The 57,671-nt window shown below is 51.8% G+C and carries 44 protein-coding genes and 1 pseudogene (2 of these 45 cut by a window edge); 11 read left to right on the top strand and 34 right to left on the bottom strand.

Translation table 11 applies throughout. The features are described from left to right. Positions 1-19 carry the beginning of a deoxycytidylate deaminase gene (locus MKZ24_RS12605; protein WP_039300969.1) on the bottom strand. Its footprint begins 500 nt before the window's first position, so 19 of the gene's 519 nt are visible here — the first part of the coding sequence; it begins with the start codon at positions 17-19; the stop codon falls past the left edge of the window. A gap of 344 nt (positions 20-363) precedes the next feature. Between MKZ24_RS12605 and MKZ24_RS12600 the strand changes: the two genes are divergently transcribed. Together MKZ24_RS12600 and MKZ24_RS12595 are read left to right on the top strand one after the other, a co-directional pair. Next, a complete protein-coding gene (locus tag MKZ24_RS12600; RefSeq protein ID WP_042236251.1) occupies positions 364-687 on the top strand; it encodes a transposase in 324 nt (107 codons plus the stop codon). 35 nt (positions 688-722) lie between these two features. Beyond that, positions 723-1,622, top strand: a complete 900-nt coding sequence (locus MKZ24_RS12595) for an IS3 family transposase (RefSeq protein ID WP_052416376.1) — start codon at positions 723-725, stop codon at positions 1,620-1,622. Between the two features lie 362 nt (positions 1,623-1,984). Here MKZ24_RS12595 and MKZ24_RS12590 read toward each other — a convergent pair whose 3' ends face one another. Next, positions 1,985-2,815, bottom strand: a complete 831-nt coding sequence (locus tag MKZ24_RS12590; protein WP_340783405.1) for a ComEA family DNA-binding protein — start codon at positions 2,813-2,815, stop codon at positions 1,985-1,987. A 147-nt stretch (positions 2,816-2,962) separates the two neighbouring features. Between MKZ24_RS12590 and comER the strand changes: the two genes are divergently transcribed. Then, positions 2,963-3,814, top strand: a complete 852-nt coding sequence (comER, locus tag MKZ24_RS12585; protein WP_042238640.1) for a late competence protein ComER — start codon at positions 2,963-2,965, stop codon at positions 3,812-3,814. 209 nt (positions 3,815-4,023) lie between these two features. On the opposite strand, the gene leuS is transcribed toward comER, so the two are convergent. Both leuS and MKZ24_RS12575 read right to left on the bottom strand, forming a co-directional pair. Next, complete coding sequence (leuS, locus tag MKZ24_RS12580; RefSeq protein ID WP_042238641.1) at positions 4,024-6,471, bottom strand: leucine--tRNA ligase; 2,448 nt, start codon at positions 6,469-6,471, stop codon at positions 4,024-4,026. Between the two features lie 802 nt (positions 6,472-7,273). Further along, positions 7,274-8,341, bottom strand: a complete 1,068-nt coding sequence (locus MKZ24_RS12575; protein ID WP_042238644.1) for an AI-2E family transporter — start codon at positions 8,339-8,341, stop codon at positions 7,274-7,276. Between the two features lie 229 nt (positions 8,342-8,570). Here MKZ24_RS12575 and bglS (MKZ24_RS12570) point away from each other — a divergent pair, with 229 nt between their 5' ends. Together bglS (MKZ24_RS12570) and bglS (MKZ24_RS12565) are read left to right on the top strand one after the other, a co-directional pair. Then, complete coding sequence (gene bglS, locus MKZ24_RS12570; protein ID WP_156123496.1) at positions 8,571-9,260, top strand: beta-glucanase; 690 nt, start codon at positions 8,571-8,573, stop codon at positions 9,258-9,260. A gap of 191 nt (positions 9,261-9,451) precedes the next feature. Next, complete coding sequence (gene bglS / locus MKZ24_RS12565; RefSeq protein WP_445324188.1) at positions 9,452-10,180, top strand: beta-glucanase; 729 nt, start codon at positions 9,452-9,454, stop codon at positions 10,178-10,180. Between the two features lie 64 nt (positions 10,181-10,244). Here the strand turns inward: bglS (MKZ24_RS12565) and MKZ24_RS12560 are convergent, their stop codons facing one another. Beyond that, positions 10,245-11,825, bottom strand: a complete 1,581-nt coding sequence (locus MKZ24_RS12560; protein ID WP_042238646.1) for an extracellular solute-binding protein — start codon at positions 11,823-11,825, stop codon at positions 10,245-10,247. A 125-nt stretch (positions 11,826-11,950) separates the two neighbouring features. Here MKZ24_RS12560 and MKZ24_RS12555 point away from each other — a divergent pair, with 125 nt between their 5' ends. Continuing rightward, a complete protein-coding gene (locus MKZ24_RS12555) occupies positions 11,951-13,696 on the top strand; it encodes a sensor histidine kinase (protein WP_052416676.1) in 1,746 nt (581 codons plus the stop codon). After that, a complete protein-coding gene (locus MKZ24_RS12550; RefSeq protein WP_340783397.1) occupies positions 13,674-15,281 on the top strand; it encodes a response regulator in 1,608 nt (535 codons plus the stop codon). Before MKZ24_RS12555 ends, MKZ24_RS12550 begins: the two co-directional genes overlap by 23 nt. A gap of 5 nt (positions 15,282-15,286) precedes the next feature. Here MKZ24_RS12550 and MKZ24_RS12545 read toward each other — a convergent pair whose 3' ends face one another. From MKZ24_RS12545 to MKZ24_RS12505, 9 genes are all read right to left on the bottom strand, one after another. Then, a complete protein-coding gene (locus tag MKZ24_RS12545; RefSeq protein WP_340783395.1) occupies positions 15,287-18,256 on the bottom strand; it encodes a GH36-type glycosyl hydrolase domain-containing protein in 2,970 nt (989 codons plus the stop codon). Between the two features lie 32 nt (positions 18,257-18,288). Beyond that, complete coding sequence (locus tag MKZ24_RS12540) at positions 18,289-19,146, bottom strand: carbohydrate ABC transporter permease (RefSeq protein ID WP_042238649.1); 858 nt, start codon at positions 19,144-19,146, stop codon at positions 18,289-18,291. Further along, complete coding sequence (locus MKZ24_RS12535) at positions 19,143-20,123, bottom strand: carbohydrate ABC transporter permease (RefSeq protein ID WP_081956639.1); 981 nt, start codon at positions 20,121-20,123, stop codon at positions 19,143-19,145. Before MKZ24_RS12535 ends, MKZ24_RS12540 begins: the two co-directional genes overlap by 4 nt. Positions 20,124-20,197: 74 nt before the next feature. Next, positions 20,198-21,595 carry a sugar ABC transporter substrate-binding protein gene (locus MKZ24_RS12530; protein WP_052416677.1) on the bottom strand — a complete coding sequence of 466 codons (1,398 nt, stop codon included), beginning with the start codon at positions 21,593-21,595 and terminating at the stop codon, positions 20,198-20,200. 132 nt (positions 21,596-21,727) lie between these two features. Beyond that, positions 21,728-26,266, bottom strand: coding sequence for a carbohydrate binding domain-containing protein (locus MKZ24_RS12525; protein ID WP_340783389.1), 4,539 nt, complete (start codon positions 26,264-26,266; stop codon positions 21,728-21,730). A 385-nt stretch (positions 26,267-26,651) separates the two neighbouring features. After that, a complete protein-coding gene (locus tag MKZ24_RS12520) occupies positions 26,652-26,861 on the bottom strand; it encodes a hypothetical protein (RefSeq protein ID WP_039300906.1) in 210 nt (69 codons plus the stop codon). Positions 26,862-26,875: 14 nt separating this feature from the next. Further along, positions 26,876-27,397, bottom strand: coding sequence for a PRC-barrel domain-containing protein (locus MKZ24_RS12515; RefSeq protein ID WP_042238653.1), 522 nt, complete (start codon positions 27,395-27,397; stop codon positions 26,876-26,878). Between the two features lie 88 nt (positions 27,398-27,485). Further along, a complete protein-coding gene (locus MKZ24_RS12510) occupies positions 27,486-28,637 on the bottom strand; it encodes a cysteine desulfurase family protein (protein WP_042238654.1) in 1,152 nt (383 codons plus the stop codon). Between the two features lie 233 nt (positions 28,638-28,870). Further along, positions 28,871-29,359, bottom strand: coding sequence for a DUF523 domain-containing protein (locus MKZ24_RS12505; RefSeq protein ID WP_340783386.1), 489 nt, complete (start codon positions 29,357-29,359; stop codon positions 28,871-28,873). A gap of 132 nt (positions 29,360-29,491) precedes the next feature. Between MKZ24_RS12505 and MKZ24_RS12500 the strand changes: the two genes are divergently transcribed. Both MKZ24_RS12500 and MKZ24_RS12495 read left to right on the top strand, forming a co-directional pair. Further along, entirely contained in the window at positions 29,492-30,175 is a 684-nt protein-coding gene (locus MKZ24_RS12500) for an SOS response-associated peptidase (protein ID WP_340783384.1), read from the top strand. Between the two features lie 145 nt (positions 30,176-30,320). Next, complete coding sequence (locus MKZ24_RS12495; RefSeq protein ID WP_445324165.1) at positions 30,321-32,153, top strand: alpha-glycosidase; 1,833 nt, start codon at positions 30,321-30,323, stop codon at positions 32,151-32,153. 488 nt (positions 32,154-32,641) lie between these two features. Here MKZ24_RS12495 and MKZ24_RS12490 read toward each other — a convergent pair whose 3' ends face one another. The 18 genes and pseudogenes from MKZ24_RS12490 to MKZ24_RS12410 all read right to left on the bottom strand — a co-directional run bounded on the left by MKZ24_RS12490 (position 32,642) and on the right by MKZ24_RS12410 (position 53,276). After that, entirely contained in the window at positions 32,642-32,917 is a 276-nt protein-coding gene (locus tag MKZ24_RS12490) for a GNAT family N-acetyltransferase (protein WP_052416679.1), read from the bottom strand. A gap of 309 nt (positions 32,918-33,226) precedes the next feature. Beyond that, entirely contained in the window at positions 33,227-33,406 is a 180-nt protein-coding gene (locus MKZ24_RS12485; protein ID WP_042238662.1) for a hypothetical protein, read from the bottom strand. 121 nt (positions 33,407-33,527) lie between these two features. Beyond that, positions 33,528-33,623 (bottom strand): annotated as a pseudogene (locus MKZ24_RS33085) (hypothetical protein); the annotation flags it as partial. 200 nt (positions 33,624-33,823) lie between these two features. After that, a complete protein-coding gene (locus MKZ24_RS12480; protein ID WP_042238663.1) occupies positions 33,824-34,663 on the bottom strand; it encodes a carbohydrate ABC transporter permease in 840 nt (279 codons plus the stop codon). 81 nt (positions 34,664-34,744) lie between these two features. Beyond that, a complete protein-coding gene (locus MKZ24_RS12475; RefSeq protein WP_340783378.1) occupies positions 34,745-35,680 on the bottom strand; it encodes a carbohydrate ABC transporter permease in 936 nt (311 codons plus the stop codon). Positions 35,681-35,697: 17 nt separating this feature from the next. Next, positions 35,698-37,611 carry a glycoside hydrolase family 32 protein gene (locus MKZ24_RS12470; protein ID WP_340783376.1) on the bottom strand — a complete coding sequence of 638 codons (1,914 nt, stop codon included), beginning with the start codon at positions 37,609-37,611 and terminating at the stop codon, positions 35,698-35,700. 95 nt (positions 37,612-37,706) lie between these two features. After that, entirely contained in the window at positions 37,707-39,326 is a 1,620-nt protein-coding gene (locus tag MKZ24_RS12465; RefSeq protein ID WP_340783375.1) for a response regulator transcription factor, read from the bottom strand. A gap of 5 nt (positions 39,327-39,331) precedes the next feature. After that, on the bottom strand, positions 39,332-41,113 hold the full coding sequence (locus tag MKZ24_RS12460) for a sensor histidine kinase (protein WP_340783373.1): 1,782 nt from the start codon (positions 41,111-41,113) through the stop codon (positions 39,332-39,334). A 158-nt stretch (positions 41,114-41,271) separates the two neighbouring features. After that, positions 41,272-42,600 carry an ABC transporter substrate-binding protein gene (locus tag MKZ24_RS12455; RefSeq protein WP_340783371.1) on the bottom strand — a complete coding sequence of 443 codons (1,329 nt, stop codon included), beginning with the start codon at positions 42,598-42,600 and terminating at the stop codon, positions 41,272-41,274. 268 nt (positions 42,601-42,868) lie between these two features. Then, positions 42,869-44,437 (bottom strand): response regulator, encoded by a 1,569-nt coding sequence (locus tag MKZ24_RS12450; protein ID WP_340783369.1) that lies wholly within the window; start codon positions 44,435-44,437, stop codon positions 42,869-42,871. A gap of 30 nt (positions 44,438-44,467) precedes the next feature. Then, a complete protein-coding gene (locus MKZ24_RS12445; RefSeq protein WP_340783366.1) occupies positions 44,468-46,207 on the bottom strand; it encodes a cache domain-containing sensor histidine kinase in 1,740 nt (579 codons plus the stop codon). Positions 46,208-46,279: 72 nt separating this feature from the next. Further along, the gene (locus tag MKZ24_RS12440) at positions 46,280-47,116 is read right to left on the bottom strand and encodes a carbohydrate ABC transporter permease (protein WP_081956643.1); all 837 of its coding nucleotides are present in this window, start codon (positions 47,114-47,116) and stop codon (positions 46,280-46,282) included. Further along, on the bottom strand, positions 47,116-47,997 hold the full coding sequence (locus MKZ24_RS12435; protein ID WP_042238672.1) for a carbohydrate ABC transporter permease: 882 nt from the start codon (positions 47,995-47,997) through the stop codon (positions 47,116-47,118). Before MKZ24_RS12435 ends, MKZ24_RS12440 begins: the two co-directional genes overlap by 1 nt. Positions 47,998-48,082: 85 nt before the next feature. Next, a complete protein-coding gene (locus tag MKZ24_RS12430) occupies positions 48,083-49,432 on the bottom strand; it encodes an ABC transporter substrate-binding protein (protein WP_340783363.1) in 1,350 nt (449 codons plus the stop codon). A gap of 15 nt (positions 49,433-49,447) precedes the next feature. Then, positions 49,448-50,908: a glycoside hydrolase family 32 protein gene (locus tag MKZ24_RS12425; RefSeq protein WP_340783361.1), complete on the bottom strand. Its 1,461-nt coding sequence runs from the start codon at positions 50,906-50,908 to the stop codon at positions 49,448-49,450. Positions 50,909-51,353: 445 nt separating this feature from the next. Next, entirely contained in the window at positions 51,354-51,830 is a 477-nt protein-coding gene (locus tag MKZ24_RS12420) for a hypothetical protein (RefSeq protein WP_340783357.1), read from the bottom strand. Next, positions 51,827-53,086, bottom strand: coding sequence for a DNA polymerase IV (locus MKZ24_RS12415; protein ID WP_340783356.1), 1,260 nt, complete (start codon positions 53,084-53,086; stop codon positions 51,827-51,829). The genes MKZ24_RS12420 and MKZ24_RS12415 overlap by 4 nt, the downstream gene beginning before the upstream one ends. Further along, on the bottom strand, positions 53,079-53,276 hold the full coding sequence (locus tag MKZ24_RS12410; RefSeq protein WP_081956645.1) for a hypothetical protein: 198 nt from the start codon (positions 53,274-53,276) through the stop codon (positions 53,079-53,081). Before MKZ24_RS12410 ends, MKZ24_RS12415 begins: the two co-directional genes overlap by 8 nt. 336 nt (positions 53,277-53,612) lie before the next feature. Between MKZ24_RS12410 and MKZ24_RS12405 the strand changes: the two genes are divergently transcribed. Next, complete coding sequence (locus tag MKZ24_RS12405) at positions 53,613-54,614, top strand: VanZ family protein (RefSeq protein WP_340783352.1); 1,002 nt, start codon at positions 53,613-53,615, stop codon at positions 54,612-54,614. A gap of 492 nt (positions 54,615-55,106) precedes the next feature. Here MKZ24_RS12405 and cymR read toward each other — a convergent pair whose 3' ends face one another. Next, complete coding sequence (gene cymR, locus MKZ24_RS12400; RefSeq protein WP_042238682.1) at positions 55,107-55,526, bottom strand: cysteine metabolism transcriptional regulator CymR; 420 nt, start codon at positions 55,524-55,526, stop codon at positions 55,107-55,109. A 319-nt stretch (positions 55,527-55,845) separates the two neighbouring features. Between cymR and mnmA the strand changes: the two genes are divergently transcribed. Next, on the top strand, positions 55,846-56,967 hold the full coding sequence (gene mnmA, locus MKZ24_RS12395; protein WP_042238684.1) for a tRNA 2-thiouridine(34) synthase MnmA: 1,122 nt from the start codon (positions 55,846-55,848) through the stop codon (positions 56,965-56,967). Between the two features lie 147 nt (positions 56,968-57,114). Here mnmA and MKZ24_RS12390 read toward each other — a convergent pair whose 3' ends face one another. After that, on the bottom strand, positions 57,115-57,671 hold the 3' end of the coding sequence (locus tag MKZ24_RS12390) for a glycoside hydrolase family 48 protein (RefSeq protein ID WP_340790152.1). The gene runs 2,329 nt beyond the window's last position; only the last 557 of its 2,886 coding nucleotides appear in the window; its start codon lies off the right edge, out of view; its stop codon occupies positions 57,115-57,117.

The raw sequence follows: 57,671 nt of genomic DNA, 5'->3' as shown, positions 1-57,671 counted from the left end.
TGCGGTAAGCCACAGTCATCAGCAATCTCCACTTCCTCTTAGATAGTTGTTCATTATTGTAACATAATGCAGCATTCTTTCACTATACAGCTTGTCCTAACACTAGCCTGCCAACCGTTTTCATTACAGCATCATGCTGCCTAAACCGCAATTGCTGATAGAAACGTCGATTCTGGCGTTAAGCTCAATTTCCGGCAGGCTCAAGCTTGACCTGTTACTGTTACTATTCCTTTTCAGTTTCTGGACTTAACTGTATTCTGTACAACTAAAAAGACTGAAATTCGGATGAAACTCTTAAGCCCCCTAATCGAATTGGAGTCCTAAAGATGCATAAGGTACACTAATAGAGAAGGGGATGAGGACATGAAAAGTAACAAGTTGTACGATGAACAACGGATTAAAGTTGCCCAGGAAGCGATTAATGGGACGAAGCTCTCTTTCCTCGCCCGTAAATATTCAGTTTCTCCCAGCACGATTACGAACTGGGTGAAGTTCTACAAAGAACGATTTGGTGAGCAAGCGACACCTTCAGTTAACGAACGTATTGAAGATGCCAAACGTGTCCAAGAGTTAGAGACCAAAATGGACACTGCGATTAAACTGCTGGGCGAAAAGGATTTGGAGATCGAACTCCTGCGTGAACTGCTAAAAAAGACCAACCCCGCTTACAAGACAGACTTGAAATAGCCGATGAAAGCATTAAGCGGGGCTATGCGGTATCGGTGGTACTTCGGCTGGTGGGTGTGCTGGAATCGACCTACTATGCCCGCAAACAGCGTCAAAAGGAGAACACCAAATCTACGGTAAGCTTAGGGACAGCCGGAAGACCGATCCCAGCGTATTCGTTGACGAAAGACGGCCAGAAGGTCAGCGACGAGCAGATCGAAGAATGGCTTAGCGAACTCGTTGCAGGCGAGGAACACGGCTACGGTTACCGTAACTTAGCGCATGCCCTCTACATCCAGCATGACTTAATTCTGAACCACAAGAAGGCCTACCGGCTTTGTAAAAAGCTAGGGCTGCTCCAAAAGAAACCTGACAAGAAAGTGAGATATCCAAGACGGCTTGCCCAAAACCGCGTGGTTACCGGAGCCAACCAACTTTGGCAAATAGATATTAAGTACGGATACATTCATGGCTACGACCGCTTCTTTTTTATCTTTGACATGATTGATGTGTTTGACCGCTGTATTGTCGGCTACCACTTGGGTGCAAGTTGCAGTGCAAAGGAGATCTGCACGACCATTAAGCAGGCGTTGAAGGCCCGTATACAGCCTGGAGGGGCTAGGCCTATTCTTCGCTCAGACAATGGTCCTCAATTTCTCAGTCATGCTTTTGCAGAGATGTGTATGGACCCGGATGAACCTTTGATTCATGAACGGATTCCGCCTAAAACGCCGAATATGAATGCATATATTGAGTCCTTCCACAGCATTTTAGAACGAGATCTCTACAGCAAAATGTACTTTGAAACCTTTGAAGAAGCCTACGAGACTGTCACGGAGTACATTGAATTTTACAACGAACGCCGCTTTCACGGCAGTTTAAACCGATTGAGTCCTAACCAATACCATGCGGCATGGAGAGCAGGCCAAGTGGCAGAGGTAAACATCTCACTTTAAGAAACTGCAAGAACCAGAGATTTCAAGAGAATGACTCCATAATTAAGGGGCCGAACCGGAAAATCAGTTTAACTGTATTTCGTACACTTATATCACGATCTGCTGAGCTAAAATCGCCACACAACGTATTTTAGTTGTACGAAGTGCATCTAACTTTAAGGAATTAGTAGTTTTACAGTTTTTAGTTGTACCAAATACACTTATCTGACTGGCGGAGCATACGGTTGGGCATGGCGTGTAGACTCGGCTCCATCAGACAACTTTGTGTAACAACAACCCGGTAATTCCCTGCCAATTGTAGTGTATACAAGCTTCAGTATGAATGCTGCCGCCCGTTCGAATCATCCAGCGTGTCCCTGGACTCAAAATGCCACCAGCGGCTTCAGCTGCTCCAGCAGCTTCGGCCCGATTCCCTTGACCTTGCCCAGATCGGTCAGGCTGCGGAACGCTCCCTTGCTGCTGCGGTACTCGATAATCGCCTGCGCCTTCTTCTCCCCGATACCCGGCAGATCCATCAGGGCTGCGGTATCGGCAATGTTCACGTTGATCCTGCCATCAGCAGCCACTGCTGGAGCTACTGCTCCAGCACTCCCAACTGCTCCAGCAGTCCCTCCATTAGCGGCTCCACTCCCAGCTACTCCTGCGATCCCGCCACCAACCGCCGCTCCGGCCTTACCGTTCGCATTCCCGTCATCCCCACCTGCCACTGCCCCACCTGCCGCTGCCCCGGTTGTCTCCGCCGGAGCAGCAATCCCGGCGCCATTAACCACTCCGGCCTTATCGCTTACAGCACTGCCCTCACCTCCGGCCTTATCGCTTACAGCACTGCCCTCACCTCCGGCCTTATCGCTTACAGCACCGCCCTCACCTCCTGCCTTATCACTTACAACACCGCCCTTACCTCCGGCCTCACTTACAGCACCGCCTTCACCTCCGGGCGCTGCCAGCGCCTTACTACTCCCGGCACCGCTGCCACCAATAGCCGCTGCCCCTTCAGCGCCGCTCCCACCCTCTTCACCACTCTCCCCTGCTGTTCCCGCCCCGCCATCCGCCACCCCCAGCGCCTGTGCCATCCCGGCGTTCAGGGTCTCCCACCCGGCGATGCCGTCCTCCGCCCTGTGGTCTGCAGCCCAGACTAGAGCGCCGCCCAGCAGGGCAGCGGCAATAGCGCAGCCGATCATTCTTTTGCCCATGAAGCTGTCCTCCTTCAGTAAACTGGAATTTTATTCAAAAACAAGCTTAAAACCTGTCATTTGTCCAAGACTGCCGTGCATACATTGAACGAAGAGTATTCCTGTAAGCCCAGAACCCAGCAACATTAGAAAGGAGGCAACCACAGGATGAAAGTGGGATTTATCGGAACAGGCAGCATGGGCGGTCTGCTCATCGACGCCTTTCTTCGTTCGGGAGCCCTTGATCCGTGTGATGTGCTGGCCAGCAACCGCAGCCCGGGCAAGCTGAGGGAGCTGAAGAAGCTTCATCCCGGAATCACTGTATGCTCGGGCAACATCGAAGCCGCGTCCGAGAGCGATATCGTGTTTCTGTGTGTCAAACCTTTGCAGTTCAAAATGTTAAGCGATGAGATTGCCCCTTACCTGCGCAGCGAGCAGATTGTCGTATCCATTACTAGTCCAGTTCAGCTGTACCATCTTGAATCCGTACTGCCCTCCAAAATTGCCAAGATTATTCCCAGCATCACCCATTCCGTCAAAAGCGGGACTTCTCTGTGCATTTTCGGAAGCAGATTAAATAAAAAAGACAGGCTGGTCCTGCTCCGGCTATTCTCATGTATTGGTGTTCCTGCGGAAATCCCGGAGAACCATACGAGGATTGCCTCTGATTTCTCCAGCTGCGGCCCGGCGTTCATCAGCTATTTCCTGGAACGGTGGATCGAAGCGGCTGTAGAAGCAACCGGCATTGATGAGGCCCTGGTCAGCCGTCTGGCCGGTGAAATGCTGCTTGGTACAGGCAAGCTGCTAACGGAAGGCTCCTTCACCCCGCAGGGGCTGCAGGAACGGGTTGCCGTCCGGGGAGGCATTACAGCGGAAGCGCTGAACCACCTGCGCACGAGCCTGGAAGGGGTGTTCGAACGCCTGATCACCACTACGCATGACAAATACGATGAAGATGTGGAAAAGCTCGACGAGCTGTTCGGGCGCAGCAGCATCGTCCAGAGCCCTCTTGACCGCTAAGGCAGCTGCGGCTATAGCCTGCTGCCAACGTCCATTGACCATAGCTTATTGCAAGGGCCGTATGCCTTGCCATCGTCCTTCCCCTCTTGCCATTCCCGCCTTAAGCTACGCTCTGCCGCTCCATTCTCCGCTTCCGGAGCACTGCCGGAAACCAATAAAACCCGCAGCACGGAGTCATCCGTTGCTGCGGGCACTGTTGCGTTCTTCGCTTAACCCACTACTATATTTACCAGCTTGCCGGGAACGGCAATAATTTTACGTACAGTTTTGCCTTCGACGGCCGCCTTCACGTTCGGCAGAGCCAGTGCATGATCCTGCATTTCCTGCTGAGTCATATCCAGCGGAATCAGGGCGCGCTGAACGATTTTACCGTTAACCTGCACGACGATTTCCACTTCCGCGTCTACGGTCCAGGCTTCATCATAAGCAGGCCAGGCGACATAGCTGATGCTTCCTTCGTGACCCAGCAGCTGCCACAGCTCTTCGGCAATATGCGGTGCCAGCGGCGACAGCATCTGGACGAACTGTTCTGCTGCTTCCGTGGACAGGCTCTCCTGCTTGTAGGCATCGTTGATGAAAATCATCAGCTGGCTGATCGCCGTATTGAACCGCAGATGTTCAAAGTCTTCGGTTACCTTCTTCAGTGTCTTGTGCCAGGTCCGCTTGAATTCATCGGTTCCGCCATCTGCCGAGATCTTCGCGCTGATGCTGCCGTCTTCGTTCACGAACAGGCGCCATACGCGGGAGAGGAAGCGGTGGATGCCTTCCACGCCTTTTTCGTTCCAAGGCTTGGTAGCTTCCAGCGGCCCCATGAACATTTCGTAGACACGCAGTGTATCTGCGCCGTACGCTTCTACGATCTCATCCGGGTTGATGACGTTGCCGCGGGATTTACTCATCTTCTCATTGTTGTTCCCCAGGATCATCCCCTGGTTCACCAGCTTGTGGAACGGTTCCTTCGTATCGACTACGCCGATATCATAGAGAACCTTGTGCCAGAAGCGGGCATACAGCAGGTGGAGCACCGCATGCTCGGCTCCGCCGATGTACAGGTCAACCGGCAGCCATTCCTTCTGCTTCTCCGGTGAACACAGCTCCTGATCATTGTGCGGATCAATATAACGCAGGTAGTACCAGCAGCTGCCGGCCCATTGCGGCATGGTGTTGGTCTCGCGGCGGGCTTTCATGCCAGTCTCCGGATCAATCGTTTCGACCCATTCGGTTACATTCGCCAGCGGGGATTCACCTGTGCCCGAAGGCTTGATCGCATCCACATCCGGCAGTACCAGCGGCAGCTGGTCCACAGGAACGGTCTTCATGGTGCCGTCTTCCAGATGCAGAATTGGTATCGGCTCACCCCAGTAACGCTGGCGGCTGAACAGCCAGTCGCGCAGGCGGTAGGTTACTTTGCCCTTGCCGCTCCCCTTCTCTTCCAGCCAGGCAATCATTTTCGCAATGGCTTCAGTATTGGACAGGCCATCGAGGAATCCGGAATTCACATGCAGGCCGTCGCCGGAATACGCTTCCTCTTCAATGTTGCCGCCCTGTACGACTTCCACAATGTTCAGGCCGAACTGCTTGGCGAACTCCCAGTCACGGCTATCATGACCCGGAACAGCCATAATCGCTCCGGTTCCGTAGCCGGCCAGCACGTAGTCGGCAATCCAGATCGGCACCTGTGCGCCGTTCACCGGATTGATTGCGTAAGCACCGGTGAAGACACCGCTTTTCTCTTTGGCCAGATCCGTACGTTCCAGATCACTCTTGCGGGAAGCCTTGTCGCGGTAGTCCGCAACGGCAGCCTTCTGCTCTTCTGTTGTAATTACATCAACCAGCTTATGCTCCGGTGCCACAACGCAGTAGCTTGCTCCGAACAGGGTGTCCGGACGGGTGGTGAACACTTCAAGCGTAGCCTCATGCCCTTCAATGGCAAAAGTCACCTCAGCGCCGGTCGATTTGCCGATCCAGTTGCGCTGCATATCCTTAATGCTCTCTTCCCAGTCCAGCTCATCCAGATCCTCGAGCAGACGGTCTGCGTATTCGGTAATTCTCAGAATCCACTGGCGCATCGGTCTGCGGACCACGGGATGGCCGCCGCGCTCGCTTTTGCCGTCGATCACTTCTTCATTCGCCAGGACGGTCCCCAGCGCTTCACACCAGTTCACGGAAACCTCAGCTACATAAGCCAGACCGCGGTTGTACAGCTGGATGAAAATCCACTGCGTCCATTTGTAGTAACCCGGATCAGTCGTGCTGATCTCGCGGTCCCAGTCGTAGGAGAAGCCCAGCGACTTGATCTGGCGGCGGAAATTATCAATGTTCTTGAAGGTAATGTCACGCGGATGCTGTCCGGTATCCATCGCATACTGCTCAGCCGGAAGTCCGAAAGCGTCCCAGCCCATCGGGTGCAGTACATTGTAGCCGCGCATCCGTTTGAAACGGGAGACGATGTCTGTAGCGGTATACCCTTCCGGATGGCCTACGTGCAGCCCTGCGCCGGAAGGATACGGGAACATATCCAGTGCGTAGAACTTCGGTTTGCCTGCTTCTTCACTTGTCTTGAATGTCTTGTTCTCGTCCCAGAATTTCTGCCATTTCGGCTCGATGGTCTGGGCGCGGTAGCCGGCTTGGGCCGGTGTGCCAATGTTGTCGCTCATCTTATGCTCCTCCTTGGAGTGTTGCTGTCTTAGATCGTACTATTGTCTTTAAAAAAGAGTTAAGAGATAGTCTCCACTGCAAAAAGTTTTGGGCTTCCACCCGCTGTTATACTCGGATTTCCTGATTGGAACCGCTTATCGCGGTAGAAATCCGAGTATAAAGGCGGCCACTACGTTGCTCCAGCTCCAAAATTTTCTCCGTTCCGTTCTCTGTAACTTTTATAAACCCCATCTGTTCTCCTGGCGGACCAGCAAAGTCCAAGAACCCACAATGATTAGCTGGGCCGTTAGGGCCTGCAAAGCCTAAATACGCGGTTAATTCGCCGGGACGGCAGAATCCGCAAGACCCATAACCCGCTTCCGATTCGCCGGTCTGCTGGAACATCCTTGATCCCGCCGTCCGCCAAGCTAACCGCAAAAAAACCTCCCATCCCTAGCGTATTATCGCTAGGGACGAGAGGTTTGAATTCCCGTGGTACCACCCTAGTTAGCGGCGGACATTCTTTGTCCGGCACTCACTTTGACACCCTTTAGCGGGGGTGAGGCGACGACGGTTCACACGCCGGTCCCCTTATTAATGAAGCTTAAGGAACCCTGCGGCTCGCGCCATTACTCCGAGGTGAGTTCACTGCGGTCCGTTAACCGGCTCGCACCTGGGGTGCCGGCTCTCTGCAATAACGGTCTCACGAATTAATACTCCTCTTCATCGTACTGCTATGTGCACTGCTCTTTACTCGTAATATTCACCACATTATAACCAAAAGATACATGTACAGTCAATGATTTAACGATATATATCCCTTTATGCCGGCCTTCTGCGGATATAATAGGCGACGATATGCTGAATGACCACTTTGCCGGCTGCGAAAAACGGCACCGCTAGAATCAGCCCGATCATTCCGGCGATCTCCCCGCCGACCAGCAGCGCGAAGATAATCAGCAGCGGATGCAGATGCAGCTTCCGCCCAACGACCTGCGGAGAAATGACGTTGCTCTCCAGCATTTGGCATAGCGTATTTACTACTGCTACCATCAGGACAAGGCGCCATGAGAGGGTCGAGGCCATCACGATGGCCGGAGCTGCGCCCAGAAACGGACCCATATAAGGAACTATGTTGAATACCGCTACTACACAGGCGAAGAGCAGCGCATAGGGCATGCCGATAATGGCATAACCGATATAGGCCAGCACACCAATGATAATACAGACAAGAAATTGCCCGCGGATATAATTGCCAAGTGCCTCATCAATATCCTTGAGCAGGGTGACAATCGACTTACGGCGGGACCGGGGAAGGCACGACACAACGGTCCGTTCGAACACATCGAAGTCCTTCAGGATGTAGAACACCAGAAATGGCACAATGAACGCATTGAACAGGATGCCAATGGTTGAAGCAATATTATCAAGGAAGTGGGAGATGCCTTCGGCCAGGCGGTTTTCCAGCTGATAGAACCAGTTATTCATTCCCGTCTCCACACCGGGCGGAATCAGTCTGGAATTCATGCCCCGCATCAGGCCCTGCGCATGCAATGTCATCTCCGGCAGATGCTCGTTAAGCTCCTCCAGCTGCTCGATGAACATTGGAATCAGGTTGATCAGAATGACCGCCAGTGAGGTGAGAAATACGGCATAGATCAGCAGGACGGCCACGCTGCGCGGCATTTTTCTCCTGGAGAGCATGGAAACCACGGGATTCAGCACATATGAGATGATCATTGCCGCCAGGAACGGGGCGAGGATCGCTTTTAGAAACAGGAAGATTCCCTCCAGCATGGGGCGGAGCAGCCAGACGAAATACAGAATGATCAGGGAGAGCAGCACGCCGATCATCCAGCGGAACCATTTATTTTGGGACCATTGCTCCATAATACCCCTCCTGAACATGTACAGCCCTCTAACAGTCATGCAATATTAGTATGTGTGAGAGGGTAATGAAATACTCTTGCCTGCAAAAAATTGGTTTTTTGTTATTTGAGTTGGAAAGTTGGTATAGTGGCCGGCATCAAGGTCCGCTAAAATCATATTGTAAAACGCTTTCATTCCGAGGAGGGGTACTTTTATTATGAAAAGGTTAAAACGATTATGCGGTGCAGGTATGACGTTGCTGCTTGCCGGATTGCTCGCTGGAGCTCCGTCTGTTTCGGCAGCCACCATCTTTGATGAGCCTCTGACCTACTTCAATTCCGCCACCTGGCAAAAAGCCGACGGCTATTCTAATGGCGGGATGTTCAACTGTACCTGGCGCGCTAACAATATCTCATTTACAAGTGGCGGACAGCTTCGTCTGGCACTGACCAGCCCCAGCAATAATAAATTTGACGGTGCAGAAATGCGGTCTGTCTACAAGTACGGCTACGGTAAATATGAAGTCAGCATGAAGCCTGCCAAGAACAGCGGAATCGTCTCTTCCTTCTTCACCTATACCGGACCCTCCGACGGCACGCCCTGGGATGAAATTGATATCGAGTTTCTGGGCAAGGACACCACTAAAGTTCAATTCAATTATTATACAAACGGGGTTGGCGGTCATGAAAAGATCGTGAATCTGGGATTCGACGCCTCCCAAGGTTATCATACGTATGCCTTCGATTGGCAGCAGGGCTACATTAAGTGGTATGTGGACGGCGTTCTGAAGCATACGGCCACCAGCAATATTCCGTCCCATCCCGGTAAAATTATGATGAACCTCTGGAACGGAACGGGAGTGGACTCCTGGCTCGGTTCCTATAACGGAGCCAATCCGCTCTACGCTTACTACGACTGGCTGAAATTTACAGGCAACTAAAAACGAAATTTGGACTCCGGCGGCGCACAGAGCGCACCTGCCGGAGTCCTTTTACATCTGCCCGGAAGCCGTTATCTTCAGAATTTGTTATCCGGATTGACACATTGGTATAGCGGCTAGAGCCTGGGTTCTGTACGATAAAAGCAAGAAACATCATCACAGGAGGAACAGAATTGATACGCAACAGGTTAATCAAAGCATCCGTAGCCGTAGCTGCTCTGTCAGCAGCAGTATGGGGCCTATGGGCCTTCACTTCAGCACCCCGATCCGAAGCAGGAGGTGCGAAGGACAATTTTACAGAATTCAATGCGGAGTTCTGGAAGAAAACGGATGGCTATTCCAACGGAGACATGTTCAACTGCACCTGGCGAGAAGATAACATCTCATTTGCCGGGGATGATCTTATGACCCTGTCTCTTACCAGCCGGTCCCCCGACGAGTTCGACGGCGCAGAATACCGTTCGCTGCAAAAGTACAGCTATGGCAAGTATGAAATCCGTATGAAGCCGGCGGCCAATCCCGGTGTAGTCTCTTCTTTCTTCACGTATACCGGCCCTTCGGAAGGTGAGCCCTGGGACGAAATCGATATTGAATTTTTGGGTAAAAACACCCGCCAGATGCAGTTGAACTACTTCACAGACGGCATCGGAGGACATGAAAAGGTGATTGACCTCGGCTTTGACGCGTCAGCAGAATTTCACTGGTATAGTTTCGACTGGAAGAGGGATTCCATTACCTGGTATGTAGACGGCCGCCCTGTTCATACTGCGACCGAGAGTATCCCCTTTACTCCGGGCCGTATTATGATGAATCTCTGGAACGGAACAGGCGTGGATTCCTGGCTGGAGGCTTATGACGGCAAGGCTCCGCTACATGCTTATTATGACGAATTCCGCTATACGCCAGCCCGGGGCGAGTAAGAAGCTTCAGCGCCTCTCCGACAAGAAACCGCCTTCAGCAAGGCGGTTTCTTGTCCCTGTGGACTCATCGGCGGCTGCGGTCCCAGGCATTGACCTCCGAGGTTTCGGACAATCCCCCGTACGCCTTCCATTTGCCGACAAACTCGTCAAATTCCTCGATACCGCTGTCCGCAAAGATTATGTTTTGAAAGCTTTTTTGTTCCAGCTTCTTCAGCAGCTCACCGTCGCTCTTCATCGTCTTGGTGGGAGGTCCCGTGAACTGTTCCTTACGGGAAGCCTCCTTCTGGCCCAGCAGCACCGGGGCAATATCCTCCGGAATCTCCTTAATGACTTCGGAAGGAATTCTCGCCCCGTCGAAGGTCAGTGTGTAGGAGGCCACCCGGATCACGCCCATCGGCAGCGCAGAGGGCTCAATGGTCGCCTTGCCACCCGCCATTGCCCAGTCATAGCCCTCTGCAAGACCATTAATGAACTCGCCGGTGGAGGTAGCATAATAATCAAACATATAATTCTGATAGGTAAAAAAGATTTCGGGGTGCTTCATTTTCTTGTTAATCAGTATGGCTCCGTTAACAGGTAAGGTGCCTCTTCTCATAGCGGTACCTTCCGGTCCGGAGGGTATCGCAACAGCCTTGACAGACGCCTGCGGATCTGCGGCAGTCAGGGAAGACAAGGGCCAGCCGCGCATCCAATACGGGCCGGCAATCATGCCGGCCTTGCCGGAGACGAAACGGTTGGCGGCGCCCTCTTCATCAAGCCAGGCACTGTCGGTCGACAAGTACCCCTGCTGAACCCAATGCTTCATAAGCGCGACAGCCTTCCGGGCGCCGGGCTGCACGGAGCCATATTCCAGGGTTCCGTCACTCCGGCGGTTCCATTGCTCGGGAACCGTGCCGAACGCTCCAAATATCCAGCTGCTGTCCCCCATCCAGGTACTGGGACCGTTACGGAAACCTAAAGCAAGGCCGTAAGTGTCCTTTAATCCGTTGCCGTCCGGGTCCTGGTTGACAAAAGCGTCCATGACCTGTTCCAGCTCATCCAGCGTCCGCGGTGTTTCCAATTTCAGCTTGGTAAGCCAATCCTGGCGAATCCAGAGCAGCGGATCGGAGTTGTATTCGTAATCCATGATGGGAATTGCATACTTATGACCGTCCCGCACGAAGGCATTCCATGCCGAAGTGTCCTCGGCAACAGCCTTCTTCCACACCCGGGAGGCATATTGTTCAAATAAACTGCCGACTTCCATGAATTGCCCGGAGTCAATCAGCTCCTGAATGATGGCTGCATCCCGTGTAGTGACAACATCGGGCATATTGCCTTTGGCCAGCTCAAGCCTCAGCTTGTTGGCATAGTTCTCGGAGGTTCCGGAGATAGTCCAGAGATAACGGATACGGATTCCCAACCGTTCCTCCGCCCAGGCCGTATGCACATTATGCTCAAGGCTCTCGCCTTTTTTAAAAGTCAAATTGGGGTTCACGGAGCCCACTGTGTACAGGTCTATGGGCGGATTATATTTACCTGCTTTGACTTCAAAGTGAGGCGCCGTGCTCTCCGGGGAAGCTGCCGGGAGAGTGGCCCCGGAACTGCGGAAGGTGCAGCCCGATAAGATCAGGACCAGCGCGAACAACGGCAATCTGAATTTCATGGAACCACCTGCTTTTCGTAATGTTCTGGAGGGCCGGACAACTTGTATCATAAACTTCTTCCGCATCCCATGGTACACTTCTTTTATTACGGCTAACAGTGAAAGCTTCTGAAAAGGATGATTTTATGGCCTGGCGTCCGAGTTTGTTTATTAAAATGGTTGCTATCCTGCTATCCCTTATATCAACCACACTCTTATTCTACGGATTATCCTACCGCAAGGATATCGGAGTCATCACGAGTCAGATCAAAACAACTGATTTGAATCACCTGGAGTTCCTGACCCAGCAGATGGACAACAATATCAATCAATTGGCGGGCAGCATGTATGCTCTTCAGAGAGACCCGACCATCCGTGACTACGAGCAGATCCGGCAATTGGGCCATCTTATTGACCCCGCCCAGACCATTATGACCGTGCTGGAGAAGCTCTCCCTTCAGACCAGCTCCAGTACGTGGGAGAACCGGATTGTCCTGTACAAGCCGCACAGCGGTGAGACGTTGGGGTCTGATTCCTCACTCTCCTTTGATTCCTCCGTACTGGAGAAACCGCTCCCGGCCGGCTGGGAGTATATTTCAGAGGACAGGGGCAGCACTGAAGCGGGCTTCCGCCTGCTGCTGTCAGATCCCGCTACAGAAAGCAGCCCTCCAAGAGAGGCGGAACTGCTGTTATCGATGTATTTTCCAGTATCCAACATTGAACGAATGTTCGATGCCTACCAGTCGCAGAACAAGGGCGATACCTTCCTGTTCCATCCGGTTTTCGGGATGATCCTCTCCCGCAATACCGACCGGGAAATGGCTGAACGGATCACCGCAACGCTTGATTCCGCAGACGGACAGGGCATATCGGAGATCCTCAACCTTAAGAAGGGCAGCTTTCTTATCAGTTCGGTTCCTTCATCGGCCATTAACTGGCGGGTCGTGCATTATTCGCCGCTGAAGCAGATTCTTCAGCCGATCCGCAGCAGCCGTTATTTCTTCCTGACCGGATCGGCTTTTCTCCTGGTCATGAGCCTGTTGTTCTCTTTGCAGCTATATCGTCAAGTGCAGCGTCCGGTTAGCCTTTTATTGCGTTCGCTCAACAGGATGAAGGAAGGACGATGGTCTACCCGTATTCATACCAAGTCCAATCCTGAGTTCACAATGCTCAACGAAGAATTCAATGAAATGGCAGAAAAAATTCAATTGCTGATTGAACAGGTCTACCTGGAGCAGCTCCGGGCCAAGGATGCCCACTTGAAACAGCTTCAATCGCAGATTAATCCGCACTTCCTCTACAACTGCCTGTTCTTTATTAAGAGTAAGGCCGTTGTCGGCGACACCGATTCGGTGGAGGCTATGGCGCTTAACCTCGGAGAATATTACCGCTACATCACCAAGACAGACCATTCCCTCACTACGCTGCAGGACGAGCTGAAGCTGCTGGAGAATTACCTGGAGATTCAGAATTTGCGGAAACAGCGCATCAGCTATGAGATGGATATCGCGGAAGATCTGCTGGGTCTGCAGATTCCCCGGCTGCTGATCCAGCCCTTGGTGGAGAACAGCATCATTCACGGTATTGAGAAAAAGATCGGCCCAGGCTCCATTCGGATCACCGCCTCCCATACGCAAGAGAGTGTCATAGTCACTGTTGCAGACAACGGAGCTGGCATGACGGATGAGGCAGTTAACGCTTTGCAGGCCCGAATTTCCGAAACGGCGCGTGAGGACGGAGGCTGCGGGCTATGGAACATCCAGCAGCGCCTCAGGTCCCATTATGGTGATTCATCCGGCCTTCTGATCGCCCCTTCACCTGAAGGCGGCTTAAAAATCACTCTTCGCATGGAGAAGAAAGAGGAACCCTATGCATCAAATTCTTCTGATTGACGACGAACCTTATGTCGTTGACGACCTATCCATTTCGCTTCCTTGGACGGAAATGGGATTTGAACAAGTTCACACGGCTTATTCCGGATACGAGGCACTGGAACTGCTTCAGCGTTATCCTATCGACATTGTTGTCACTGACATCAACATGCCTGAAATTTCAGGCATCGAACTGATCGCCTCCATCCGTAGCCGCTGGAAGCACATCCGGGTCGTTATGCTGACCGGTTATGCCGAGTTCGAGTACGCCCGCAAGGCGATAGAAGAGCAAGCCAGTGCCTATCTGCTCAAGCCAATTGCCAATGACCAGTTGATTGCCGTTATTGGCAAGCTCCAGGAAGAGCTGCGCGGCGAATGGGAGACTCGGTCCTCCTATCAGCGGACAATGCAGACCTTCCGCGAGCATCTTCCGCTCCTGCGGGACCGGCTGCTCGGCGAGCTCCTGCAGGGGCGGAAGATGTCCAGGCCGCAGCTGCACGAGCGGCTCTCCCAATTCGATCTGCCGTTCTCCACCAATCTGCCGGTATGTCTTGTAATCGTCAGACCGGAGGAATTCTTCCGGCGTCAGGACATGGGCAGCATGCTGCTGTTCGAATACGCCATTATTAATATCGCGCAAGAGCTGTTTCAAGACCGGTTCCACATCTGGTCAAGCAAGGATGTCCATGATTATCTTGTATTTCTGCTGCAGCCCAGGGAAGACATTGAACCCCGCCTGAATCTCGCAGATGATATCACCCAGGCCGCCTATCAGCTGCAGAATCATGTCAGCACGCTGATTGGAGGCGGCCTTTCTGTGGTCACTACGGGTTGGGGCGGATTCCCGGATCAGGTGTACACTCTCTATCAATCCGGCATCTCCGCTATCCGCCAGCATATCGGCAGCGAAACAGGCATCTATCTGGATGCCACGGACAACAGCAGCTTTAACCCTGTAGAAATTCTCCAGCCGCTCTACGAGCCTCCGCTTTTCTTTCATTTATTTGAGGCGAACAACTGGCAGGGGATCGAAGACAAGCTGAATGCCATCGCTTCGGAGCTGGCCCGGAATCCGGACCACTCTCTGGAGCATATCCATGAAGCCCGTCTGCATCTGGAAACGGCTTTCTATTATTTCGCCCATAAGAATAAGAAGATGCTGGGCGAGATCGTGGGCAATCCGCTGATGAAGCAGGCCCCCTTCCAGACGGCTGACAAGCTGCGGGAATGGGCGCTGGAGATGGTTACGCTGCTGAAGGAGCATTTTGAGTCTGAGCGGCGGGACAGCCGGACAGTCCTGATTCGGAACGTACATGAATATATCGACCGCAATATACATTATGTCTCACTCCAGGCCATCGCCGATCATGTCCAGATGCATCCGGTATATCTGTCCAAAATGTACAAGCTTGAGACAGGCAAGCGGATCAGCGACTACATCAGTCAGGTTAAGATGGAAAAAGCGGCGTATCTGCTCATTCATACGCCGCTGAAAATTTATGAGGTTTCCGCCGAGCTGGGCTATTCCAATGCCCATTACTTTATCAAGCTCTTTAAGGAGTACACGGGGATGACCCCGCATGAGTTCCGTGACCGGGCATTATAACATCTTTACTCTTCAAATCGCAGCTCCACCTCGTGGGTGAGCCCGTCATCCGGAGTCGGAATAAACCCATCCTCTAGCGCCCGGCCATCCAGTGTCAGACGGGCATCACCGCCGTTCATCCGGCGGAAGCCTTCCGGTTTACTGATCCGGATACAGTACGAAGATTTGCCAAGCTTCAGAGTGTAAGAGAATTCTGTCTGCTCTTCCCGCAGGATCGGACTCAGTGCGATGCCCTGCGCCGTATATTCAATGCCTAGCGCTTCCATCAGCGAGAGGGTGAGCCAGGTCGAGGTGCCGCTTAGCATCGGACCGATATTCTCACCGGTCTCGCTGTTATTATATTGAGTGCAGAATCGCGGATTTCCGCAGACTGCAAACGGATCTTCCATCGTCTTGAACGGCATGATCCGGTCCAGCAGCCAATAGCCGAGGCGGCCCAGCTCGGCAGCAAGCCCTGAATCCGAGACTTCCTTGGCACCCTTGAACATCGCAGCTGCGGCCATCATGCAGGCATGCTTGAATACGCCGCCGTTCTCCCGGTCACCCGGGAAGTATTCGTCCGAAGCTGTGTGGGTAGAGACCCGGCCCAAAGCAACCGGGGAAACCAGCTTCAATCCGAAAGGAGTCATAAGATGCGACTTCATAGTGTCCAGCATCACCGAGATCTGCGACTCATCGGCACAGCCCGACAGGATGCTCCAGCTGAAGGAATTTAAGAAGTAAGAACCCTCGGATGCCGGATCTGCTGACAGACCGTCTCCGGCAGCTCCCAAATAAGTATATTCGCCATTCTGGTACCGGTTGAAGAGCACGCGGGCGAAGAAATCGCCCTTCCAGGCATGCTCCTGGATACGCTCGCGCAGCTTGGATCCGAAGCGGTTCAGCTCATCGGCATCATCCTGCTCCCCTTTGCGGGCAGCCAGAGCGGACAGTTCATCTACTGCTACCTTCAGCAGGAAGGCGTTCATAACGCTCTCGGAATAATCGCTGTCCAATGAATCCCCGAAGACCCCGCCTGCCTGCAATTGCTCCCGGTAGAGCTTTTCCTTAGCTGGACCGTTCAGATACGTGTCATCCAGCTTAAGACAGTCGTTCCAGTCTGCGAAGTCCAGTAAGGGCAGAGCGTGGCGGCCGATTGAAATCTTCCCTGAATAGACAATAATCGCCTTGAGTGTCTCGAAGACCGGCCGGCTGGCTTCTTGTCCCGCTACCGGACAAGACTCGTCCAGGAACTCGAGATCGCCGGTAAGCATTACATAGCGGTAGACGGCTTGAACAAGCCATAACGCATCGTCGGACCATTTGCCCGGCTCCTTGCCGGCCCAGAAGAAGTTATGATAGGCATAGCCCAGTTCAAACACCATACCGGTCCATTCTTTAAGCAGACTTTTCACCAGAGCGCTTTGTCCCATACCGACAAAATAATACATCGATGCGTATAAATCCTGGATTTCGCGGAAGCCAATCTCCCTGTAGCCCTTCTGTGTCTGGCAAAAGGAACGGGAGACAAAGCTTTGATAGAGCACCTGAAACGGCAGATTGCGGTTGATAAATACATCGAAATTCTTGTCATCGGAGAATACCTGCAGGAACTTGCTGTAATCCCGCACGAACCCGGCTGATTCCGCCAGCGCTGATTCCGCCGCGCATGGGTCGGAGAAACGGGTGACCAACGCCCCCACTTCATCCGCCAGCACCGTGTCATTCCAAGGCGCCCCGCTCTTGTCGGAGACTAGGCCGGTCAACTGGTCAACAGCTGTCTTAGCTCCCGCAGCCACTTGAATTTCCCCGGCTACTGCGAAGAACCCTGGCCCCTTACGGTGCAGAATGTTACTCAGTCTGAGCGCGCCGGACGGACGGTGAAGCGAACCTGTACCGACAAATTCATTGTAGCTGACGCAGTATTCACGCGGCAGCACCGGTCCTTCTGCCCCGTGAACGATCATTGTGTGGAAGCGCAGATCATGACGGCCGCCTTCGGGATAATAATCCGGACTGATGGCTGCCACGGCTCCCGTATTATCCTGGAGCACGCCGCCCTGCATAATGACGTTGCTGTACAGCACATCCTCGAACAGCGCCCCCGGAGCCGCTGAGCCGAACATTCCCGTGTAGACGATCCGCAGAACTCGGTCGGCTTCTCCATGGTTCTCAATCTCAATCCGCTGTAATTCGGTAGCCAGAGGCAGGCCCTCGTATTGAGGCAGAATAGAGATGATTCGTGTAATCTCCAGTCCGCAGCGCGTCCGGCAGGTGATTCGGGTTACATTCTGCGAATGCCGGCAGACCGCCGACTCTATCCCTTCATCTCCGGGGTCCGCGGAATAGAAGATCTGCTTCCCGTCCTCGAACAGATAGAATTGCCGGTTAGCCGGGAACCCGTTCTCCTCCTGACGCATATCCCAGCGGGTGGCCAGCACCTGGGTGGCCGCATGTGAACGGAAGCTGCCGCCGCCCAGCCGGTCAACAACGCTCTTCGGGGTAGTCTGAAGCGGATGGGGAAAGCTCAGACGGTTGCCCATAAGCAAATTGACCGCGAAATGCGGACCCGGCACAGGTGAACGCAGATCAATTACGTGCTCGCCCTCAGCGTTAAGCGCCCCTGCCCAGCCCGGAGCGGCCTGCAATTGCGCCAAAGCCAGGCTTGCGGTAGCCTCCGGTACGTCAACAGTCTGCTCCTGTCTTCCGGCGTGCCGGATATACAGTGACAATTCCGTGGCTTCTTCGTTTACGGCGAACAACGCGGAGGCACCCGCTTCACCCGGCAGCAGCGCTGCCACAGCGGGGAGCTTGAGCAGCTCCTGAATGGCAGGCAGCCGAAACGGCAGACCGGCTATGCCTACGGCCCCCCGTCGTTCCGAATCCGTAAAGAGGGCACTGATGTGCGCCCCGGGGCCAATCCGGTCTGCGAAGGCTTGTCTCAGGATCTCTTCAGCCGAAGCCATCGCTTCTCTTGCGGTAGTAAATTTCAGCATGATTGCTCTCACCTTTCCTGGCATGCTACGGGTCAGCCCTTGACGGCCCCCGCGGTCATACCGCTGATAAAGTATTTTTGGGTCATGAAGAATATGACCATGACTGGCACGGTTACCACCGTGGAGGCTGCCATCAGCAGGTCGTAGCGGGTATTATATTGCCCGACAAACAAGCGGATACCGACCGGAATCGTCTGTACATCAGCGCTGGTTGTCAAAACCCAGGCGAAGAGGAGCTCATCCCACGCCGTAAGGAAGATGAATATGCCTGTCGCAATAATGCCGGGCAGAGACAACGGCAGAATGATTTTGTAAAAAGCCTGAAATTTCGTACAGCCGTCAATCGTGGCCGACTCTTCCAGGTCTCTTGGAATTGAGACAAAGAAACTTCGCATAATCCAGATACTGATTGGGGTGTAGAACGCCGTATAGACGAGAATCATTCCCCAGTACGTATTGATCATCGGCAAACCGAACGTATTCTTGATCCACAGGAACATCAGGTAAATCGGGAACAGGAACATAATCCCCGGGATCAGCTGGGTGGATATGATACTCATGCTGAACAGCTTCGATCCGGGAAAATCAAACCGGGCCAGCGCATATCCGGCCAGAACGGCAAAGGAGCCGGCAAGCAGGGTTGTCGCACCGCAGATCAGAAGGCTGTTGCGGAAATAGGTGGCAAAATTCACCGTATCCCACATATTGATATAATTGACCCACTGCGGCTTCGGCAGGCTGAAGGTAGTGATCCCGTTCAGAATTTGGTCATTGGAGTGCAAAGAGGTGAAGATCATCCACAGAATGGGAAATACCGTCAATACAACGATAACCCAGGTCAGTGAAGTCAGCAGGAACGAACTGACGGAACGTTTACGGTGTGTACTCATTGGGCATTCAACTCCGATCTAAAGACGCGGTACCAGACACCGACGACCATCAGCATGGCAAACATCAGCATGATTGAAGCGGCAGAGCCCGAACCGAAGGACCAATAACCGAAGGATTGGCGGGTCAAGGCTGTCATCAGGAGGTCTCCCCATTCCCCCGGATATCCGGCACCGTTGCCGAACATCGTGGAGACGATGTTGTAGGAGTAGACATTGTTAATAATCTGGAATAAAAGCTGTACCGCAATAACCGGCTTAAGCATCGGCAGCGTCATGTTCCAGAACTGGCGGAATTTGCCCGCACCGTCAATGGTTGCAGCTTCATAGATATCTTCGGGAATGGTCTGGAGTCCAGCCAGGAAAATGACCATCAGGAACGGCCAGCCGCGCCAGATGGTTGGGATAATGATCGCCCAGATCGTATTCGGCCCCAGCAGCCAGAAAGGCTTCTCATTGAAGAGATGCAAGACATCGACCAGGAAATAGTTGATAATGCCTTCCTTCTGCCACATGAAACCCCAGAGCACACCGACCACATAAGACGGAACGACCCATGGGAGCAGCATGGCTGTGCGGGCAATGCTGCGTCCGGGAAAATCACGGTTCAGCAGCAAGGCCATCATCAGGCCCATGATCATTACACCGATCGTCACAATGACCGAATAAATCGCGGTGTTGCGGATGGCAAAATTGAGCCCCTGGCGGACCGGGTTATCGGTGTTGAACAACAGGCCAATATAATTGTCGATCCCCACAAACGGCGCCTTGAGATATTTGCCCAGTGTAAATTGGTTCAGCTTCAGGAATGACATCCAGAATCCCTGAATCATAGGGAGCAAATGCACCAACAGCATGAAAATGATGGTCGGCACCATCAGCATGTAAGCAAATTTATTCTCTCTGACCCGTTTGCGCCATAGTCCGCGCTTGTCGGAAGCAGCCTTCGCAGGCAGATTTTTTTCAGTATGGAGCCCCATCTCTTATCCCTCACTTTACTAATGGAAGAACCGCCGCACCCTATCGCGCGGCGGCATCCCCCTAATCCTCATCATTATTGGTTAATAATTGCTTTGACTTCGGCCGCTGCAGAATCCAGCTCTTGCTTGACGGTTTCTTCACTATATTTGCCCTTCACACCGGCAACAATATCCCAAATGTTGGCAAAATGCTTTTGCAGCGCCGTTTCCGTAGGTCCCCATTGGGGAATGGATGGATAGGTTCTTCCGTATTTCGTGGCTTCCGAGAATGCTTTCATGCTGGCATCCAGATCAGGCGATTCCAGAAGTGACAGTCGAGCCGGGAGCTGGCCGGATACGGCAGCATAAGCCTTCTGCGCTTCATCGCCGGTCAGGTACTTAATCAAATCCCAAGTCGCTTCCTTGTTCTTCGAGCCGCTGAATACGGTCAGCTCGCTGCCGCCGACGAAGGTAGCTTGTCCGCCCGGACCTGCAGGAAGCGGAGCCACCGCGAAGTTCTTGGCCGCTTTCTTGTCATCCATACCGCCGTTTGCTTTCGGTGTCGCAAAGTTCTTGGCGAGCCAAGGGCCGGAGATAATGACCGCCGATTTACCGTCGCCGAAGTCGCTCTCAATCTGCGACGAATTCTTCTCAAGCGAAGATTTATCCACAAGGCCTTCAGCGGCAAGTCCGGTGTAGAACATCACGCCGTCAAGCCCCTTCTCTTCGTTGAAGGCAACATTTTTGTTATCTTCCGAGAGAACATCGCCGCCTGCAGCCCAGATCCAAGGGAAGATATTATGCACTACGTTCCAGTCGTTTTTACCTGGAAGTCCGAGTGCAGCGATCTTTTTGCCGTCAACGGTCTGTCCGTTGACCGCTTGCAATGCGCTTTTGAAGGAATCCCAATCTTTAAAGGCTGTTGCTGTGTCCACACCGGCTTGCTTGAATACATCTGTCCGGTAGTATATTGCCCGCGCATCCACGAACCACGGCACCCCGTATACCTCGCTGTCGCCCGCGATAGAGGTAGTCGTCCAGATGGCCGGCAGGAAAGCCTCAGCACCGCCTACATCGGCTACTTTGTCCGTCACTTTGTCAATACCGCCCATGCTGGCGATTGCCGGTACCCAGGTTGATCCAAGCTGCAGCAGGTCCGGACCTTCCCCGCTTGTAGCCGCTGTCGTAATCTTGGTCCAGGCAGAGCCCCAGTCAAGTACCGTTACCTTCATGGTGACATTCGGATGCTCTTTCAGGTAAGGTTCAAGCGTCTTCAGGAAGTCTGCATCCGGCTTGGGACTGTTCGGCATCACCCAGGCGTTTAGGGTAACAGGGTCTGTGCTTGGCGTAGCAGGAGCGGCAGTTGCACTGGAATCTTCTTTCTTTCCTCCGTTGTTAGCCGAACTTGATTGGTTGTTATTGCCTCCACATCCGCTGACCACTACTGAAAATGCCATGAGTAGTGCGGTGATGGATACTGCTGTCTTTTTCACAATAAATCTCCCCCATTGTCGTCTGAAAATCATGGAGAACGGCTGCCCGTCCTCCATGTACTGATTATAAAAGTGTTTCTTGCCGGTCTAAATACCAAATCGCAAGCCTGGATAACAAATTCTAAAGCTTGTTCAAGGTGCAGCTACGGTTCCGTTGTTCGTCAGCACAATGTCATCGACGTCCACCGCAAGATGGCCTGTACCGCCATCCGTTATATTCCCCAGCTCAAAAGAAATCCGGCCGATGGAGGTGCTGCCTCCGGCAACATCGAATTCCAGGGTATATTCCGCGTATTCCGTATCAAGATCTACCACCTTGCTCGTATACCCGTTCCAGGTGTAATTGTTCGCGACATCCAGCCAGCCGATGCTGATGTTCATTTTGCGCGCTGCTTCTGCCTTAGCTTTGAAGGTAAGTGTATAATGATTGCCATCGTTGTAGGCTACTCCCTCGTAATAGACCTGCCGGTCCCAGCTGTTCGTCCCTGTGGAACCGACCTGGATCTGCAGCGCCCCATTCACATTGTCAATGGACAGCTCGCCGCTGTCGGAGGAATAGCTGCTCCAGCCCTTAAGCGGAGCCGAGAAGTCTCCGTTTGGAATCAGATTCTCCCCATACGCCTCACCCGCCATGACCGGGCTCACCTGCAGCAGGGAAATATTGCTCAGTCTAACCGTATGCTCTCCCAGCAGCCCGTTAACCTTGCCCAGACTGAACTGCAGCACAGCAGCGGGATCGCTTGCCGGAGCAGTGAACAGAAATTCATAATGTCCGCCCGCTTCGCTCAGACTTACTGTCTCGTTCGTATACGGGGTCCAATTATTGTCCGAAGTACCGTCATGCTGAACAAGCACCCGGATATCTCTGGCTATTGATGCCTCCCCATCGAAGCGAAGCAGGTACTTCTTGCCCAATTCTACCGGTACTCCCCCTTGCTTCACCTGTACGTTCCAGTCTTCATCACCGGTGCCGCCAAGGTCAACCCGCAGTGCACCATACACAGCGTTCATTACGGTGTTCTTCACCGGATTACTGTCCCAATCCCTCTTGTACAGCGTCCAGCCTTCGGTAGAATCGCCCTTGAAGCGGCCGTTCACCACCAGCTCGCGGGTCAGATCCAGCCAGGCCAGATTATAGCCGCTGCCGCCAAGACGGAAGTAATAGATTCCGGCAGGCAGCTCAAGCGGTGCCCCGATGATTGCGCGGTAGGAATGAAGTCCTCCGGTATCTCCGATTGCCGTACTATAGACAGAGGTCGTCACTACACTCTGTTTGCCGGCATCCAGAACCGACAGCTCCAGCCCGGAGTCTGCCTGTATACTGGATACCCGGGCCACGGGAACAATGCTGGCAGCCTGAGGCAGCACCACTTTGTATTCTACATAGTCGCCCTGGTCCATATCCGTGATGTCCTTGCCGCCTTCGCCGCTCGGAATCAGGCCGGTACCCGATGATCTCCAGTTCTGGTCCCCCCGCAGATGCAGGTAGTTAGTGAATACAGGCGGATCAATCATCCTTACCAGACGTACATTGTCAATCTCGGTCTGCCCCGGAGCCTGGCCCAGAAGGAACGATAATGTACCTTCAGTTCCGGACGCGCCGGACAGCTCTATTTCCGCTGTATAGCTCTTCCACTCCGGCGTCAGAGTGAATGTTGCCCCGTCAGGATAGACGGTCTTCCCATCGCCGCCGTCCAGCTTGATGCCGACCGGCTGCTCCTGCTCCGATCTCGCCTCGAACGTAAGCTGATAGACTCCCCCGGCTGTCACAGGGATTCCTGTCTGGATCAGCGTCACATCCTCAGCCGAGCCTCCGGCTGTCTGGACATCTACCTTGAATTCACGCTTCATCAGCGGCAGTTCCAGAGCATTGGTTACACTGGCTTTCGCAGCAGCGCCCGATTCCGGCTTAACGGCGAAGGTCCAGTAGCCCAGCCGCCCTTCTCCCAGCTCGAATCCGCCATTATAGATCAGGTTGCCGTCAGGCAACGGAGTACGTACCACTGGCAGGGGCTCCGTCTCTACCACCCTGACATTGTCGAAATAGGCTGCAATGTCGTTCAGACCAAGATTGAACTCGAAACGGACATTGTTATCGGAACTCTTCGACATGTTGAAGGTATATTCATACGATTGCCAGTTCGGCGTAAGCTGGAAATTGCGTTCCATGGAATAAGCCGTCCATCCGCCGCCGAATTCGGTCAGCTTGCTCATCAGCGGTCGGGCCGCATCCGCCTTGGCATCGAATGTGACTTTGTAGGACTTGCCCTTCTCCAGCAGAAGCGGCTTCTGAGCGAGCTGAATGGAATAGTTCTGGGTTCCAGCTTTGCTGACAGCCACCTTCACCGCCTTACCCTTTTCTATATCGTCAACGACGGAAGCTGTTCCCTCACCCCCCGCATTCTCGATCAATTCCCAATATTCCGGCGGGCCTTGAACCGCTTCTGCACCCGTAAAGTCACCGTTATAAATCTGGTTCCCGTCGGCAAGGGCAGGGCGCTGCGGAGTCGACAGCTCCGGCTTTGTCGGCCGTTGTCCTGTTACGTCCGGCCATTGATCGAGCTTGTTGTACTTGTAGACCCGGACATAATCGACATACATTTTGTCCGACTGGAAGTCAGCTGCCGGGTTACCCGGCCAATCGCCGCCCACTGCCAGATTAAGAATCATATAGAACGGCCGGTCAAACGGTGCGGGATAGGTATAATAATCCGGCTGGCCTTCAGCCTTCGTTCCCCAATCGCTTGTTTCAAAATACATTTTACCGTCCACATAATACCGGATCAGTCCCGGGAGCCATTCCAGTGTGAAGTCATGATAAGCATCAGCGAACGTCGTGCCCTCCGGCAGAATGTAGGTCTTGGACTGTGACGTATGCGGGATGTCGTAATGAAGCGAACCATGAACCGTTCTCGGGTACAGATCAGCCTTCTCTGCATCACCGGCCACCGGTCCCGTTAATTCCATAATGTCCATCTCGCCGCTTCCCGGCCAAGGTCCGTACTGCTTCTCTTCGTCGGTTGGCATCATCCAGATGGCCGGCCACATGCCCTGCTGAATCGGCAGCTTGGCGCGCACCGTGAATTTGCCGTAAGTCCAGTCGCCCTTCAGCTTGGAGGTCAGCTTGCCGGAAGTATACGACTTCCCGCCGTATGCTTCCTTCCGTGCTTCCAGTGCCAGCACACCCTGTCCGCTCTCGGTTTCGAGCGAAGCGTTGTCCGGATGATAATATTCGAGTTCATTGTTGTATACCGTTCCGGTATCCTGCACATTCCATTTGGTCTTATCTATGGAGCTACCGTCGAATTCGTCGTTCCAGACCAGCTCCCATGGATTGTCAGGGGTTGGCGGAGTAACCACCGGTGTTGCAGTCGGCGTTGCCCCAGCTGTCGCTGTTGGGGCAGGTGTCATAAGTGCAGGCGTTGGCATCGCTCCGCCTGAATCCCCTCCGCTCCCCGTAAAGGTGGCGGCTGCGCTTGCCTGCGGCGAAGCTCCATTACCGGACAAGCCCCGAAGCGTCTCACCAGCCTTGAGTGCTAGGCCGTTGAGCAGCACACGATCCGCTTGGGTCTCCAGCAGGCCGATGTCCCCCCGGTTCATAATCTCTGATCCGGCAGCGCCGGGACCGATAATCAGTGCTTCCACCCTTGTGCCGGCCCCAATCTCAACCTTGGCCGGCTGGAGCAATTCAATCCGGGCTACGGAGCTGCTATCCTCCAGCACGAGCCGTACCGGGGCTTTGGGCTTGTTCAGCTTGATCTGTCCCAGTGAAGATTTACGGAAAACTACCGAATGGTCACCACCTCCCGAGATATGAGTGGTTCCCTGCACCTTGATTCCCGAGAACGATACCTCTCCCTCTCCTACTCCGGCAGTCACATAGAGATTCCCGCTAACCGGTCCGCCTTCGATCTGTACATTCGCCCGGTTCACAATTACATTGCCGGACACCCCGCCAATCGAATAGCTTCCTTCGCCTGAACTGATCCACCCGATCATCCGGCCCAGGAGCTCCGCCAGTTCAGCCCGGGTCATCTGCGTCTGCGGATTCAGCTTGCCATCCGGCCCGCCGTGCAGGTAGCCTGCGTCAAGCATGGCACTCACTGCTTCCCGGGCATAGCCGCTGACCGCTGATCCGTCAGGCTGCGCGGCCAGCGTAGTTGGCGAAGCCGCCTCCAGGCCGAAAGCCCGGCTCAGCATCGTCATGGCCTCCTGCCGGGTTACAGCCGCTCCCGGCTGAAACCGTCCGTCCGCGTAACCTTGGATTATGCCGGCTGCACTAATCCCGCCCACATCCTTGCCATACCAGGAAGAAGCGCTTACATCACTGAACACAGCCGTTCCCGGAGCTGAGTAACGAAACACACGGCCCAGGATAACCGCTATCTCTGCGCGCGAGATTGCACGGCTTGGTCCAAATCTTCCCTGCCCATTCCCCTGCAGGATTCCGGCGGCTGCCAGCCTGTCCACCGCTGGCGAAGCCCAGTGCTGATTCATATCGGCAAATGCTGCCTTTCCGGCTACAATAGCGCCGCTTGTGCTTGTGCCTGCGGCTGATACGGGAAGCTTTTCCAGTCTCTCTGCTCCTGCCACTCCCGTGTTTCCCGGAAGCTGAATCCCTGACAGCAGCATACCGGCAATCAGCAGCTTGGATATTCCTTTACGGTACATTCAATAATCCCCCTTATGCAGAACCTTGCAGAATCCGGCGTTGCCGCCAGTCGATTTCAGTATAGAGCCCGTATCCCGGAGGCGACATACCAATTCGTTAGCACATATAACAAAGATGCAACTTCCTCATTTATAGGAGAAGTTATCCTGTAAACAGACGCTGTCCAGGGTCCACACACAACAAAAACCAGCTCATCCTGGACCAGGATTGGCTGGTTTTTGTGTTGTAGAAGATTGAAGACCCGTTTCGTGGAACATCCACCGCAGGCTTGCGGATGAACTGCTTAAGAGCAAACAAGGCTGACCCAAGCATCCATTCGATGCTTTGAGGTCAGCCCCACGGCGAATCTATGTAACTTTATCCGGGAATGAATCAGGCTAATGATCAGGAGGATGCATGGATCTGCGGGAAATCCTGTGCAACATCTTCACCCGAGAACAGATCGTCAAGCGAACTGAGCGTGCCATCTTCTTCAACCTGATAAACCGACATTTTCTCGCCGTTGACCGTAAGTTCGATGAAACAGCCCCAGCAATAGAACTGGTGGGAACCGATCTTGCCGATATCCTTGGAGTTGCAGTTTGGACACTTCATATAATACATTCCACCTATCCGTTAACAATATTAATGGCTTTTTGAAGCCGTTCTTCGCTCATCGCAGGAACCAGTACCGAATTCTCCCCGATAGACATTCCTTCAGAACAAGGCAGCCATTTGCGGCCTTCGATCAAATCAGTTACAAGCCCGTCACTGATTTCCAGCGCTACTATTGTGTTTCCCATCTTTTGGTCAAAATAAACATCGGATATTCGTCCAAGTATCGTTCCGGATGCTGTAAGCACCTGCAAATCCTTCAACTTGTTCTTTCCCAAGAGGAAAGTATACGGTATATGGTCAGCGTCGGTCTTAACAATCGACTCTTTGTTGCGGATCATGACAGCATCTTCGCCATAAGCGACAATATCATCCCATGCCACAACTTTCACATGACTGGAGAAAAAAGTTTTGCTTTCCAGTTCAATACCCGTAATGTTCCAGTTTGAATCCAGTCCAATATCGATTATTTCACCGACTTCAGTACCTTCTTCAACTTCATATACGGTGAGGCCAATCATATCTTGAAGTTTCATGGCGTTCAAAGTCCCCTCACCTTAAATAGTGCTTACGAGTTCCCTGAAGCTAGAAACCTTCCAAGCGGATGCCAGACCGCAAAAATGCCTAGTCTTTAGTACGCAGCCGGTTTAAGATGGTTCCAACTTTTTGGGCAACAACCTGCATTTCTTCATTAGTATTACCCAAACCTGTACTAAAGCGAATCGCCGAGTTCAAAAGTTCTTCCGGAAGCTTCATCGCCTGCAGGACATGCGAGATTTCCAGAGAGCCCGAGGTGCAGGCTGAACCACTGGCGGCCGCAATCCGCTCCATATCGAGATTCATCAGCAGCACATCTGTCTTCGCACCCGGGAAGCTTACATTCAGAATTCCGGGCACCGTCTGCTGTTCATTCCCGTTAATTACATATCCGCCGGCTCCGGCATGCTTGTCCAGCTCCTGCAGCAGTGTACTCCGCAGTCTGACAGCCTGCTCATGATGCTCCGCAAGTCCGTCTACCGCCAGCTCTACTGCTGTGGCGAAGCCGGCTGTACTTGCCAGGCTCTCCGTACCCGCGCGTCTGCCGCGCTCTTGAAGTCCGCCATGTTGTCTTGGCTGCAGCGGCGCTCCCCGCCGGACATACAATCCGCCAATCCCCTGCGGACCGCCAATCTTGTGGGCCGAGAAGCTCATATAGTCGACAGGCAGCTCGCGGAGCACCATAGGCAGCGTGCCCAGGGCTTGTACAGCATCCACGTGAAAAAGAATGCCCCGCCCGCCCGCTAATCTGCCAATCTCTTCTATAGGCTGTACAGTTCCCACTTCATTATTCACAAACATTACGCTAATCAATACTGTATCCTCACGCAGGGCAGACTGCACATCCTTCAGAGAGACAAGTCCTGTGGAATCTACGGGAAGATAAGTAACCTCGAAGCCCTGTTGCTCCAGTTGTCCGCACGTATGCAATACCGCATGATGTTCTACTGCTGTGGTAATGATATGTTTACCCTTATGAATAGAAGCATAGGCTGCGCCGAACAGAGCGAGGTTATCGCTCTCTGTACCGCCGCTGGTGAACACCCACTCATCAGGGGAACAGCCCAAAAAGCCCGCGATCCTGTCGCGCGCTCCATTTACGATTCTTTTGGCCGACCGTCCGAACTGGTGCACACTGGACGCATTGCCATACTGGTTCAATAACATATTGTACATAACCGTAGCCACCTCCGGATGAACCGGTGTTGAGGCGGCGTGGTCCAAATAGATGGGTTTCATGACGAGATTCTCCGCTTCTAGAAATTCAGGATTTTCTTAAAATATAAGAATTTATATGCTTCACACGATAATTTATCCTTCTATTTCTCGCTGAAACGGTACCGTCCTTGAGAGAACGGCAAGGCCGTTTCCACTTGCAGGACTACTCAATTATACTGCTGAACAAGCCCTTTTACCACCTGTTAATAAACACAATATTGTAACATTTGTCCATGGAGTATTATTGGGAAAAACTATGGCTTGGCCGGTTCGTCAGCCTCGAGTTCCGGCAACCGCGCAGCCAGCTGCTCCTCGGAGATCACTTCAATCCCGTGCATTCGCAAGAGCGCAGTGGTCACACCTTCTCCCGGCACCTTCACACCGGCGAATTCTCCGTTATAGATCATGGAGCTGCCGCAGGACGGGCTGTTCTCCTTGAGCACCACCAGAGTTGCCGATAAGCTCCTTGCCTGCTCCAGTGCGGCATAGGCTCCCTCTATATACATTGCAGTTACATCATTGCCTGTTCTGTCGATCACCCGGGCCTGGCCTTCCAGCACATCCCGCCCTTCGCCGCCTATGATCTCCGCCGGTTCCCGGGGAGTAGAGAAGCCGCCCATCAGTTCAGGGCATATGGCAACCGCCTGCTGATTGTCCAGCAGGTGCTGGATGGCCGGATTCAGACAATCCGTGCCGTTATATCTAACCTTCATTCCGGCCAGGCAGGAACTTACGATAATCATAGCCGCCGCCCCTCCTTCACAATCCCTGAGTTTCTTCCTCTATACTGTAATGTTATCATGTGAAATATAGGCAGCATAGCACGAAGCGGCCATGCTGTAAACTGACAGCCACTAAAGGGAGGCACGGGCAAAATGTGCGGAAGATATACGATTACCGTAACACTGGAAGAGCTGATGACCAGATACTTCACCGGCGATCCTTCCTTCGACCATTATGCACCGAAGTTCAACGCCGCTCCGATGCAGTACATTCCGGCGGTTATTCATGACGGCAAGCGCAATAAGCTTGGCCAGCTGCGCTGGGGGCTTCTGCCTTCATGGTCTAAGGAGGATAAGAACGGTGCGAAGCTAATCAATGCCCGCAGTGAATCGCTGCTGGAGAAAGCTTCATTTAAAAGGCTTGTATCGTCCCGCCGCTGCATTATTCCGGCAGACGGCTTCTATGACTGGCAGGTCAAGGAGAGCGGCAAGCAGCCGCTGCGCGTCACCTTGCGGGATGGACAGCTCTTCTCTATGGCCGGCCTGTATGATATCTGGACAGATCCCAGCGGCCGCAAAATCGCCACCTGCACCATCATCACCACAGCTGCGAACAGCCTCATGGAAGAGATTCACGACCGAATGCCGGTCATTCTGGGCAAGGACGCGGAAGCGCAGTGGCTGGACCGCAGCAACCCGGACATCCCCTCACTGATGAAGCTGCTTCAGCCTTATGATGCAAGGCAGATGCTGGCTTATCCCGTATCATCAGCCGTAGGCAATGTGCGTAATGACTACCGGGAGCTGATTAACAGAGCCGGGGCAGATGCGGTATAAGTGTTACAGCGCTCTATCCCGGCATTATCTCCAGGTCATCTATCTGGTGTTTAGGTCCTATGTAGTCGGGGTATTAACTAAAGCTTATAATTCATTCATTATTGCTCATTATCCATCCACAACATTGATCCAAGGAGGAATAGACGTGGCTATCAGCAGACATGCACTGACATCAACAACTACACCAGGCACCTCCATTGAGCTTGAGTGCCTCTATCATTCTCCGCAGGGCAAATGGGCTTATGCTTATAACAGCACTACCTTTCACCTTCGTCTGCGCAGCAAAAAGAACAATGTGAAACGGGTAGTCGCGCTAACGGGCGATAAATACGATTGGGAGCATTATCATCAAGAGCTGGAAATGCTCAAGGTGGGTGCAGATGCCTATTTCGATTACTGGGAAGCTGAGGTAACGCCCGAACGCAAACGTTTCTCCTACGGCTTCCGTCTGGAAACGGATGCCGAGACGGTATGGATGGTGGAATCCGGCTTCTATAGGAAAGAGCAGCCCGCGCCTCCCGGAGGCTATTATGAAATGCCTTATATTCACGAGGTGGATCTGCTGCATGTTCCCGGGTGGGCTGAATCGGCTGTATTCTATCAGATCATGCCGGACCGGTTCGCCAACGGAGATCCGGGGAACGATCCGGAAGGAACGCTTGAATGGGGCGGCACACCGACGACCGACAGTTATTTTGGCGGGGATCTGCAGGGGATCATTGATCATCTGGATTATATTCTGGAGCTTGGAGTGACCGCGCTGTATCTTACTCCGATCTTTGAGGCACCCAGCAACCATAAATACGATACGGTAGACTACGGAACGATCGACTCCAGCTTCGGAGATGTGGAGCTGCTGAAGCAACTGGTCAGCCTGGCTCATTCCAAAGGGCTTAAGGTAGTGCTGGATGCCGTCTTTAACCATACAAGCGCGGAGTTCCCGCCATTCAAAGATGTAATTGAACATGGGGCAGACTCCAAATACGCCAATTGGTTTCATATCTATGATTATCCGGTTAAGGCGGAAGGTAACACCCCCAATTATGATACGTTTGGCTTCTTCGGCGGGATGCCCAAGCTGAATACGGCCAACCCGGAAACCAAAGAATATCTGCTGGACATTACCCGCTTCTGGCTCAGTGAGGTACATATCGACGGCTGGCGGCTGGATGTGGCCAATGAGGTAGACCATGTATTCTGGCGCGAATTCCGCCAGGCGGTCAAAGAGATTAACCCGGAGGCGTTCATCATCGGTGAGGTATGGAGCGATTCCCTTAGCTGGCTCCAGGGGGATCAGTTCGATTCCGTAATGAACTATCCTTTCTCTGACCGGCTGCTGGAGTTCTTCCAGGGAGATGAGATGGAGCCGGAGGCCTTCGCCTCCCACATCTACGGATTGCTGATGCGTTACCCGCGGCAGGCAAATGAAGTACTGTTCAATCTTCTCGCCAGCCACGATACCCCCAGAGTCCTTACCCGGCTCGGCGGGGATACCCGGAGACTGAAACTGACAGTCACCTTCCTGCTTACCTTTACCGGAACGCCGTGTATCTTCTATGGAGATGAAATCGGACTTACGGGAGAAGATGACCCGGATTGCCGTAAATGTATGATCTGGGAGGAGGAGCGTCAGGACCGTGAGCTATTCAGCTTCTATCAGCGCATGATTGCCCTGCGCAAGAACCATGAGGTACTGCGTACCGGCCACTTCCGTTTCCTGCAGAGTGATGCAGATAGCCGGGGCCTCGTGTACGAACGTTTCAATGACAACAGCCGCTTTACCGTCTGGATGAACAATTGTAGCGAACCGTTAACCCTTCAGCAGTCATTCACCGGGGGCAACTGGCAGGATGCCTTCAGCGGTGAACCAGTGGCGATGGATGGTGAAGGAATCAGACTTACGCTGGAGCCGCTGGGGTTCAGGATACTGCAGAGCGTGGTTGAGGCTGCGGATGACAGTGCGAAGCCTGAGAATTAATTGATCTGGGCAGCCTGCCCAAAAAGGAGGTGCTCCTGAAGCCATTACTGGCTGTCCGGGACACCTCCTTTGCGTGATTACAGGTAAGTATGCGGCTATGAACGCCTCCGCACTGTAATCGCAGGGACCTTCCGACCGCTCACGCCTTCGTCTCCCTACTCGCGCACACTATTCGGTTGCTCACTTTGTCGATTCTCCTTACTGCCTGGACAATCATATAGTCGCCTTGCACTTCGTATACCGTTTCGCGACTCAAGTTCGCCGTACGCACCGTAGACACTTGTTGGTCGCCAGTTTTGCCACACTGCCCGAAATAAGTGGATTTTCAGCATCTATTCATCTCTTGGAACTCACTTTACGGGTAACAAGTGGATTAATTCCACTTATTTCCATCCCATTCCCTGTTATTAGGCAGCGCCAGTGAATATAAGTGTCGTTTATCCAACTAATCCTGCGCAAACAGCAAATCCCCCAACTTTAGATGTCGTTTATCCACTTATTTCCCCGGCGCAGATAGCGCTACTTATATAAACCCCATCCGCGCTATTGATCTCCGGTCTCGCGGTATAACCCAGGCTCTCATAGAAGCCTACGACCTGCTTTTGGCTGGTAATTACGCTCCGCTGAATGCCTAGCTTCCTGATCCATTGCTCGGCGGCCCCGATCAGCTTCCGGCCATAGCCTTGGTGCCGGAGGAGAATGAGCACGCTGTCGCCACCGCCCGGATTAATCTGAACCATTGGAAATACGCCAAGATCGTCCATGACTGTCATCCTTCCGCCAATGCCGGGGGATGCGGAGCATTTCTTTCGTTTTCCTATAGGCGAATTTAACGAATTGGAGATTCCAGGCGGGGACGTTCTCCCGCATGCAGCAGATACAAGCACAAGCCCCTCAATTGCGGGTAACTATATTCTTGTCCTATATTGTTAAATGAAAAAGCCGCAAATAAGCGGCTTTTGATTTTCGGCTTATGCCTAGTGAATTGTAATTACAGGTTGATCTTTACGATGAAATTGTCATAGCTTTATGCACGCTAAATCTAAGGTATGAGGAAGCTACCCGAAGAAAGGCTATGTGCTCTGAGTGGGTTTCTTACGTATGCTTGTGAGTTCAAATGCCTCTTTAGGAATTCCCAATTCATGAGCCTTCTTCTTTTTAATCACCATGGCTTGTTGTAAGCTTGTAGCTTGAAATTCAATTGTAGTGCCAAGCGGATCCGCAAATGCATAGTAGCTTTTTTTATTGGACATTAACTTAGGGCCTCCTCATCTTATTCTCTAATGATTGTGCAATTCAAAGCCGCTCACCGAGTTTCCGGGTAGCCGGAGCTTATCTGTAACTGCTTGCAATGAGGCTGGATGGCAAATCACCCTAATAGTGTGCGTCTCCTCTTAGAGAACTATTCGCGAAGACGGCCTTTAAACAAGCCGCCCTTTCAGTTTCTTGTTTCACGCGTTTCACGCACTCAACTGGCTAAAATCACAAAAAGAAACCGTCCTTTGGAAAATGGAGTTGGGGACCACAACCATTTCAAAGGAGAGGTTTCTTTTGTACGTTCAATATACTAATGGAGCAACTTTGGCCGAGACTGCTGAAATATGAGCAATACCAAACCCATTAACCGAGCGCCACTGTACCGTATTTCATCGTTATTCCCATTCCTTTCATTACCCTTTCACACCCGACATCGTAATCCCCTGAATGTAATAGCGCTGCAGGAACAGAAACAGGATCAGAATCGGAACCGTGGAAATGGTACTTGCGGCAAGAATCTTAGACCAATCTGTTCCTTCCACCGAGGAGAACGTGGCAATGGCTACCTGGATCATCTGTTTCTTTTCGTCATTGATAACGATTAGAGGCCACAGATATGAATCCCAGTTGCCAAGAAAGGTCATCAGCGCCAGGGTGATCATCGGCGGGACAGCCGCAGGCAAGACAATACTGGAAAAGGTCCGGGACATCGAGGCCCCGTCGATTTTGGCCGCCTCCAGAATCTCATCTGGAATTTCCGCGAAGAACTGCCGCAGCAGAAAGATTCCGAACACAGACAGCATCGAAGGAATCACCAGCGCCTTATAGGAGTTAAGCCAGCCGAAATAATTCATCAGCAGATAGTTTGGGACCAGCGTTACTTCACCGGGAATAATCATCGCCGACATGAATAGTGCGAAGACAACCGCTTTTCCACGGAAACGCAGCTTGGCAAAAGCAAACGCCGACATCGAATTCACTAGCAGCACCAGCAGGGTTACAATCCCAGCAACAAACAGTGTATTAGCGATATAGCGGAGAAAAGGGTTGCCCTCACTGAAGATAACCTCTTTGAAGTTAGCCAGCGTCGGCTGGACAGGAACGAACAAATGAATATTCAGGCTGGAGGAGTACTTGAACAATTCCTCATAAGGGCGTAGTGAACCCGAAATCATCCAGAGGATCGGGATAATTGAAATGACAGCCAGGACGGTCATAACCGTATACTTGGCAATGCTTGCAAAGCGGTTCATGTGGATTCCTCCTAGTAGTTTTACGAACAGCCGCTTCCTTAAAATTCCCCTGCAGCAAAATTGACTACAGAAGCGTCTCCATTAATGTTCTGCGTTCCGGAACAGTCTCATTTGCACGAGCGAGATGGCTAGAACAATCGCGAACAGAATAAAGGCGGCAGCGGTGCCGTAGCCCATCTGCATCTGCTGGAAGGCCATTTTATAAATATAATAGACTGCGGTTTCGGTAGCCCCGTTGGGTCCTCCACTGGTCAATACAAACACAAGGCCGGACAGCTTAATGGCATCAATTGTCGTCATAATCACAACAAAGGCCGTGGTACGATTCAGCAAAGGAAGCGTAATGCGGAAGAACTGCTGTATTTTTGTAGCACCGTCTACCCGGGCCGCCTCGTATAAATCTTGCGGAATGTTGTTCAGTCCGGCCAGGAAGATAATCATGAAAAAGCCTACGCCTTTCCATATTCCCAGCATGATCACGCCGTTCATCGCCGTATCCGGGTTGGACAGGAAATTGGTAGTGGGCAGATGAAGCGTCTTCAGCACATTGTTCAGAATCCCAAATTCCTTGTTGTAGATCAGTTTGAACACCGTTGCGGCCACTGCCGTAGAAATGACAACCGGAATGAAATAGAGTGTGCGGAACAGACCGGTAAGCTTGAACTTTTTCTGGATTAACAGTGCTAGGCCCAGTGAAATCGCGGTCTGAATCGGAATAACAATGATGGCAAAATGAAACGAATGCCTAAGACTGGCCAGGAAATCCCTGTCCGTCACCAGAGACCTGTAATTGTCCAGCCCGATGAAGCTGCGGGTCGATCCTACCAGGTTATAATTCTGAAAGCTGATCACAAAGGCTTGCAGCATCGGATAGAACACAAAGATGAGCAGCAAAGCAAAAGAAGGCAGCACGAACCACCAGGCGGTTATTTCTTCTCCCCGCAGAAACCGGCGGGGCTTTTTGCTTGATGGGGCAGTTTTGGAGGCAGACTTAGCTGCCGCTGTAACGCTTGTCATGATCTTTTCACTCCATTTCAATCCGGTTTATAGACGTACACGTTCATTACGGCATATATTTGCCCACCCGGGGCAAGAGCTTTAATCTCCGTCTGGCCTTCCTTCAGCCCCTTTACGACCGCGGTTGTTCCGGAACGGCTCTCCACCTGTGCAACGGCCTCATCACTCGACACCCAAGTAAGATCCTGGGGAGCTGCTAGCGGAACGACCGCCGCTGCCGCTTCCATAGTGCCGCCAAGCGGAACATCCACACTAGATTGGCTAAGCAGGACGCGAAGCGGTTCCGAGCTATCCGGATCCTCATTCCGCCATACACTGGCCATCGGATAAAAGACGGCCTTGTCCAGCGTCACGTCCCCCTTTTTCACATACAGCTCCAATCCATTGCTGGTAGCCCCCGGGAACAGAATACTGGAAACCACAGTCTCGCCGTCTGCGCCGAACACCTCCAGCGTTGATTCATCTACATAGATATGCAGCCTGATTTTACCGTTTACCGCTCTTAAGGGTGCCTGAACCGTTTCGGCAAACCCGGCTTCAAATGAACTGTCGCCGGACTTAGTTCGATCCACCGTCAGTGTTGAATTAACGTTGTTATAAGATATAATTGTCGCCTGATCTCCGCCTTTTCTCAATTTGAATCCGAATTCCGCCTCTCCCTTCACGGTGAACTCGGTATCGATTTCATAGGAAGTCCCGTGCAGACTGGCCAGGGGATTGTTGCCTGGCTCGAGCCGCTGGGTTCCCACCTTGACCACTTGGCCACGCAAAGCTCCCAGCTCTTGCACCGGCTGCTGGACGAGGCGTAATCCCTCACCGGGAATGTCGCGCAGCTTCAGCTCCCGTGGCAGCGACATATTCCCTTTCCACGGAGCGCTTGGCATAGAGAACGGATAGCGCCAATTGGACATCCAGCCGACATAGATCCGGCGCCCGTCCGTCTGCGGAATATCAGAGTAGGACACTGCGGCGTAGAAGTCTTTTCCGTAATCGGTCCACAGCACTTTGGAGGGCTCATTCTCGTTCTTGAATGTCTGTCCGTCAAAGCTACCAATAAAATATTGCGCCGCCGAGCCACGGGTTGAGCTGTTATTGCCGATGCTGAGCGCCAGCACCCACCGGGTCTCCTTGCTGCCTTCCACGGGAAGCTCAAATAGATCCGGACATTCCCAGACGGCGGCATGTGAGCCCTGATCGGCGCCGAATTCGCTGGCCAGCTGCCAGGTCTTCAGGTCTGGAGAGGTATAGAATCTCACCCGGTTGTCCACCGAGACAACCATCACCCAAGCGTGTGAAGGCTCATGCCAGAACACCTTGGGATCTCTGAAATCCTTGAGTCCTGAATTAGGAATCACGGGATTGCCCTCATATTTGATCCAGGTGCGTCCTTTATCAGAACTGTACGCCAGGCTCTGCGACTGCATTCCTCCTTTGAAATGGGTGAAGATCGCAACCAGTCCCGCTTTTCCGCCAAAAAAACCGCTCGTATCCTTCCAGTCCACCACGGCACTGCCCGACCAAATCTCCCCGAGCGAATCGCGCAGGAGCGCTACCGGCAGATGCTGCCAATGGATCAGATCCGTGCTGACGGCGTGACCCCACTGGCCGCTGTTCTGGTAGAACTGGTGATATTCACCTTCGAAATAAACCATTCCATTCGGATCGCTCATATTCCCGCTTTCCGGCGACAGATGATACTGCGGACGGTATAGCTCCGTGTAGTAATTGGGAATCGCAGAAAACTGAAAGGCCGCAGGTGCAGTATTAGAGATAGCATTGGACGGAGTTTTAGAATCAGAAGTATTGCTGGTATGATTGCTGTTGCCGCCAATATTGCACCCAGCGATAACCAGCAGTACAACAGCCACACCTGCCAGTTTGCTTGTAGTTTTGATCTCTTTATGTGCTTGCTTCTCTCCAGAAACATTCATACTGCATACTCCTATTCCTTGTTTAGTTGACCCTATTGTAGCTGAACGGCTAGAGAAATCATTTCAATATGATCGGCTCAGAAGTTGTGATGTTTTCAGGGGTGATTCTTCAAATACCATTCACGGTAATCTTTGGGACTTTTGCCGCTGTTTTTCTTGAAAGAGGTGCTGAAATAGCTGGAGCTGGAATAGCCGACAAGCATAGCGATATCGGTCAGCTTCAGTTCGTTCTCTTGCAAAAGCAGTTCCGCCTTGGCCATTCTCAGCCTGGTGACATAGTCGCTGAACGTAATGCCCACATGCTGCTTGAACAGCCCGGATAAATAGGTCTCATTCAGATGAAACATTTCGGCGAGGGAAGAAAGCGTCAACTCGTAGGAGAAATTCTCCTCCACATATTTTCTGACCGCTTCGACCATATGCTGTCCGCTGGAGAAGCGGAGCTTCTTCACTTCATCCATGACAAGCTGCGCCAGCTCATCGATCTGCCCCCGTACGCCTTCACGCGACTGGTAATCGGCAATGGTCATCTGACAGTTCCACAAATACTTCTGCAGGGCGGAGCCGCCGAGCTCGAACTTTTTGGCGATGGAGCTGAACATCAACAGCATCCGCAGGGCCAGAAAGGTAAAAGCAAACATCGGCGTATCTATTTCGCTACTGAAAATGGTGTCAAGCTGCTGGCGGAAGGTGCTCATGTCCAAATTTTCAATCGCCTGTACCAGCTTCCGCTCCATCTCCGGGGTAAACGCCTGCGTAAGCTCCATCACCCGGCTCCGTTCGCCCTCTCCATCTTTATACACGGTGCTTTGGCTCCAGGACAGCATGCACGAAGCATAACCGTTCTTCAGCCGCTTGAGTCCCTTCACTTCCTCGCCAATCCCCGTTACACATTCCAGCTTCAGGTAACTGGCGATGTTTCGTTTCAGTTCTTCTACGAACCGGTCCGTTCGACCCGCATGCTCCGGCCCCGGCTTCATAATAACCAGAAAATACATCATCGCAGAATTGGCGACATCGCTGAATGGATAGATTCCCTTCCGCTTAGCAGCCGTCTCCCGGCATAACATCTGAAAAGCCAAATTTAGCAGATCCCGGCGCTCCTGCCGGTCCGCCATCCGCCCCGCCGGCACTCTCATCTCCACAGCAACAAACTGCAGCTTCAGATCATCCGCCGTCAGCGGGGTCAGCTGGAGCTGCTGCAGTCGTTCCCTGATAGCTGCCAAGCTGTACCACTCGTCCTTGACCATTTGCAGCAAAAAATTCTCCTGCAGCAGCCGCAGCTGCTCATTTTTCTGCAGCAGATCCTGCCGGGAGGCCTGCAGGTTTTTTTGCTCCTGTCTAATTTCTTCACCCAGCTTGCCAAGCAGCTCATTCAGTTCTGCGCGGGCTACCGGCTTCAGCAAATAATCCTTCACTCCAAGCTGTATGGCCGATTTCAGATAATCAAAGTCGGAGTATCCCGACAGCACAACCGTCCTCAGCAGCGGATACTTCTTTTTACAGATGCGGATAAATTCAATGCCGTCCAGCTGTGGCATACGGATATCGGAGATGACCAGCTGCGGCAGCGGTCCCTGCTCCAGCAGCTGCAGCGCTTCATTGCCGCTTGAGGCCTCCGAGACAATCCGGAAGCCGGCGGCTTCCCAATCGATTTTGGCTTTGATGCTGTTGCGGACCCCCTTCTCGTCATCCACCAGCATAATCTCATACATGATTATCACCTCTCTATCAGCGGCAGCTTCAGTGTAATGGTTGTTCCTGTATCTAGCTTCGAATCAAGCACGGCTTCAAACTGCTCGCCGTAATACAGGCGGCAGCGGGAGAGCACATTGCGCAATCCGATGCTGTCCCCTTTATGATTTAAGATTCCCACACTGTTCCTAAGCTCCGTATCGGCAAGAATGCTGGCGATCAGTTCCGGTGTCATTCCTGGACCGTTATCCTGTATCTGCAGGTGCAGGCGCTCTCCACACACACTGGAGGTGATCGCCACCTCGGCGACCCCCCCTTTTTCCAGGCTGTACTTCACCGCATTCTCTACCAGCGGCTGCAGAATAAACTTGGCGATGAGCAGCTGATCCGCGGCGGAATCCTGCCGGACCGTCACCATCAGATGATCCTCATGCCGCAGCTTTAGGAGGAACAGGTAGTCACGGATGTAGCCCAATTCCTCGCTGACTTGTACCAGATCCGTATCGAGACTCAGCGAATAACGCATCATTTTACCCAGTGCTTCCGTGGCGTCCATGACCAGATCCTCTCGTTTCATCGCCGCCAGACCGCTGATGATCTCCAGTGTATTGTTGTAAAAATGTGGATTGATCTGCAGCAGGAGTGCTTTGTATTCGGCATTTTTCCGGCGCAGATTGGTCTCGAATTCTGTCTCAATCAGATACTTCAGCTGATGGGTCATCTGCTCAAATACACCGGCCACATAGTCCACTTCGCTCTGCCGCGATCTAACCTTTGGCATATCCTTCATCGCCAGCTCGAACTGCCCGTTTTTGACATGCCGCATGGCCCGGGCCATGGCACTTAGTGGCTTCGTTATGCCGGTGGAGAGCCACAGCGCGACAATAATCACAAGGATCAGTAGAACAAAGCTGGCAAGGAGCAGCGTTTCTTTGAGCTTGGTGATGGTGGCATACAGCTCCGCCTCCGGCACCTCGCCGACGATCAGCCAGTTCTGTGCAGGCAGCCTGCGGTAAAAGAACAGATAGTCGGTCCCCCCTTGGCGAAGCGGAAAAATGCCGCTGGTCTGACCTTCACTATGTTTCTGCAAAGCAGCAAGTCCGCCGCTAAGCACCTGCTCAGCTCCTGTCAGATCCTGATGGAGTACACTTAGGCCTTCAGCCGTCAGTAAAAAGGCTTTGCCGCTTTTGCCGAAGCTGATTTTATCCATATCCTGGCGCAGCAGTTCCGTAGGATAATTGATTTTGATCACTCCGACATCCTTAAGGGACTGGAGCTGCACCAAAGGGAGCACAAGGCTATTGATCTCGCGCGAACGCATGCTGTCGTCGGCCTGATCCCTGTCCTGATGAGCCTGTGTCCAGCGTACGTCCTGCTCCTTGAACTGACTGTACCAGCTGCTCTTCAAATAGCTCAGGTCCTGTGTCCATAACCCGCCCTTATCCTTCGCAAAGGTGGAAATGGAAATCACATTCGAATTATTGATCGCATAGGAGGATAACAGCTCACGCAGCTTTTGCTTGGCCAGATACTTTTCACCCTTAGTGCTCTCATTGTTCAGATCGGCGGTTATCCATTCTTGTGTGATGCCGCTGCTCAGCACCTGGTTGCCCATATCCTCAATTTGCGTCAGCAGCGTGCTGACATGGGAGGCAAATTGGTCTATGGTCTGCAGAGTGGAAGTCTGGGTAGACTTTCGGATCTGCTCCGCCGATTCCTTGCTGAGAATAAAGACAACCGCCGTAATCGGAAGGATCAGCAGGATCGAAAAAGCCAGCATCAATCTGCTGCGTAACGAGTAGAACATGACAACCGCGCCCCTTGCTATCATTATGGTCCAAAAATTCAAAAGTACCCCACAACGTGGAGCTAAATCTTGAAGCTTCTTTAAGCTGAAAGAAGAAACAGCTTTACCGCCCTTTTTATAAAGGGCGGCTGCCGTTTCTACAATGTTTGGTAATTTTATTATTTTTGCGGTAGATCTGCATACGCCTTGTCAATCTTTTTGATGGCGTCGGCAACGGATGCATCCACGTTGCGTCCGGCGATGGTCACTTCCTCAATCATCTTGTTTACCGCTTCGGACATTTGCGGGAAGATCGGTGTAATTGGACGCGGTCTGCCGAATTTCTGATTCTGTACGACAAAGATATTCTTCGGATATTGACCTAGCTCAGGGAACTCCTTGGCTACTGAATAGCGGGCCGGAATATCTTTTGTGATAGAGCAATAGGTCTTAGCCCCTTCAGAACCAGTCACCCAGTTTACAAACTGCCAGGCAGCTTCGGCATTTTTACTCTTCGAGGAAATGGCCAGCGACCAGCTTCCATTCGCGACAGCCTGCTGGGTTTCCTTCGGAAGTGGCGCGATATCATAATCTTCGCCTAATTTGAAATTAGGAAACTTGTCGGCATAATTGCCCAGTGACCAGGAGCCGTCAACCGTCATCGCCAGCTGGTTGTTCGGGAACGGATCTGGCGGGTATTCCAGAGAGGACACTTTATCTTTATTATACAGGTCGGAGAAGAATTGCAGCGCCTTTTTGGTCTCTGGCTTATCCAGGTAGCCTTTGGAGGTTGTTCCATCCGGGCTCATGATATCGCCGCCAAACTGCCAAATTATCGGATATTTAAAGTATGCTGTTGCTCCAGCATTACCGAAGCCTTGTGCCGGATCAATGCCGTACACGCCTTTGGCCGGGTCGTTAAGCTTTTTAGCTGCATCCAGCACCTGATCCCAAGTCCAAGGCTCTTCCGGGTTCTTGGAGGGAAGAGGAATTCCCTTCGCTTCAAACATTTTTTTATTATAGAAAAGAGCAATGGAGGATTCGGTGAGCGGAGCCATGTAAATTTCATTATTATAGGTGTACGTGGCAATGGTCGATTCCGGAATATCCTCCAGGTTACCGTCCTTCTTGAAATAGGTGGTCAGCGGCTGTAAGGCACCCGCCTGGGCGTAAGAAGCCATATTCGGGCCGTCGATGGCCATAATATCAGGCGGATTGCCCGAAGCAATAGATGTTCTCAGCTTGGTGTCGTAATCGGCATACGGAATCGGACTCATCTCAACCTTGATATTAGGATGCGCTTCATTAAACGAGGCCACCAGCTTGTCATAGGCTGAATTTTCGGTGTCATTGCCCGAGTTTCTCCAGAACGTCAGAGATACCTTCTCTTCTTTGGGTGCTGACGAAGCTCCCGCCTCCGGCTGCGCGTTATCCCCTTTGCTTCCACATCCGGCGAGCAGTCCGCATGCCAACATCGCGCTTAGTACCACTTTACTCTTACTGTTCAATAATGCCCTCCCCTTTCATCTACTGTCTGCGCTTACAACTGAATATTATCAGACATACCCGATGATAAAATTCATTATCCTCTGCACTAAACTTTCAAAATGTTCGGTATTTCTAGCACCTGAGTGGACGCTGCGCGAACGGACCGTTGTTCCAATCGCTGTTTAAACGGGAAATGGACAATATTTATAAAAACGCAAAGCAGCGATCCTCTAAATACCAGGAGAATCGCTGCTTTGCTGAGATTTACCGTTTAACAATGAAGGTTTGCTACGACTCTTCACTTTTCATCATATGTTCTTCTCTATACTGGCCGGGACTTACGCCCACAACCTTCTTGAACACCTGGCAGAAATACCGCTGGTTATCATATCCGACATTTTGGGATATTTTGAAGATTTTGAAGCTGCTTTCTCTCAGCATCTTTTTCGCTGTCTGAATGCGCAGCAATGTAACATATTCCAGAATGGTCTGTCCGGTCGACTTGGAATATAAGTTGCTTACATAGGAAGAATTGAGCCCGAATCGTTCTGCCAATTGATCCAGCCCAATATTTTCATGGTAATGGGATTCAAGGTACGCTTTGATTTCTTGAACCACTTTTTCCTTCATGGTAGTCTTGGTTACACTCAAATAAAATTGCACACTCTTCGCTAAATCCTGCAACTGTTGCTGCAAAGACGCCCAATCCGGCGTTTCCAGTATCCTGTCCATCAGTTGCGTGCGGGCTCCGATCACTTTCTCAATCTTGATTCCATAGTCCTGTTCAATCAGATCGAGCATCCGGTTTCCCCACTCTATGCCTGCCTTCTTCAGCAGAACAGGAGCCATCAGCCGTCCCGTCCCCCATTCCGTCCAACGTTCAAGCATCTCCTCGAACTCTTTCTGTTCGTAACGGACGAAGGATTGGATGTTCTCAGACCAATGGGTCAGCCACTGCTCAGATACGCGGGTAATCTCCTCTAAGCCGCTCCCCTCCATAACCGGAACCCCAAAGAATACCCCCATTTCACATGCCTTATCGGCTGCCGCAAAAGAGAGGTTTGCCTGTATGATTCCTGTTACCACCGGCCCCAGTCCAAACGACAATGAAATATCGTCCGCTGAGCTGTCATTCGAGAAGGCTTCGGCTGCAGCCAGCAAAATTTCTGTTAATGGCTCATTGTCCTCCATGGCCGCCATGCATAATAAGATGACTTTCTGCTGCTCGTACAGCAGCTCCACAACGATTCCGCGATTCGTCAAAAAGCTAAGGAGAGCATCCGTAGCGCCATTGTTCTTCATTCGTTCGAGCCACAGCGTCTCCGTGCTTCCAATCACGAGGACCGCAAACTGGTTATATCGTTCGTAGGGGGTCTGATCAAACGATGGGCGTTTGGCATGGACGATTAGATCTGTAAACGCCGCCCGGTCCAAGGCTGCCACATTCCGAAGCTCAGGGCGATTCTCCGTTGGATCCGCTTTACGCTCCAGACGCTTGAGCGCTCTCGAGACAGTCTTGGCTACTTCCTCCAGCTCTGCCGGCTTGATCAGATAATCCACCGCCTCCAGCTCAATGGCTTCTTTGGCGTATTCGAACTCGGAATACCCGCTAATGATGATACATTCCGCCTTACGGCCTTTCTCCTTCAAGGCACGGATCAGCTCCAGCCCATTCAGGCCGGGCATCCGAATATCTGTCAGCACAATGTCCGGATCGGACTGAAGAATCCGTTCCAGGGCTTGCTTGCCGTTAGTTGCCGTCCCCACGATCCCTATCCCATAAGCATTCCAGTCGATCACGGCCGACAATGTCTCCACCACCAGCTGCTCATCATCCGCTATAAAAAGTTTATACATGATGTAATCCCACCTTCATATAGCCCGGTCTTAATCCATTATTCCGATCCTTAGAGTAACTTTGGTTCCGATGCCTGGAATGCTGTCTATGCGCAGCCCGTGGTTCTGGCCATAATGCAATTGAATTCTTTCCTGGATATTCCTTAATGCATAGCCCTTAGGCTTCGTAACCGCAGGATCAAAGCCTACTCCGTCATCCTCGACTTCGAATACAAGCGTATCTCCTTCGATTCGTCCCCGAATGTAAATATTCCCTTGGCTCTCCTTCAGCTCAATTCCATGAAAAATCGCATTCTCCACCAGCGGCTGTATCAGGAGCTTAAGCATGCGGATATGTTCAATTTCCGGTTCGAGCTCAATGGTCACCTCGAATTTTCCGTTATAGCGGATATTTTGAATCTCCAAATAATTTTTCACCTGGTCGATCTCATTGCGGATAGTGGTAATATAGTCCCCATTATTCAAGCTTAACTTAAACATGTTAGACAGCGACATAACCATTTTCGAAATGTTTTTGGCACCGATTCGTTCAGCCATTAGATATATGGAATTCAGCGTATTGTACAGGAAGTGAGGGTTGATTTGACTTTGCAGCGCGTGCAGCTCTGCTTCCCTCTCCTTCAGCCTGGCTTCTATTAATTTGTCTGATAATTCGGAGTTGGTGCGGAAGGTCCTCAAGAACTGATTGCCTATTTTCCCAATTTCATCTTCCTCCTGAAAGAGGATTCCTTCGATCATCTCCCGTTTGGCCGCTTTTCTGGCGACGGAGGACAGTAAAGTCAATTGCTTCGTGATACGCTTCGAGATCAAATACGAACCATAAGCGGCCAGCAGGAAAGCCACCATTGTCAGCGTGAGCGTAACATTACGTATCCAGACAATCTCCGAATTGATGTTAGAATAAGGGATCATGCTGACCACTTTCCACTGGGTTACCGGATTGGTATCGAAGGTGATGACATACCGTTCTCCGCCCATCGTTTCGATGCGGGTGCCCCGTTCAGGCAAGCCATAGAGCAGATTCATTTCTTTGGGAGGAAGCTGTTTCAGGCCGGCAGTGCGGGAATTATAATAAATGACTTTATTTTGCTCCAGGATCATCAAATTCCCGTTTTCCGCATTGGAAATATTTCGAAACATTTCATCGAAGACCCGCCTGTCGATTGAAATAATTAACATGCCGATCGGTTCGAGCGTCTCCAGGTTGTTTAACTGTTTACCGTACAGCAGCAGGTTCGGACTGTCCTTGACCAGCCGGACTTCATCGCTGTTCAGCCACAAGCCCCGCCCGCCCATACCTCCCACCTGCTGATACCATTTCGTCCGTGAGACCGCCTGGTAGATATTGTCGTACGTTAACCTGTCCCATTGGTTCGTGGTAATCAGTTCCCTTTGCCCGCTGCCTACGTAAACGTAACGTATATAGGATTTGTTGTTGGTAATATTGACGATCAGACTGCGGGTCGCATTTTGAAGGTCATAGATCTCCTTGAAATCATTTTTAGTATAGGAAAGGAAATTCTGAACGTCACGGGAGGACAACATCAGCTTCGAGATCGCCTCCACATCATTCACGAACGTCTGGATATTCCAATTGATGGAGCCCAGCAAATTGGAGGTAGTATCGGACATCTTGTTTTCGATCACTTTGCTTAAATAGACGAAGGTTAAGGAAGCAATCAGGACAAGCGGCAGCAAGGAACAGGCGATGGACAGTATAATGATTTTGCTTCGGATGCTGATCGACAGGAACAGCCGGTGTATTTTCATGAGATCCCCCTGACCCAGCAAAGTTGCAGCCTGGTACTTTCAGTATACCCTCTGGCCAAGGGATGCGGGAGATCAACCTTTCGTTGCTCCTGCGGTCATGCCGGAAATAACGCTCTTGTTGAACATGAAATAGACCACCATCGTCGGAATGGTCGTGATGCTGATGGCAGCAAAGGTCGCTCCCCAATCCGTCAAACCGTACTGTCCAATATAATCCATTAAGCCAACTGGAATGGTCCGTGATTTCAGATCATGAATAAACGTATTGGCAAAAATAAATTCATTCCAGACGAATATCAGATTCATAACGACAACTGTAACTATCGTATTCCGGGATAGAGGGAAAATCATCCGCCAGAACACCTGGTACACACCGCAGCCATCCATTACAGCGGCCTCCATGATCTCATTCGAAATGTATTTATAGAAGCTTACGAACAGATAAATCGAGATCGGCAGGGCAAAACCTACTTGTGGCAAAATAAGAGAAGCGAGCGTATTGATAATTCCTATTTTGTTATAAAGAATGAACAGCGGGATGAGCACGACCTGAATCGGAATCATAATGCCGCACAGAAATAAGAACAACACACTTTGGCTCCATTTAAAAGACATCTTCTCGATCACAAAAGCGGCCATGGCACTGAATAAGATCACAAGCACGATGGTCGTCACAGCGACTATGAAACTATTGGAAAAATAAGTCCCCAGGTTCCCTTTGCTCCACACATTGAAATAATTATCGAAAGTGTATTGGCTTGGCAGACTGAGCGGATTATCCCCTGAAAAATCATTAGGCCCTTTAAAACTGGAGATGAACACCCAGACCAGCGGATACACTTGAATGACAAGCAGAGCAAAGGAAACAACTAGAAGAACCGCCTTGGAATAGCCAGAAATTTTCATCATCAGGTCTCCTTACTGTCCATCATCCGTCTGATAAAGGCAACTGCAATGAGGCTTTCAATGACGATAAATACAGCCATCGCGCTGCCATAGCCGAAGTCCAGACTGGAGAATGCGGTTTTATACATATAGGTTGGCAACAATTCTGTTACGCGGCCAGGACCCCCGTTCGTCATGATATACGGGATGTCGAACCCTTTCAGCGCCCCCGTAGTAGCCATAATGATCGACACCATCAGAACCGGCTTGATTAGCGGCATTTTGATCGAACGAAACAGATTCCACGAAGAAGCTCCGTCAATTCTGGCCGCCTCCTCGATATCGGCAGGAATGGAAATTAACGCACTATACAGGATAATCATATAAAGACCGATATAACGCCAGCCTTCAGGTACCGATACCGCACTCAGAGCCCAATTCAGGTCGGACAGCCAAGGCTTGCTCCAGTCTCCAAGACCGATCTGCTGCAGACAAAAGTTCAGAATTCCGACCGGCTCAAACGAGTACACATTTTGGAACAACTGTGCTATCGCTACTGAGGTGATGATGGCAGGGGCAAAATATAAGGTTTTGAACAATTCTCTCCCTTTGGTGATATTGGTCAGCAAGATGGCAACCAACAAACCGAGCAACACCTGCATGGCTACAATAATGGAAACATAGATCAGATTGTTGCTGAATGCCTTCCAGAATGTCTTGTCGCCGCCGAACATCTTGGTGTAATTGTCAAAGCCGATATAGAGCATATCTGAAACTCCGTCCCAGGAGAAGAAACTGAAATACATCGACCAAAGGATAGGCGCCAGCACGGTGAGCAAATACACCAATAATGCAGGCAGCAGAAAGACGAGAGCGGCTTTGCGGTTGCGCAGGACTTTATCCATATGCTTGCTCATTCCCTAATTTTAGTTTTTTTATTGTACTTACAGCAGCCAACCGGCTTTCGGTTGGCCGCCATGTTTAGTATCGCTATTTGAAGTATTTCGGCGCGTTTTCTTTAATCGCCTGATCCATTAGTTCGGCAAACTCTTCCGGAGTATGGGCTCCCAGAGCCAGGGCATTCAATTCATTGCCGAGCAGCTCATTCGTGGCCGGATCAAGGCGCGTATCCCACGGGACCGCAAAGACGTTGCCGGATTTCGCGATTTCGTCCTGAATTTTATAGAAGAGCTCCGGCATCCCCTGCTCTTGATCCAGTGAATAATTGAAAGGCGAGAATTGGCCTTTTTCCGTATAGGCCTTCGGGTATTGCTCCAGAAGGAATTTGACGAATTCCTTCATCGTATCATCGAAGGTCTCCTGGTTGAAGGCAACGCCGATACCCGAGTTGATAAAATAATCATTGTCAGCCGTTGTGGCACCTTCCATCATGGGAAGCCGGAAAAACCCGATATTGTCCTTCATTTCTGCGCTTACTTTATCATTTACAAAGTTCATAGTTTCCCATGAACCCATGTAATACATCCCGGCTTTGCCGCTCAGGTACAAATCGCGCGCTGCGGTGTAATCCGTTGCAGTGAATCCTTGCTGAAAGTACCCTTTGGTGCCCAGATCGTGAACAAACTTAATCCCTTCCATGCCGGCCGGGTCCTTGAAGGATGCTTTGCCTTGCTTTACATTTTCGATAAAATCATTGCCTGTCATGCGGAACGGTTTGTACGCCAGGTACCGGAGAACCGGCCATTTATCCTTGCCATCGACGGCAATCGGCGTAACCCCGCTTTGCTTCAGCTTCTCGGCAACCTCCATGAACTCATCGAACGTCTTCGGCGGCTCCAGGCCAAGATCCTTGAACATCTTGATGTTGTACCAGAATACCTCGATTCCATATTCTAGCGGGAAAGTATACATGCTGCCGTCTGCGAACTGCTGATATTGCAGGGCCACCGGACGGAAATCTTCATATTTCCCCAGCTCCTCCAGCAGTTTTTTCATATCGACCAGTTTGCCTTGCTCCACGAGCTTGGAAGCATAGGCATCCGGATCTGTATCAAACATGGCGGGCATCTCATTGCTCGCAATCAATGTCCGCAGCTTCTGCAGATAGGACGGGCGATCACCCGTGCCCTCCAGAACCAGCTCGAATTCCGGATGCGTCCTTGAGAACTCATCTGCAATCTCCTTTACAGTAACAGCCGGAGGGCTGTCTACGCCGCGGGCCACGAACCACTTGTATGTTTTCTTGTCCACCTTCTGCGGATTCGCCGATCCGGTTTCTGAAGCGCCGTTATTAGTATTTTTGCCTCCGCATGCGCTCACCATCGACGCTAGGACAACCAGTGATAACGAGAGAGTCAGCCATTTGACATAACGTTTCATTTATAAGACCTCCTGTTAGTTGGGAACCGAAATGGATGCCTGTTCAAAATTCGCCCGGCCTTCCTGAACAAAACAGCCCCAGTTGCCGGTTTTTAAATTATACAAACGTGTAGTCAAGGCGACCTGGTCGGCCAAGTATACGACGCAAACCGAATTCTCCACAACGATCTCGATATTATAATCCGTATCGGCATGCAACTCTATGGGTACTTCCAGCTCTACCGCATGCGGGTGGTCTCCTTTGATATGCCACTGCATCTCACCCTCTATCCGGCGAGGCCACATATCGAACACCAGGCGGTTATGAATGGGTTCAAGGCGAACATAATAGGCATCGTCGTTGTCCTCGCTAACACGAAGCATAATACCGCAGCTTCTGGTTCCTTCGGAGAAGGATAACCGGGCCGAAATTTTGCAGATTTCCGGCATGGAACCCGCAGATACGCAAGAGAAGGTCTCGTCAGCCACCGCCGCTATGCCTCCCTCTGACTCCTTCCAATCCCCAAGCCGGGAGCCCCACACGGCAGCCTGTTCATTTGAAAAATGATGGGAGACTGTCTCCGGGATACGAACCGTTAATGTTCCATCCTGTTCCTGAACAAGTTCGTGCACGACCAAATTCCCCGCCCATTGCCAATCACCGTAGTCATCCTCGTTTTCCTTGCTGGGGTCCCAGCCAAAAGCATATCGCTTGTTCCCGTCACTCCATGTTTTGGCGGCATAGAACGCCCTGGCGTCAAACGCATCGTTTCTCGGTGCCGTCCAAGGACCGCTTAAAGATTTACTCATGCGGTAATGGGTGACAAACCGCTCCGAGAACGTGGAGTAAACCAGATACCACCATTCCCCGATTTGAAATAAGTCCGGGCATTCGTGCGTCACGTACATTTTCGGATTCCAGAACGGTTCGCGGATTTCCCATTGCCTCAGATCCTTCGAAGCACAGAGCCCGATGCTTCCCCGGCGCCGGGAAGGACCTTCTTTGTTCCTTGCGGCGAGAAGCATCCAGTACTCCCCCGCCTCTTCGTTCCAGAATACAAAGGGATCGCGCCAGTCATGCCTTTCATATTGAATTCCGTCGGAATAGAAGGTATCCTCGGGGATTTTCCGCCACTGCTCCATATCTGTGCTCACGGCGTGCATGACGCATTGGAGCGGCACCCCGTTCTCTACGAATTCCGGATTCGGATTGAGGCCGGTGTAGAACAGATGATATTCTCCCTGGGCTTCGATGATCGAGCCGGTGTAACAGTTGAGATCCTGCTCGCTCACACTTCCATGCTTCAGCATTTCGCCCATTTCTTCATAGTGTACAAAATCGCTTGTGCGGAGCTCAAACCAGGAAGTTCCCTCCCCATGAATACTCCTATTCTCCCTCCAGTCATGAAGATAGAACAAACGGAATGTACCGTCTTTATAGTAGGGAATGAGATCTCCCACCCAGGCTCCTGCCGGCCTGTAAAACAAATTCGACAATGTTTGCAACCCCTTTCTTTTAACGTGCCTTGAGTATATAACATTAAGAAAGCGCTTTATATTCCAAGTTCTTTATCCTGTGTTCAATATTTTTGGTTTTAAAAAAAACCTCCGTCTGCCATCACAAAGTGGCAACCGGAGGTTCTTTTGAATTATTATTTTAAAGTATTACCTCAGACGAAAATAGTGTGACAACCAATACTGTTCTCATGGAAGCGCTGCTCCAGATTGCCCACGATGCCTTCAAAGGGTCTGACGACAAAATTAATGGGCAAGAAAAAAAGGCCTCCTTAGAGACCTGTAATATAACATGAGATTACTATACTCGAAGGAGGCAGGGCTTCAGTATACAAGAGTTTCAACATGCAATGAAGTGGCAAAAAGACTGTTCTGACTCCTTGGGACCTAAAAACGTTGGAGCACCACAGCACCGGCTAAGCTGCTGTTATAATTTCTGATGATCCTTCAGTGCTGCCCCGAGCTCCGCTGTATATTTGGTCAGCCGTAAGCTGATCTCAGTGCGCATCACATCACGCGTAAGTCCGAACCGTTCCTGATATCCCCGGCAAAAGATTTTGTGATACACCAGGAACTCCTCCTGCTCGTCGGGCAGCACTTTGATATTGCGCTGCTTCAGCTCTTTTTGCAGCTGGTAGGTATCCTGCATGATCCGGCGCTGTATCGCTTGCCCCGCTATCACAAAGGCGCGCTTAAGGATGCTGCCGGACAGCTCGATCTCCTTCAGGCTCCGGCTGACCATAGTATCTATGTAGGGGAGCAAAATGAGGTCACGCACCATCGTCCGCTCCTCGACAGTGATCATTTTTCTGACCGTATCCTCCTGCTTCTCCTCAAACTGATCCACATGCTCACTCATCAACATCTTAGTTTTCCACCGCTCATTTCCGTTTAATTTGCTCATTTATAATGGCCCCCAATCTGCTGCGCCCGTTCCAGTGCAACCCCGGATTCCAGCAACGAGGATGCGCGGATAAGCGCCCGGCTGCCGTATCTGGTTTTGATCTGATCCACTGCCCGTTCTCTGCTCAATGTGCGGATGCGGTCATCGAATAAGGTGAGCTGTATGACACTGTCATCGGTCAGCTGGGAGATAGAGATCGCTAACCGGCTTAACGGCATCCCCGTCCAATGATCCACAAATAAGCGGTAGGCAGCCGCTGCCACCTCATGCGTTAAAGACGACGGCTCCGGCAGTGTCATTTGTCTGCTGTAGGAGTTAGATTTGTTACCGTCCGTCTCTGCCACCACGATAGACACCACCGACCCCATATACCGGTATTTCCGCGCCCGCTGACACACCTCGATCACCAGTTCCAGCAACACAACTTCAATCTCCGGCAGCCGGGTATAGAGGTTCCAGCGCAGCGCCTTCCCGTGTCCAACCGACTTGATCTGGTGCCGAATCCCGGTAACAACCGGGCTGGGATCGATCCCGCGCGCCGTCTGCCAATAATATTCCGCTTGAATATCGCTCTGCTTACCCATGGTTGTGCGCATTCTCCGCTTGAATTCCCCCAGCTCCATCCGCGCAATATCTCCAATCGTAGTAATCCCCATACGGTAAAAATTCTTGGTCATCCGTCCAGCCACCATAAACATTTCATGCACCGGCAGCGGCCAGAGCTCTGTGTCTATATTGCTGTAATCGAGCCTGAAGACCCCTCCTTCCTTCTTCTTGGCAAAGTTGTTAGCCATCTTGGCCAGAATTTTGGTCGGTCCGACTCCCACCCGGGTCCACACCCCCGTTGACAACAGGACATGATGCTGGATGGAGTGAATCATATCTGGCAGATCTCCTCCAAAAACACTCAAGGAACCGGTCACATCCAAAAACTGCTCATCAATGCTAAAGGCCTCAACCTGGTCGGTATACCCCTTGTAGATTTCTGAAATCATCAGCGAGATCTTGATATACGTACTCATCCGCGGGCGGATCACTATGAGATCCCGGCATTTGGTCATGGCCTCACCCACGCGTGAAGCGGTGGTTACACCATGAGATTTGGCGATGGGGCAGGCAGCCAGGACAATACCGTTCATCCGCGTGGGATCGCCGACTGCGACAGGCTTATCTTTATACTCGGGATGCGCAGCCTTTTCGACACTTGCATAGAAGGATTGGCAATCCGAGAGCAGAATGATCCGGTCTTTAGGCATACTTCTGCCCCCGTACCGGGTGCCAGGACAAGATGCTGTCTGTCAGGAAAACACGGGGCAGGCCGGTGCTCAGACAGGTAGCCCGTATGCGGCCGTCACGAATCCCGTGCACTTCAATCTTCCGCTGCGTAATCTTGCCCGCTTTGTCCAGGTATATCATTTCAATCGTTTGGCCGATGCTCATTTTCATGACTGATCGCCTCCGGTAGAATAAGAACATTTGTTTGTATTATAACCAGGATTGAGATTTTTAAGCAATGGTAAAATAGAACATTTGTTCTTATTGGAACAGTATATGCAGCTAAGGGGAATCGGTAGAACCGGGAAGGGAATTTAGAGGTAAAAAAAAGCCGGAGAGGGTCAACCCTGTTTGCAACGGCAGCTATTCCAGTCTCGGCTAATGGATGAATTACAAGTATGTTGACCTGCACGGCCGCTGCCCGCCTTGCTGGACCGACGAGGATCGCTTATACTATGTTATCCTGCAAGGGACACTAAACTGTGTGATAAAGAGAGGTCAACCATCATGCTTCAAGGCAAAAAAAGGTCTGCCGCCTGGATCGGCTTGGGCCTGTACACGGGCCTCACCCTATTTTTCTTGTTTGCCGGTTTCAACCGTTCTTCGGCTCTGCCAAAGACGGACTTAAGGTATCGCCTGGTCTTTGACGGGATTCCGTTGCAATTTCCGGGCGGGGGTTATTCGAATCTTTGGGTCTTCAATCTGGGTAACTATCTGGCGTTCGTACCGTTCGGCCTGGTGGTTCCGCTACTGATTCGCTGCCGCTTCCTGCCGTTCCTCTTAGTCTTCTTAGCTGCCATTACCGGGGTTGAGCTGATTCAGATGGTAACGCATTTGGGTGCGTTCGATATCAACGATATCGTCATTAATACGCTCGGTGCGACTGTCGGCTACGGCGCCCAGCGGCTGATCCGCCGCGATCGGACAACGCCAAGAGGTTTACTCAAGCTCCTGTCCTCCGGCGCGGTCTTGACGTTGATCGTCTACTCCGCCGTGAGCGGTCTCAATTATTATCTGGATCATGGCCGCGGAGAGATCAGGGCAATGGACCGGCTTTCCCTTGAGCGTGGTGAAGTACGGTGGGAAAAGAAGCTAAACAGTTTCACGGTAGCGCAGGAGCAGATCGAACCGGCGATCAACCTGTATAGCCCGGATAATCCGGAACGCCACGAATTCTCACTGCGCCTTGACGGACAGTATAAGGAGCTTGCCGGGAATTTCGGCATCCCTGACGATGCTATATTTGCTAAGAGCAACGGCGGCAGCAGCGTCATTATCAGTGCCGACGGAGAAGAGCTTTACTCCCTGAATGTGAATATCGCACCGGGCGAGAATCCGCCGCTGTCTTTTCAGGTGCCGCTTGAAGGCAGACAGGAGCTGACCATTGCAGTCATCACCGATGCTGCCGACCCCCGAACCCATGCGGTATTGTGGGACCTTACACTCATGGAAGCCAATGCAGGCCAAAAGCTGGCAGCGCGGCTTCATCGGTTGCTGGGCGGGAGATAACGCATGTCAAGCATGTTCGAAAAAAGAACAAAATCACCTTATCCACAGCAGACGAAAACTATAATTTCCTAAACTAGAGTAAAGGGCTGGATTCAACCAGCCCCTCCTCATCAAACCGTACGTGAGGTTTTCCCTCATACGGCTTTCCGATGTCTGTCATTCATGGGCATGCAGATTACAATAGCGTTTTTAGTCCATATTGTCTGGCAATATACTTTACCTCGGATAATGAATGAACCCATCCACCTTCTTGTCGATGCGCTTTTACACACAGATTTCGCCATGCGCAAGCATCCTAGCTACAAAGGTGGCTTGGTCCCTCCTTTGGTTGGACTTTCACCAACTAGATAATGCGTGCCTCTGGGCACGCCAACAATAAAAAACAAGTCTCTCCAAATTTCTTGAAAAGACTTGTCAGAAGCTTTTATCCAGTTGAGTGAGCGATTAAGTTTTTCAACAATCCCTTTGAAATCAACAGGTTGCAAGCCCCTGTTAAATATAAAACATATAATTATCCGCTTGACTCTCTTCCTTGAAGTTGATCAGGTCGGATAAAGTGGTGGAATCCAGCACATCGGCGATGCTGTCGCGGATGCGCAGCCACAGGTCGCGCTTGGCCGGGTCATCTTCTTCTGTGAAGTCCACAGGAGAAATCGGGCCTTCGAGTACGCGGATAATGTCTCCGGCAGTAATGGTGCTGGTCTCGCGGGACAGAATATACCCGCCGTATGCGCCGCGGATACTTTTTACAAGTCCGGCATTACGCAGCGGGGCGATCAGCTGCTCCAGGTAATGCTCGGAGAGTCCGTTTTTCTCGGCAATGCTCTTAAGTGATGTTGGCCCTTCGCCAAATCTCAGGGCAAGCTCCATCATAATGGTTAATCCGTAACGTCCTTTGGTTGATATTTTCAAAGGGGCACCTCTTTCGGTTTAGTTGCTGGTTCTGTGGTTCCTGTTTCGCTGGTTAGACATGAGATATGTCATATCAACGTATTCCGATGTTTGCTCTCAGCTTATGTTATCATATCTTTGGACACATTTGGAACACCCAACGGGAATAATTCGCGATTTTGTTCACCAGTGGTGGACAAATTGTCAATTTTGAACCGTTTTTCGCTATATTTTATAACAGCCTTCTCCTGTTTGGGGTAGACAGGTATGTTATAATACACAATGAGCCGGGTGTTCAGTCAGAACGCCGGTATTTTGTGCATAGAAAATGGTGATCACGATGACAAAAGCTAATCAGGATATCCGTGTCGTCGTCGGTATGTCGGGTGGGGTCGATTCCTCTGTTACAGCGCTTCTGCTGAAGCAGCAGGGTTATGACGTCATCGGCATCTTCATGAAGAATTGGGATGATACCGACGAGTTCGGCGTATGTACGGCAGAGACCGATGCCGAGGATGTGCGCCGCGTGTGCGAGCAGATCGATATTCCTTACTATACCGTTAATTTCGAGAAGGAATACTTTGATAAAGTCTTTTCCTATTTCCTCGAAGAATATAAGGCCGGCCGGACACCGAATCCGGATGTGATGTGCAACCGCGAGATCAAGTTCGGGGAATTCCTGAACAAAGCGCTGCAGCTTGGCGCAGATTACGTGGCTACCGGACATTACGCCCGGGTCATAGAAGAGGACGGCATGTTCAAGCTGCTGCGCGGCGTGGACAACAACAAAGACCAGACTTATTTCCTCAACGCACTGAACCAGTATCAGCTCTCCAAGGCCATGTTCCCGATCGGGCATCTGCCGAAGCCGGAGGTGCGGAGAATTGCCGAGGAAGCCGGACTCTACACCGCCAAGAAAAAAGACAGCACTGGCGTCTGCTTCATCGGAGAACGCAATTTCCGTGAATTCCTAAGCCAATACCTGCCTGCACTGCCTGGCAATATGGTCGATATCGCCACCGGCGAAGTTAAGGGCCGTCACGACGGACTCATGTATTACACGCTGGGCCAGCGTCAGGGCCTTGGTATCGGGGGCTCCGGCACAGGCGAACCCTGGTTCGTGGCCGAGAAGGATCTGGCAAGCAATACCCTGTATGTTGTGCAGGGCGAGAAGCATGTCAGCCTGTACTCCACCAGCCTCACGGCTTCAGGCGTGAACTGGATCGATGCAGCTACACTTGGTGATACGCCGCTGAAGTGTACCGCCAAGTTCCGTTACCGCCAGCCGGATCAGGGCGTTACGCTGACGAAGCAGGCAGATGGAACCGTGCATGTTGCTTTTGATGTTCAGCAAAAGGCGATCACGCCGGGACAGGCTGTGGTGTTCTACCTTGGTGAAACATGTCTCGGCGGCGGAACCATTGAGGCTGCCGAGAAGGTCGTGCCGCTGCCGCAGGCGTAACTGCATCACCTGCCGGAGACGAGCCCCTAATGCATACAGAAGAACCTTCAACACCACTGGATCGTGGAGCTGAAGGTTCTTTTAGTTCGTTATTGTACGGAATAATGCTCAGACAGAATTACCTTAACTTTACCGGATTTCAGCTTATTACGGCTGAACCCCCCATACCCTTACGCCATTCAAGTACAGCGGTACCCGGTTCCAGTCTGTATAAGCCGTTTTGGTTGAATCATAGGAATAATCATCAGCCTCATTGTAATTGCTCCAATCGGATTTGTTGATGCGCAGCTGAATCTCACCGGTGTTCGCGCCGGGTGCCAGGCTGCCTGCGCCGGCACTGAAGGCAATCTCCACGTAATAGTCCGCTCCTGTAGCCGCAGGATCGAGCTTCACGAAGCTGCCGAGCACATTGCTGCCGCCGAGTGTTGCATAATCGACATTGAACTGCTGAGGTTTCTCTCCGTCAATCGTGTAATAGTAACGGAGCTTGACCTTGCTGAGATCTACCGCTGTCGTCCCGTTGTTGACAATCCGCAGCTGCGGGCGGAACTGCGAATCGGTGGCGTTCGTATCCGTTGTACGGTATTGAACCACCAGGTCCGCTGCAGCAGGCGTAGCCGTTGGCGTGACCGTCGGCGTAGCCGTTGGCGTCGGCGTAGATGTTGGTGTGGCCGTTGGTGCAACTGTCGGCGTGACCGTTGGTG

The sequence above is a fragment of the Paenibacillus sp. FSL R7-0297 genome, from assembly GCF_038009025.1.
GTDB lineage: Bacteria > Bacillota > Bacilli > Paenibacillales > Paenibacillaceae > Paenibacillus_AQ.
Note: the sequence above shows the minus strand (reverse complement) of the source record. Positions and strands in the feature narration are given on the sequence as shown.

Coding starts and splice junctions, on each gene's coding strand:
- MKZ24_RS12560 (WP_042238646.1), bottom strand. CDS start 11,825: ATGAAATTCAGATTGCCGTTGTTCGCGCTGGTCCTGATCTTATCGGGC.
- MKZ24_RS12420 (WP_340783357.1), bottom strand. CDS start 51,830: ATGAGCAAATTAAACGGAAATGAGCGGTGGAAAACTAAGATGTTGATG.
- MKZ24_RS12500 (WP_340783384.1), top strand. CDS start 29,492: ATGTGCGGAAGATATACGATTACCGTAACACTGGAAGAGCTGATGACC.
- MKZ24_RS12465 (WP_340783375.1), bottom strand. CDS start 39,326: ATGTATGAGATTATGCTGGTGGATGACGAGAAGGGGGTCCGCAACAGC.
- MKZ24_RS12550 (WP_340783397.1), top strand. CDS start 13,674: ATGCATCAAATTCTTCTGATTGACGACGAACCTTATGTCGTTGACGAC.
- MKZ24_RS12475 (WP_340783378.1), bottom strand. CDS start 35,680: ATGACAAGCGTTACAGCGGCAGCTAAGTCTGCCTCCAAAACTGCCCCA.
- MKZ24_RS12490 (WP_052416679.1), bottom strand. CDS start 32,917: ATGGACGATCTTGGCGTATTTCCAATGGTTCAGATTAATCCGGGCGGT.
- comER (WP_042238640.1), top strand. CDS start 2,963: ATGAAAGTGGGATTTATCGGAACAGGCAGCATGGGCGGTCTGCTCATC.
- MKZ24_RS12435 (WP_042238672.1), bottom strand. CDS start 47,997: ATGGATAAAGTCCTGCGCAACCGCAAAGCCGCTCTCGTCTTTCTGCTG.
- MKZ24_RS12575 (WP_042238644.1), bottom strand. CDS start 8,341: ATGGAGCAATGGTCCCAAAATAAATGGTTCCGCTGGATGATCGGCGTG.
- MKZ24_RS12405 (WP_340783352.1), top strand. CDS start 53,613: ATGCTTCAAGGCAAAAAAAGGTCTGCCGCCTGGATCGGCTTGGGCCTG.
- MKZ24_RS12480 (WP_042238663.1), bottom strand. CDS start 34,663: ATGAACCGCTTTGCAAGCATTGCCAAGTATACGGTTATGACCGTCCTG.
- leuS (WP_042238641.1), bottom strand. CDS start 6,471: ATGAGCGACAACATTGGCACACCGGCCCAAGCCGGCTACCGCGCCCAG.
- MKZ24_RS12545 (WP_340783395.1), bottom strand. CDS start 18,256: ATGCTGAAATTTACTACCGCAAGAGAAGCGATGGCTTCGGCTGAAGAG.
- MKZ24_RS12430 (WP_340783363.1), bottom strand. CDS start 49,432: ATGAAACGTTATGTCAAATGGCTGACTCTCTCGTTATCACTGGTTGTC.
- MKZ24_RS12555 (WP_052416676.1), top strand. CDS start 11,951: ATGGCCTGGCGTCCGAGTTTGTTTATTAAAATGGTTGCTATCCTGCTA.
- MKZ24_RS12445 (WP_340783366.1), bottom strand. CDS start 46,207: ATGAAAATACACCGGCTGTTCCTGTCGATCAGCATCCGAAGCAAAATC.
- MKZ24_RS12450 (WP_340783369.1), bottom strand. CDS start 44,437: ATGTATAAACTTTTTATAGCGGATGATGAGCAGCTGGTGGTGGAGACA.
- MKZ24_RS12410 (WP_081956645.1), bottom strand. CDS start 53,276: ATGAAAATGAGCATCGGCCAAACGATTGAAATGATATACCTGGACAAA.
- MKZ24_RS12440 (WP_081956643.1), bottom strand. CDS start 47,116: ATGATGAAAATTTCTGGCTATTCCAAGGCGGTTCTTCTAGTTGTTTCC.
- bglS (WP_156123496.1), top strand. CDS start 8,571: ATGACGTTGCTGCTTGCCGGATTGCTCGCTGGAGCTCCGTCTGTTTCG.
- MKZ24_RS12415 (WP_340783356.1), bottom strand. CDS start 53,086: ATGCCTAAAGACCGGATCATTCTGCTCTCGGATTGCCAATCCTTCTAT.
- MKZ24_RS12525 (WP_340783389.1), bottom strand. CDS start 26,266: ATGTACCGTAAAGGAATATCCAAGCTGCTGATTGCCGGTATGCTGCTG.
- MKZ24_RS12470 (WP_340783376.1), bottom strand. CDS start 37,611: ATGAATGTTTCTGGAGAGAAGCAAGCACATAAAGAGATCAAAACTACA.
- MKZ24_RS12515 (WP_042238653.1), bottom strand. CDS start 27,397: ATGAAACTTCAAGATATGATTGGCCTCACCGTATATGAAGTTGAAGAA.
- MKZ24_RS12505 (WP_340783386.1), bottom strand. CDS start 29,359: ATGATTATCGTAAGTTCCTGCCTGGCCGGAATGAAGGTTAGATATAAC.
- MKZ24_RS12520 (WP_039300906.1), bottom strand. CDS start 26,861: ATGAAGTGTCCAAACTGCAACTCCAAGGATATCGGCAAGATCGGTTCC.
- MKZ24_RS12485 (WP_042238662.1), bottom strand. CDS start 33,406: ATGTCCAATAAAAAAAGCTACTATGCATTTGCGGATCCGCTTGGCACT.
- MKZ24_RS12535 (WP_081956639.1), bottom strand. CDS start 20,123: ATGGGGCTCCATACTGAAAAAAATCTGCCTGCGAAGGCTGCTTCCGAC.
- MKZ24_RS12510 (WP_042238654.1), bottom strand. CDS start 28,637: ATGAAACCCATCTATTTGGACCACGCCGCCTCAACACCGGTTCATCCG.
- MKZ24_RS12540 (WP_042238649.1), bottom strand. CDS start 19,146: ATGAGTACACACCGTAAACGTTCCGTCAGTTCGTTCCTGCTGACTTCA.
- MKZ24_RS12600 (WP_042236251.1), top strand. CDS start 364: ATGAAAAGTAACAAGTTGTACGATGAACAACGGATTAAAGTTGCCCAG.
- MKZ24_RS12590 (WP_340783405.1), bottom strand. CDS start 2,815: ATGGGCAAAAGAATGATCGGCTGCGCTATTGCCGCTGCCCTGCTGGGC.
- MKZ24_RS12460 (WP_340783373.1), bottom strand. CDS start 41,113: ATGTTCTACTCGTTACGCAGCAGATTGATGCTGGCTTTTTCGATCCTG.
- mnmA (WP_042238684.1), top strand. CDS start 55,846: ATGACAAAAGCTAATCAGGATATCCGTGTCGTCGTCGGTATGTCGGGT.